Here is a 55,789-nt window from a genome sequence, read left to right as displayed (position 1 = left end):
ACTATATTATACTATATTTTACTGAATCTATCCTATTTTCAGCAAAATATAGTTAAGGCGATTCATCTCCCACTTACTCCGCTTCGCTTCGTTGAAGTGGGAGTCTTCTCGCCTAATTAAGATAAAACCCGCCATCACAAGCGGGAACCTTTAGCCATGAAAAACAGCGCCGCCCGCCGCACCCAAAACCCTGTTGCATGCACAAGCGGTCTCCCCTCACCCAAAGGGAGACCGCTTTTTGGCTATTGGAGCAATCGAAGGAACTCACGCATAAACGCCGGCAAATCCGGCCATGCATGGGCGGAGACAAGGTTGCCGTCAACGTGGACTGTATGGTCAGACACATACGTCGCTCCTAGCGCCTCAACCCCCGGCTTGCAGGCAATATACGCTGTCAAACTCCGTCCTTTCAGCAAATCCGGCATTGTTTCAAAAATGAGCGAGGCGTGGCAAATGGCGGCAATCGGCTTATTCGCCTCAAAGAAATGGCGAACGATGCGCTGCACGTTCTCATCAAGGCGAATGTACTCCGGAGCGCGCCCGCCCGGAATGACTAACGCATCGTATTGCGCCGGATCGACTTCGGCGAACGACGCATGGGCGTCGATCAAATAGCCTTGCTTTTCCACATACGTATCCCAGTCGGCAAAATCATGGATAACGGTGTGCAGTTTCTTTTTCTTCGGCGCGGCAATCGTTACGTCATGCCCTTCCTCCAACAAACGATAATACGGATAATACACCTCCAGCGCATCAACAGCGTCGCCGGTGATGATCAACACTTTTTTGCTCATGGATTTCCGCCTCCTTGTCCATTTTTTCTGGTTCATCACCAAATTTTGTGATTTAGTGACAAAAAAGAGAAAGTACTGACGAGATCCTGGCCATAATGTTAGCGGTGAAATCAACATTAAGGAGGTCTCGTAAGTGCTTTCGATACCACTAGGATTGCCAGAATTGAAAGTGATTAAACAAGAACTTCATTCCTATGGTTATGCGATTCATGTAGAGAAAACAGAGACCCAGGAGCGCTGCCCTCATTGTGGATTTGCCACTTCCTCTGTCCACGACAGACGGACAAGAAAAGTACGGGATTTGGCGATTTTCCATCAACCGGTGTACTTGTTCGTAAAGGTAAAGCGCTATCGGTGCTGGAATTGTTCCCAAGTGTTTTCCCCCTCTTTGGAATCGATTCCACCCAATCTATCATACTGGAAACGAGTGAAAAGGAAAAGTAAAATGATTGGTGGAAAGAGATGAAGCATCAGAAATGAGAGTCGCTATGGTTGCGACAGTAAGGAGGGAAACGGAATGACCATCACCTCATGGCTGGCCGCCTCGCGCCGAACCGTCGTGCTGACCGGCGCCGGCATGTCAACGGAAAGCGGGCTGCCCGATTTCCGTTCGCCGCGCACCGGGCTGTGGGCGCGTTTCAATCCGAGCGAACTCGCGACCATCGATGCATTGCATCATCGCCGTGAATCGTTCGTCGAGTTTTACCAATATCGCATTCGCACATTGCAACAGTGCCAACCGCATGACGGACACCGCTTGTTGGCCGATTGGGAGCGGCGCGGGATCGTGCAGACGATTGTGACGCAAAATGTCGATGGCTTTCACCAAGAAGCGGGAAGCCGACGCGTCATCGAACTTCACGGCTCGCTCCGCACCGTCCATTGTCAGCGGTGCGGGCAAACAAAGCCAAGCTTTGTCTATTTGCACGGTGTGTTGACGTGCGAATGCGGCGGAGTTTTGCGCCCGTCGGTCGTGCTGTTTGGCGAGCCGCTGCCGGAGAAAGCCATCGATCAAGCGTGGGAAGCGGCCCGCCAAGCGGACTTGTTCGTTGTGCTCGGCTCCTCTCTGCAGGTATCCCCAGCCAACCAGCTGCCGCTTGTTGCCAAGCGGAGTGGGGCTAAACTCGTGATCATCAATTGGGAGCCGACTGACTTGGACGATCTCGCCGACGCTGTCATTCACGGCCGGAAAATCGGCGAGGTGCTGAACGAGCTGGAGCGGCAGTTGACGGAGGCGGCGGAATGAACAAAGAAACGATGTTGCAAATGGCGCTCGAATCGATCGGCGATCACTCCCGCATCCGCCATTGGCGCCGCGTCTCAGGCGGCGACATCAATGACGCCTATCGCGTCCAAAGCGGCAAGCAAACGTACTTTATCAAAATGCAACGTTTCCCGCCGAGTGGATTTTTCGCTGCCGAACAGATGGGCCTCGAGCTGATCAGGCAAGCACGCGCCATCAACGTTCCGCATACCTTCGGCTTCGGGGAAGCGAACGGCTGGGGCTGGCTCGTCTTGGAATGGGTCGAAGGAACGGAAACGGCGCAGACGGCCGAACAGCTCGGACACGGCCTTGCCCGCCTCCATCAATGCCGCGGCCCGGCGTTTGGCCTTGACCGCGATACGTACATCGGGACGCTGCCGCAGCGCAACGGCTGGTACGGCCGCTGGCCCGACTATTACCGCGCCGCCCGCCTTAGACCACAAATGACGCGGGCGGCGGAGAGAGGCCTCCTGCCCGCCAAGCGGCACAAACGTCTCGAATGGCTGCTCGAGCGGCTTGACCAATGGCTTCCGGATGACTGTTTCCCGTCGCTGTTGCACGGCGATTTATGGAGCGGCAACTGGATTCCGGGGCCAGACGGAGTGCCGTATTTGATCGATCCGTCTGTTTTATATGGCCATCATGAGTTTGAGATCGCGTTTACCGAGCTGTTTGGCGGCTTTCCGCGCCGGTTTTATGAAAGCTATCGCGAGCTTATGCCGCTCTCGGCTGATTATCATGACCGAAAACCACTCTACCAGCTGTTTTACTTGCTCGTTCATCTCCATTTATTCGGCGAAACATACGGCAACGCGGTCGACCGCGTGTTAGAACGGTATGCGGGGGAGTAGTTTCTCCTGCTTTCCCCGCGCCATCTTTATTCAGCACGGATCGCTTCGAGCAGCGCATCCCCGCTTTCGCTCACGCGCACATAGGCAAACCGAACATTCTCTTGCCGTGTCATCCCCGTTTTTTCCGGAATGAAATACGATTCAATGCCATACACGACTTGCGGGCCGTGGAACGTGCCGGTGATGATCACATCCCCAGGCTGCGGCGTGTATCCCGGCCTTTTGTTTCCATTCACCATATATACGCCAGCCAAACGATGCACCCCATCCGCTCCTTTTCGCAGCCCAACTTGCACCCGTCCGCTTCCATCAAGCGACGGAATGGTGGAAATATCGTACCGAAGCTGAATATAATCCCCTTGCAGCATGGAACGCGGATCCACCGGCTCAAGCTCCAGCTTTACGACATCACCATATCGCAGCAATCGCTCTTTTTGCCAAACGGTATAACCTAAAAATGAAAATTGAGCGATCACGACTATGAGCGTCCACAATGAAACGCGCCGCCCCCAGCGCACTCCCTTGGCCCATGTGAAGCCATTCCGTTTCTCGAGCCACAATGTCCATGCAAGCAACGCCACGCCTGCCGCCAGCAAGCTGATCGATTTATGAAGCAAATTCCAGGCGAACTCGTAATATTTCAGCACGAGATAAAGCGCCGTGTACACCCAAGCGGTCTTCCGCTCCAGTTGCCGACCGCGGAAAAGAAAGAAGGCAAGCGCCAAGACCATGACGATATTCAACGCCACGTACAGTCCATCAGCCGCAAATACATCGGCGCTCGTCGCGATCCCAAGCGCTCCGAACGCCAAGACAAGCGGAGTGAGAAACGGCGTTCCGCGAAAGCGGCCATACGCATACAACCCGCCGTTGACCAAAGCCAAGGTGAGCAACACCGTCCGGCCGTCATCCATCGCCGAACTTAAGGCGATCCCGAAATAGACCGTCAGCGCCGCCGTCGTCAACCGGCGCACTCCGCTGTCTGATGACCGGATGATGCCAATCGCAAGCCCAATGGCATAGAGGAACAGAGCCAGCCGCGAGACCTCCCCCGCCATCGCCACCCCGAGCCCATAACCAACAGCCAGCAGAGTATAACGAACGACCGCATTCCAATGCCGGCCCAATGAGGCGGGAACGACAAATCCAAAGATGGAAATGAAAAAGAGCACATAAGGCGACCATGACTCTGTCCAAAGAAAATACAAGCCAAGCAGGCTTTGGATGGCCAACGCGGAAGCCGCAAGTGTGACAATCGCCTGAAACGCCGCCAAAAACCATTTCCCGGCTTTCGTCTTTGCTGAAAACAGCCCCGTGCGCCGCAATAGCACAACGCCCCCGTACAACACGGCAGCAGCCGCCACGAGCCCAATGAGAAGCAACCATGTTCCATAATGATCAGCGAGCAAGCGAATGTATTGAATGAACAAAAACAGTCCAGCAAACAAACTCGTCAACAACACATACAACCGCTGCTTGGCGATGACAAGAAAATAATAAAGCAACACAGCGAGCAACACGGCATACACGTATGGCCACCATGCGTCGCGCCCATAGGAAAACCCGGTTATGTCCATCACAAGCAGCCAACCTTGCATGGCTAGGTAAGCGAAACAACGGATGAGCGGTGTCCGAGCAAACACAACGAGCGCACCGTTTACGATCACAAATAACGACAGCACGCCAAACGAAGACCATTCCGTCCACTCAATCCGATAAGCGGACGGAAAATAATAAAACCAGCACGCAAGCTGCAACAACACAAGCGCGATCACCGACAGAGCCCGTTCTTTTGTCAGCAGCGCCAACAAAGCGGTTGGCGCAAGCCAGACAAGAAACAGCCAATAACTGTCCGCATGCGAGTTGTACATTTGACCGACCAACGCCAACGCAATGCCCAATGACAACACTCCGCTGATCAACATCCAACGCCCTAAGAAACGACGGCGGCCCCAAAGCGCCGCGCTTGCGATGTAAAACACCGCCATCATGCCGATGCTGATCCCGACTTTCACCTCTCGCCCCATCTCCGGCCAATTGGCGGCAAAAAAATACACCATCCCGGCAATCATGCACAAAAACGCCAACGCATACCCCGTTTTCACGACGCGGGCCGCCATATCGCTTCCTCCCTTGTGACTCGGATCTTTCTCTCTATAAAAATATGCTGAAAAAGCTGTCTAGAAGACCAGTGAAAACACGCCTCATTCCATCGTATTTTCCTAGTTGCCGCTCACCCTTTAGACTGTTTTCTTTATTGCAGTACAGGACACTATGGTTGGAGATCATTTTTTAAGTGGAAAATGTCCATATCATGCTCTGCCACTTTTTTGATCAAATAGTTGATCGATGACTGTTGCGAAGAGAACTGCCGCGAAGCCATGTCAAGAGCGGCCTGATGCTTATGGAGCATGTTCTCGATATAGCGAAAGTGGCTCCGCATTTCTAGTGTGAGGTTGTCAACTTTTTCTTCGACCCGTTCAACTTTCCCTTCAAGCCGTTGCTGTCCTTCTTTCAATGTTTGCACATCGCCTTTGACCGCATCCATGTCGGCTTTCAGGGTTTGCACATCGCCTTTGACCGCGTTCATATCCGCTTTTAATGTGCGCACATCCTCCTCAACCCGGTAAAGCCGCTGCTCCAAGCGGGCTTGTCCCTCCTGTAACAACTGCACTTCATCTTCCAAACGCGCCTGGCCTTCTTTGAGCACCTGCACTTCGCCTTCAAGGCGCGCCTGCCCTTCCTTGAGCGCTTGCACCTCGCCTTCGAGGCGCACCTGCCCTTCTTTGAGTGCCTGCACTTCGCCTTCGAGGCGCGCTTGCCCTTCCTTGAGTGCTTGCACCTCGCCTTCGAGGCGCGCTTGCCCTTCCTTGAGTGCTTGCACCTCGCCTTCGAGGCGCGCTTGCCCTTCCTTGAGTGCTTGCACCTCGCCTTCGAGGCGCGCTTGCCCTTCTTGAAGCGCTCGGACATTTCCTTCGATCCGATCGAGCCGCACGTGGATGGGATTGAGCTTTTGGTCAAGCAGTTCGGCCATCATTTGCACGAGTTCGGCTTGCCCCATCGTTTCACCTCCTTTTCCCCATTGTATCATTGTCTCGGTCAACGCGATAGTATAGAAAAAGAGATTTTCTCCCTAATTTCGACAACGGCAAAGCTCAACACAAAGCCGCAAAATTTGCTTTTCACCGCGCGAAATCAAAACAAAAATCGTTTTTTGTCCATGTTCTAAAATCCGCTTCAGCGAGTGAACCTACGGTAAAGAGCCAGGCAGGCTGATACATAGGCAACCCCGAGCAAAAACCCACCAAGCACATCAGATGGATAATGCACTTGCAGACTTAACCTGCTTAAGCCAGTCAACAGGGCAAGCGCTCCAAAAACGCCGTAAATCGCGGCCTGCTCGCCTCGCTTCGTGCGCGTTTGCGCCAAAAAGTACGCCAAAATCAACAAGTAAATCGTCCCGATCATCGCGTGGCCGCTTGGAAAACTAAATCCACCGATTTCAGCATGAGGAGGTCGAGGCCGTCCAATGATATGTTTTAGCCACTCATTGATGCCATATCCCCCGCCAACAGCGGCCACAACCAACACCATTCCATAGACATCGCGGCGGAAAAACCATAAACCAATGACAAGCATCACACTGATGATGCCTATTGTTTTCCCATTGCCGAGAAACGTAAACGGATCGAGCCATTGCCATGAATCAAACAGCTGCAGCCCACCTTCGTCAGCCGCCTTTGTCACCCCGGCTGCCACGCTTGCCCAAACAGCCAAAAAAAAGACCGCGCCGACAGCCGTTATCATCCATAATCGTCGGTTCACTCTGACTCACTCCTTGTTGATGCTTCCTCACAACCGCATCAGTCGGTTGCCCACCACTGGATATCAAAGTCGATTTGTACGGAGATCAAACCAAAAGGAAACATTGAAAGTTCCTCATTATAACTTATTGAAAGTTCCTCATTATAACTTAATATATTTTCATGAACAAAAGAAAAATCCTCCTTAAAAAGCAACACTTTTTAAGGAGGAAACAACCGTTACGACGGCAACTTCGTCTCTCCCATCAGGAACCGATCGACTTCACGAGCCGCCCCTCGGCCTTCATGGATGGCCCAGACAATTAAGCTTTGGCCGCGGCGGGCGTCGCCAGCCGCAAACACGCCCTCGATGTTTGTTGTATATTTGCCGTATGGGGCTTTCACTTTGTTGTTGGCCGTTTCAACGCCAAACTGCTTCAACAACGGCTGCTCTGGCCCTTCAAACCCGATGGCGATAAACACCAAATCGCACGGCCATACTTGTTCCGTCCCCGGAATTTCTTTAAAGATCGCTTTGCCGTTTTCATCGATGATTTTTTCCATTTGAATCGTATGCAGCTCTTTCACGCGGCCGTGCTCGTCGCCAACGATTTTCTTTGTTTGAATGCAATATTGACGCGGATCCGCGCCGAACTTTGCTTTCGCTTCTTCGTATGCATAATCAAGCGTAAAGACGAGCGGGTATTGCGGCCACGGATTGCTGTCTAGACGCTTGTCCGGAAGAGCCGGATGTTTGCCAAACTGGACAACGCTTTTACAGCCTTGCCGCAGCGCGGTCGCTACACAGTCGGCCCCCGTATCGCCGCCGCCGATCACAATGACATGTTTGTCTTTGGCATCAATAAACTGGCCGTCGGCAAAGTTGGAATCCAATAAACTTTTCGTCACGCCCGTCAAATAATCCATCGCAAAATGGACGCCCTCCAGCTCACGGCCTTCAATGGCCAAATCGCGCTGCTTTTGCGCCCCGATGCACAAGACGACGGCGTCGTACTGAGCACGCAGTTCGTCAGCCGTAATATCTTTGCCGACTTCGGTGTTCGTAATAAACGTGATGCCTTCCTCTTCGAGCAGACGCACCCGCCGCTCGACCACTTCTTTTTCCAGTTTCATATTCGGAATTCCGTACATCAACAAGCCGCCGATGCGATCGGTCCGCTCGTACACCGTCACCGAATGGCCAGCTTGGTTAAGTTGGTCGGCACAGGCGAGCCCAGCCGGGCCAGAGCCGACGATGGCCACTTTTTTCCCTGTTCTTGTTTTCGGAATGCGCGGTTTCACCCATCCTTCGGCAAACCCTTTATCAATAATGGCCCGTTCGATTCCTTTAATCGCAACCGCTGGGTCGGAAATGGCCACCGTGCACGATCCTTCGCACGGCGCCGGGCAGACGCGGCCGGTGAATTCCGGGAAGTTGTTCGTTTTCAACAAACGATCAAGCGCTTCTTTCCAGCGGCCTCGGTACACCAAATCGTTCCATTCCGGGATCAAGTTGTGCACCGGACACCCCGAGGTAAGGCCGTTTAGCTCCAATCCCATATGACAAAACGGCGTGCCACAGTCCATACAGCGGGCACCTTGGCGGGCCAGCACGTCTTCGGAAAACGGCTGCGTGTATTCTTTCCAATCATCAAGACGGGAAAGCGGATCGCGCTTTTTCTCTTCCTCGCGTGCATATTCCATAAATCCTGTTGCTTTTCCCACGATGGTTCCCCTCCTTCTTTCCGTACGTATCCTCTCTTCTCTCATGCGGCCTTCCCGCCTGTTGGCCGATCAAAAAGCGGGCCCCGCGAAGCCGCGGAGCCGAAGCGGCGTCGTCACTTCGCGGCCAATCGCAAGCCACAGCGTTACTTCGCCACCGCTTGCAGCTGATGGACGCCGCCGACAGCCGCTTTTTTCTGTTTTGCCACCGTTTCAAACGCCGCCATGACAGCTTCTTCGTGCGAAAGCCCGGACTGTTCGAGCGTTTCGATCGTCTCAATCATCAGTTTGTAATTGCGCGGAATAACTTTGACGAAGCGGCGGACGTAATCGTCCCACTCGTCGAGCACCAATGCAGCCCGCGGGCTTCCTGTATAGCGGTAATGGTTTTCGATCATCCGGCGCACGTCGCGAATTTCTTCCTCGTCTTCGAGCCGCTCAAATGAGACGAGCTCAAGGTTGGCGGTTTGCTGCCAGCTGTCTTCATCGGCAAGAACGTAAGCGATCCCACCGGACATGCCGGCGGCGAAGTTTTTGCCAACCGAACCGAGGATGACAACGCGGCCGCCGGTCATATATTCACAGCCGTGGTCGCCGACGCCTTCGACAACAGCATGGACGCCGCTGTTGCGGACGCAGAACCGCTCCCCAGCGCGGCCGCGAATGTACGCTTCGCCGCTTGTAGCCCCGTAAAACGCCACGTTGCCAATGATGACGTTGTCAGCCGCGGCAAACGGCGCCTCATGCGGCGGACGGACGATCACTTTGCCGCCGGAAAGCCCTTTGCCGACGTAATCATTCGCGTCACCGACGAGCTCAAGCGTCATCCCTTTCGGCACAAACGCCGCAAAGCTTTGCCCGGCCGATCCGGTGAAATGGAGGCGGATCGTATCATCCGGCAACCCTTCCTCACCGTAGCGTTTCGAAATCTCGCTGCCGGTCATCGCCCCGACCGTGCGGTGGACGTTGCGGATGGCGAGGTGAAGTTCGACCGGCTCCTGCCGTTCAAGCGCTGGCTGCACCGCCGGCAAAATTTCTGTATGATCAAGCGTCTCTTCCAAACGATGGTTTTGCCCTTTGATGCAAGTGCGCGGTCCATCGACTTGGTACAGAAGACGCGACAGATCGAGATGTTTCGCTTTCCAATGCGCTTTCACCCGCTCGCTTACCTTCAAGACATCGACGCGGCCGACCATTTCGTCGATCGTGCGGAAGCCGAGCTCCGCCATCATTTCCCGCACTTCTTGAGCGACAAAGTACATAAAGTTGACGACATGTTCTGGCTTCCCGGTGAATTTTTTGCGCAGTTCCGGATTTTGCGTCGCCACGCCGACCGGACACGTATCCAAATGGCAGACGCGCATCATGACACAGCCTAAAACGACGAGCGGTGCCGTCGCAAATCCGAATTCTTCGGCCCCAAACAGCGCCGCCATCACAACGTCACGGCCGGTCATCAATTTGCCGTCGGTTTCTAGAACGACGCGGTCGCGCAACCCATTGAGCATGAGCGTCTGATGCGTTTCCGCCAAACCAAGCTCCCACGGCAGGCCGGCATGCTTGATGCTCGTTTTCGGCGACGCACCCGTGCCGCCGTCATAGCCGCTGATGACGATGACATCGGCGTTCCCTTTCGCCACGCCCGCGGCGATCGTGCCGACGCCGGCCTTGGCGACAAGCTTGACGCTGATGCGCGCGTCTTTGTTGGCGTTTTTCAAATCGTAAATGAGCTGGGCCAAGTCTTCGATCGAGTAAATGTCATGGTGCGGCGGCGGGGAAATGAGCTCGACTCCCGGCGTTGAGCCGCGCACTTTGCCGACCCACGGATACACTTTATTGGCCGGAAGCTGGCCACCTTCACCTGGTTTTGCTCCTTGCGCCATTTTGATTTGCAATTCGTCAGCGTTAACCAAATAATGGCTTTTTACGCCAAAACGCCCGGACGCCACTTGTTTGATCGCGCTGCGGCGCCAGTCGCCGTTTTCATCTTTCACATAGCGGGCCGGGTCTTCGCCGCCCTCGCCGCTGTTGCTTTTTCCGCCGATCCGGTTCATGGCGATCGCCAGCGCCTCATGGGCTTCCTGGCTGATCGAACCGAACGACATGGCCCCTGTTTTAAAGCGGCGGACGATCGACTCGACCGGTTCGACTTCCTCAATCGGCACCGGAGGGCGCTTCGAATCGAAGTCGAACAAGTTGCGCAAAAACGTCAACTGTTCTTCATTGGCCAGTTTCGAATATTGTTTATAGAGGTTGTAATCGTTTTTCCGGCACGCCCATTGCAACAAATGGATCGTCTTCGGATTGAACGCGTGATGTTCGCCGTTGCGCCGCCATTGCAGCTCGCTGCCTGCATCGAGCACATCGTCTTCATGCCGCGCTCCGAAAGCGGCTTCGTGGCGCATTTTCGCTTCTTTCGCAATTTCCGCAAGCCCGATGCCGCCGATTTGCGACGCCGTGCCGGTGAAGTATTCCTCAATGACATCGTCGCCGATGCCGACCGCTTCAAAAATTTGTGCGCCGCGGTAGCTTTGCACCGTCGAAATGCCCATTTTCGACATCACTTTGACGACACCGTCAACAGCCGCCTTGATGTACGTTTTCGCTGCTTCCCGGTACGACAAGGCGATGACGCCGTTTTCTGACGCTTGGCGGATGGTCTCGAGCGCCAAGTACGGGTTGATGGCGTCCGCCCCGTAGCCGATGAGCGCCGCAAAATGGTGCACTTCACGCGCTTCGCCGCTTTCGACAAGCAGGCTGACGTTCGTGCGCGTCCCGTTGCGGACAAGGTGTTGATGAAGCCCGCTTACCGCCAGCAACACCGGAATCGCCACATGCGTGTCATCAACGCCGCGGTCGGACAGCACAAGAAGCGCCGCCCCATTTTCGATCGCTTCATCCGCTTTGGCAAACAGCTCATCAAGCGCCGTTTTCAAATCGTCGGTAAACAACGTCGGCAGCACCGCGCACGCAAATTCCGGGTGTGGATTCGCTTTTAACGCCGCCAGTTCTTCGTTCGTCAACAGCGGCGTCTCAAGGCGAATGCGCCGCGCCGCTTTGGCGTCCGGATGCAAAATATTCCCTTCTTTGCCGAGCAGCGTCATCGTTGACGTGACGACATATTCGCGGATGGCGTCAATCGGCGGATTTGTCACTTGGGCAAACAGCTGCTTGAAGTAGTTGAACAAGCTTTGCGGCCGCTCGGACAGCACGGCAAGCGGCGCATCCATGCCCATCGCCCCCGTCGGATCTTTCCCCTCCGTCGCCATCGGCAAAATCGTTTTTTCCACATCTTCAAACGTGTAGCCGAACGCTTTTTGCAGCTTGACAAGCTGCTTCGGCGCTTCGACGTCCTCCGGAATTTCCAGATCGCCAAGCGTGATCATTTGCTCGTTGATCCATTGGCGATATGGCTTTTCATGAGCCATTTCTTCCTTGATTTCCTGGTCAGAGATGATGCGCCCTTGCTCGAGGTCAACCAACAGCATTTTCCCCGGGCTCAGCCGCTCTTTATATAAAATGTTGTTCGGGTCAACATCGATGACGCCGACTTCGGATGAGAAAATAATGTAGTCGTCTTTGGTGACATAATAGCGGGCCGGACGCAAACCGTTCCGGTCCAAAATGGCGCCGATTTGCTTGCCGTCGGTGAACGAAATCGCCGTCGGTCCGTCCCACGGCTCCATGAGACAGCTGTGGTACTCGTAAAACGCCTTTTTCGCCCCGTCCATCTGCTCATCCCAAAACCACGGTTCCGGAATGAGCATCATCGCGACATGGGCCGGCTTCCGGCCAGCGAGAACGAAAAATTCAAACGCATTGTCCAAAATCGACGAGTCGCTGCCGTTCGTATCCAAAATCGGCACGACTTTTTCCAAATCCGCGCCGAACGCTTCGGACACAAATTGTTTCTCGCGCGCCGCCATCCAGTTGACGTTGCCGCGCAGCGTGTTGATCTCGCCGTTATGGATCAAGTAGCGGTTCGGATGGGCCCGCTCCCAGCTCGGAAACGTGTTCGTGCTGAAGCGCGAGTGCACGAGAGCAAACGCCGAACGGAACCGTTCATCTTGCAAATCCAAATAAAACGCATCGATTTGTTCCGGCGTCAAAAGCCCTTTATACACGATCGTCCGGCTCGAGAAGCTCGCTACATAGCACTCGTTGTGTTCCACACATTTTTCGAATTGTTTGCGGATCACATACAGCTTCCGTTCAAACGCCAACTCATCAGCCACGTCATCACTTGCCGCGACAAACACTTGACGGACGAACGGCTTGCTTTGCCGCGCCAGTTTGCCAAGCTTGTCGTTGTCAACGGGCACGGTCCGCCAACCGAGCAGGCGCTGCCCCTCTTTCGCAACGATTTCATTGAATTTCGCTTCGTAATACGCCCGCTTCTCTTCCTGTTCCGGCAAAAAGAACATTCCAACCCCGTAGCGCCCTTTTTCCGGCAAGTTCATCCCACCGCACACCGCTTGAAAGTACTCATGCGGAATTTGCGTCATAATGCCCGCGCCATCACCTGTTTCCGGATCGCTTCCTTGTCCGCCGCGGTGTTCAAGCTGGCGAAGCATATGAAGTGCCTTTTTGATAATGTCGTGCGACGGTTTTCCTTTCAAATGAGCATAAAACCCGATCCCGCATGCATCATGTTCAAATTCCGGGCGATACAGCCCTTGTGCTTCCGGTAATCCGTAGTGTTTCATGCTGCCTTCCCCTCCCGTTCCGAATTGTCTGTAATATTCATTGTAGTTTTCAAAATTAATATAAACAATATATAATTTAGATAAAATCCATCTCTTTTTGCGATCAATCAAAAGGAGGGAGAAAAATGGAGCTGCGGCAACTGCAATATTTCGTGGAAGTCGCCCGGCGCGAACACGTCTCCGAAGCCGCCGACGCCCTCCATGTCGCGCAGTCGGCGATCAGCCGGCAAATTGCCAACCTCGAAGCGGAGCTTGGCGTGCAGCTGTTTGAACGGGAAGGGCGAAACGTGAAGCTCACCCCGATCGGCCGCCATTTTTTGCCGCACGCCGAAGCGGTGTTAAAGGCGGTCGAGGATGCAAAGCAACAAATCGAAGAGTATTTGGACCCGGAACGCGGAACGATTAAAATCGGGTTTCCGACAAGCCTGGCAAGCCACATGATGCCGATGGTCATCTCCGCCTTTAAAGCGGAGCACCCAAACGTCTCGTTCCATCTCCGCCAAGGGTCGTACTATTATTTAATCGAAGCGGTGAAAAAACGGGAGATCGACCTTGCCTTTCTCGGACCGATTCCGGTTCGTGAAATCGGCATTAAAGGAGAAATTTTGTTTTCCGAACCGTTTGCCGCCCTCCTGCCGAACAGCCATCCGCTCGCCCGCCGCGACCGGATCGTATTGAACGAACTGCGCCATGATCCATTTGTAACGTTTCCAAAAGGATACATTTTGCATCAAATCGTTATTGACGCTTGCCACCAAGCCGGATTTTCGCCCAACATTTCATCGGAAGGCGAAGATCTCGATGCCATTAAAGGGCTTGTCTCCGCTGGCATCGGCGTGACCCTCCTGCCGGAAAGCGCCTTGTCGGAAAGCCTTCTTCGCTACGCCGCCAAAGTGCCAATCGAGATGCCGCAAGTAAAGCGCAACGTCGGCATTATCATTTCCGACCACCACGAACTCGCTCCGTCGGTGAAAGTGTTTTACCGGTTTGTGAAAGACTTTTTCGCGGAGCTCGAGCGGTATCAATTGCGGGGGTGAACGCTCCCCCGCCTACGCTCACGTCGAAAAATGGGTTCGAGATCACAAAAAAAAGACGCAGGTGCTTCCCCCTGCGTCTTTCCTTTCTTCTTCTGCACACTTCCCCTTTCCGTCGCCTTCACTCATCAAGGATCATTCAAAAAGAAGATGTGGAGAGCACCAAGTTCGGACGCTGCTTCCGTTCGATTGCGTCCGAACGTCATCCTAACCGCACGACCGTCCGGCCGCGCAGCTCGCCGCGCAAAATGCGCTCAAGCGCTTGCGGCAATTCAGCGAGCGAAATCTCTTGAGCAATCCGCTCCAAATCCGGCTTTAAGTCGCCAGCGAGCCGCTCCCAAATGCGCAAACGCAAATCCATTGGACAATAGACGGAATCAACGCCAAGCAAGCTGACACCGCGCAAAATAAACGGATGGACCGTCGTCGGCACTTCCGCCCCTCCGGTCAGTCCGCTCACCGCCACGGCTCCGCCGTAGCGGATGCGGCTTAACACCGTGGCCAGCGTCCGGCCGCCGACCGGATCGACTGCCGCGGCCCAGCGCTGCTTATCAAGCGGACGAATGCGTTCAGCCGTGACGTCTTCGCGCGTCAACACTTCCTTGGCGCCGAGGGCGCGCAAATAGTCGTGCTCCGCCGTTTTGCCTGTGCTCGCTTCCACCGTATAGCCGCGCTTGGCGAGCATCGACACAGCCAGACTCCCGACGCCGCCCGTCGCCCCCGTGACAAGCACCGGTCCGCGTTCCGGCGTCAACCCATGCTCCTCAAGCCTGTGAATGGACAATGCCGCCGTGAACCCAGCCGTGCCGATCGCCATCGCTTCTTTCAACGTCAACCCTTTCGGCAGCGGAACGAGCCAATCGCCGTGCAGCCGGGCGTACTCGCTGTAGCCCCCGAAATGCGTCACACCGATTTCATATCCGGTCGCGATCACCTCGTCCCCTTCGCGGAAGCGCGGATGTTGCGACGAGACAACCACCCCGGCCAAATCAATTCCCGGCACGAACGGATACGTTTTCACAATTTTGCCGTCCGGAATGGACGCCAATCCATCTTTGTAGTTGACGCTTGAATAATGGACGCGGACAACGACGTCTCCTTCCGGCAAATCATCCATGGATATCGTCTGCACGCCGGCGGTAAATTCTGTTTCGGTTTTGTTGACAACGAACGCTTGAAATACGGACATCATTCTCTCCCTTTCCCATACATTTTTCACTCATGTCATTCGACAACCAAACGCCAGATTCCTTTCTGAACCAAGAAAACCCTCGCTTCCGGTTGTCAGCGTAGGCGGGTGATGAATAAATGTCTCATGAAAGTCCTTCCTACACTTCCTTGACTTCTTTATGTTAAACTGTAAACAAACATATCTTTAAGATGAAAGAAGGTGAAACAGTGGGCAATACCCCTGACTTGAACAAAATTTACACGTACGCTGACTGGAAAACATGGGAAGGCCGCTGGGAACTGATAAATGGAAAAGCCTATAATATGACACCTGCTCCATCTTCGGAACATCAATTTGCCGTCGGAGAATTGTATTTTGCTTTGCGCCATTTTTTCCAAAACCAACATTGTTATGTTTTTATGGCGCCGTTTGATGTATTCCTTAGCAAAAATGAAACGTATGAAACCCCTGATGACATTGTCCAACCCGATATTGCCGTGATTTGCAATAAAAAACAGATTGTCCAAAAAGGATGTTACGGGGCGCCTACACTGGTTGTTGAAGTCTTGTCACCTTCAACCGCTTTAAAAGACTACAACGAAAAATTTTACACGTACCAACACTATGGCATTGCAGAATATTGGATCGTCGATACGGCTAACAAAATGATTCATGTATACCATTTGCACGAAGGAGCCTATCAACGGCATGCCACATACGGGCAACAAGACACGCTGCATTCCGCACAATTTGAGGACTTAGCTATTCCACTAACGTATGTATTTGGATGGAGTTAAAACGGTTCTGACCATTCAGTGTTCATGATCGATCTTTCGTCAAACGCACAGGAATCGATGATCGGGCAGCCGGCTCTAAGGCAGATGTCTAAGAATCTCCCATCTCGAAGAACAAGCACATAGGCGGGAGAACGTCCAACCCTAGCGACAGCGGCCTGCTTCTATGTTTTTCCGAATGTCTGCACGAAGGCAAACAAAACGCCAGCCTGTCGATCCGGCTGACGTTTGTCGTTCTTCTTATTGAATGACCGCTAGCGCCCCGCTCAAGACGCGGACCACAAACGAAAGTTCATCATCCGTGATGCAAAGCGGCGGCGACAGCGTGAGTACGTTGTTGTATCCGGCGACTGTCGTTCCGTTTTTGCCAATGATGAGGCCGTTTTCTTTGCATCGATGGATCACTTGATTGACAAGCGACACATCAAGAGGCTCTTTCGTCGCCTTGTCAGCGACAAGCTCAATGCCCACAAGCAGCCCTTTGCCGCGCACATCGCCGACATACGGGTGGCCGGCTAGGTTCGTTTTGAGCTCATCAAACAGCCGTTCCCCTGCCTCGCGCGAGCGGTCAAACAGCCGCTCTTCCTCCATAATCTCGATATTTTTCAGCGCCACCGCGCACGAAGCCGGGTGGCCGCCAAATGTATTGACATGGCGGAAGTAGTCGTATTCATCCGTTCCCTTGAACGCTTCATAAATCTCTTTTCGCACCGCCGTTGCCGCCAGCGGCAAATACGCGCTCGTAATGCCTTTTGCCATCGTGATAATGTCCGGCTTGACGCCGTAGTGTTGAAATCCGAACGCCGCTCCCGTCCGGCCGAAGCCGCAGATGACTTCATCGACAATAAGCAAGGCGCCGTGTTTCTCACATACTTCTTGGACCGCTTTCATATACCCGTCCGGAGGAATGAGCACACCGCCCCCGGTGATGATCGGCTCCATAATGACCGCCGCGACCGTTTCGCTCAATTCCCACGTCATGGCGTCGTCAATGGCTTTCACCGCCCGCAGCTGGCGCGGGTTTTCGGCTGAATCGGGGTCGCGGTACACATCCGGCGGCGGCACGTGGATGAACCCTGGCGCGAGCGGTTCGTATTTGTATTTCCGTTGCGCCTGCCCGGTCGCTGAGAGCGCCCCCATCGAGTTGCCGTGGTACGCCCGGTAGCGGGAAATGATTTTGTACCGGTGATGCTCCCCGCGTTGCTGATGGTATTGGCGGGCGATTTTAAACGCCGTTTCGTTTGCTTCCGACCCGCTGTTGGAAAAGAAAATCACATACTCATCGCCTAACAGTTCGTTAAGTTTTTCCCCGAGCCCGATGGCCGGCAGGTGGCTTTGCGTGAGCGGGAAATACGCCAGCGTCTTCAGCTGCTCATACGCCGCTTCGGCAAGCTCCTCGCGCCCATAGCCGACGTTGACGCACCAGAGCCCGGCCATCGCATCCAAATACTGGCGTCCAGCTGCATCCGTCACCCAGCAGCCTTTCGCTTCGGCCGCAATCAGCGTTGCTTGTGGGTTATATGGCTTCATCGAATGCCAGATATATCGGTCGTCTTTGTCGAGCCACAGTTGGTGGGGTTGTTCAGTTTGCATGATTCTCTGCCCCTTTCACCCAACACAGGTTAAAAATCAAACCGGGAAGTAATCATCTTTTTGCGCGTGTAAAAATTCACGCCATCTTTTCCATTCACATGAAGATCGCCGTAAAACGAATCTTTCCAGCCAGAGAACGGGAAAAACGCCATCGTCGCCGGCACGCCGACGTTAATGCCCAACATCCCCGCATCGGCCTCTTCACGGAATTTCCGGACGGCCTTCGCATCCTTTGTATAAATCGTCGCCCCGTTCCCATACCGAGACTTCCGAATATAGCTGAGCGCTTCATCTAAATCATTGGCCCTCAGCAAACTTAATACAGGTGCGAAGATCTCTTCTTTGGCGATCGTCATATCCGGGGTGACATAATCAAAAATCGTGGGACCTAAAAAATTGCCTTCGGGTCTATCATCCATTTCCTTTCGCCCATCGCGCAGCAATACCGCGCCCTCTTCAATCCCCTTCTGAATGTAGCCTAGCACCTTTTCACGGTGAGACTGCCGAATGACCGGGGTTAATAACACTTCCGGATCCATACCATTCCCAATAATCAACTCATCCGCTTTTTGTTTCAACCGACGGACGAACGTTTCGTTTTCCCCGACAATCACGACTGCACTGCAAGCCATGCAACGCTGGCCCGCGCTGCCAAACGCTGAGCTGATCACATGTTGTACGGCCGTCTCTACATCCGCATCTGGCATGACAATATGATGATTTTTCGCCCCCGACAACGCCTGCACTCGTTTGCCTTGCGCTGCTGTCCGTTCATACACATACTTGGCCACTGGCTGTGAACCGACAAATGAAATCGCACGAATATCCTCATGATCAATCAAGGCGTTGACCACCTCATGCGCTCCATGAACGACATTGAGCACTCCAGGAGGGGCACCTGCCTCCGTAAACAGTTCTGCTAACTTATTGGCCAAAATGGGCGTCCGTTCCGATGGCTTCAATACAAACGTATTGCCGCACACAATCGCCAACGGGAACATCCAAAGCGGCACCATCATGGGGAAGTTGAACGGAGTGATCCCTGCCACAACTCCCAACGGATAACGAAACATTTCCGAGTCAATCTCTTCCGCAATATTCGACAGCGATTCCCCCATCAACAAAGTCGGAGCGCCGGCCGCAAACTCCACGCATTCAATCCCCCGTTGAATTTCTCCGTACGCTTCTTTATACGCTTTGCCATTTTCCTGTACGACAAGCTCCGCTAATTCCTCATGATGCTGGTTTAACAAATGGTGAAATGAAAACATAATCCGCGCTCGTTTGGGAACAGGGACATCTTTCCACGTCACAAACGCTTTCTTGGCTGCTTGCACCGCTTGATCGACATCCTCTTTGGTTGAGATCGGAACACGCGCCAACACTTCCCCAGTCGCCGGGTTCGGGACTTCTAGCGTTTCTGTGCCACTCGATGCCACCCACTGTCCGCCGATATAGTTTTTGAGAACCGTTGTTTCCGGTTTGGTGATGGACATCAGATTCTCCTCCTTATTCCTATCTTTGTTCATGATCTAAATATTTTGTATTGTTACACAAAATTATCCTCCAGTTTTTGATTGCCTTCACTAGACAAAGCGTAAAAGCGATTAGCCTATTTATTCCACAATGTGACCAAATTTTGAAAATGTGCGCGCCTTGGACTGAGATTTTCATGTCGGTGGAGAGCAAAAAATTGCTCATGGATGTTTTTACGAAAGAAATCCCCCTAGAAGCCTACGGCATCTTCTGCTTTTCGCTTCTCAGGGGGGAGATTTCTTACTTACAATCTTCGCAACCGATCATGCTGCACATATTTGTTTTCCATACTTTGCGATTGTAAATATTCATATGCCTTGATCATAAACTCAATAGCGAGCCGTTTTTCCGGATTCATAAAATCCTCTCCTAAAATCGACTCTAGTTTTTGGATTCGATGATACAGCGTTTGCCTAACGACAAATAGTCTTTGTGCGGTTTCTTTTTTTGAACCGTTACACGCCAAATATACCTTTAACGTTTCCAACAAGTTTCCATTATATTTTTCATCGTATTGAAGAACAGGCTCTAAGTATTCCATGACAACTTCATACAAATCATTGTATTTATGAATAAGGGAAATAATTCGATAGATATGCAAATCCTCATAAAAACAGCTATTGGCTCTGCCGCCAAGATGATGTTGAATTTTGATCGTCTCTAAAGCCGTCCGATAACTTTTGTCCATATGAGAAACATTTTCGATAAATTTTCCGACCCCGACAACAAATTGAGGTAATTTCTTCTTTTGAATATAATCCGATTCAAGCAAAGAATTCAGTCCTATTTTCATTCGACTTTTCCATGTTTTCATTTCCCTGTTATTGATCATAATAAATACGATGCTGCTGTGAAAATCGACAGGAAATGTCGAAAAACCTTGTTGTTCAAAAATCGTCCGGCATAGCATTTTAAAATAAATCATGTCTAAATTCGAGCATTGCTTCATTGAAGATTTAAAACGGACAACAAGCACTGTCCCTCCTTTTGGATTTGGCTCTGCCCCATACTCAGCCAAATAACTAAACACATTTTCAATGGGATGCTCTCCCTCTAGCCAGCTTTTCAACCACTCATTTTCTTCTACTCTCTTTTTTTCATCGACATACAAATCACGAAGCAGATGCTGTGCCAGCGCAGTTGCCGTACGATCCAAAATCAGCAGATCAAATTCTCTGATTTCCTTTCCGGTTGACACAATGGATAGCTCGGCATATTCATTCCCAAGAAATTGGATCGGTTGGGTGGCCACTCTTTTCTTGGAAGCTGCGTTGTCGTCAACTATCAACTGTTCTTCCTTAAATGTTTTGCTGTATTTAGGAAATATCTCCACCTCTCTGCCGTTTATTTTAAAAACTACTTGATGTCCCGAATAGTGGTGCAATAGTTTTAAAATTTCACTATAATGATCCATTGAAAGTAATTTTTTGTTTAATTGCTGTGAATATGATTCTAGTCCGGAGATGATTTCATAGTGTTGGTTAATTAAATAAGTGTGGATGTCTTGGGTGATCTCAACGAAAGGCACTTCTTTAAGAAAGAGAATGATCGGAAAGTGATGCGCATTCGCTAAATCGATTACTTCTTGCGGAACAGAAGGAGTATGCATACCGATTTCAATACATAATCCCGAAGCGTCACAGTTGATAAGCTGTTCTACAAACGATCGAAACAGTTCCTTATTTTCCTTCCATCCTACCCCAGTAGATAAAATCAGCTCTTTTCCGTTTAACAGATGATGGATTTTCGCAACTTCGACAACATGCACCCATTTTACAGTGCGGTTGAGCCCATTATGCCCTGCAACCACTTCAACATGTTCAAAATGTTTCCGCTTTAGAATATCAGAAACCGTTAATGTAGGAGTCTTCATACACTTTGTTTCACTCCCCTTACACCAATCATGGCAATACCATTTTAATTTAGGTAGCGTAAACGGTCGCTCCTGCTTCTATCACAAATTTTTATGTAACGGCTTGGCTATATATGGCCTTCTACGTTTCATTATACAGAAAGCAACATCATCGATCGCGTTTTATGTTATGAAATGTGACATTCATTTAGGCGATTCGCGCTCTGTTTCATGAAAACCAAAGCGCCGGCCCTGCCTCTATAATGATTGAGGATATATAGAGGAACTCGTTCCGGCGCTTATCGCGATGTGCATCATTCTTCTCTCTATTCGTGGTGTTTTCTGAGCTGGCGGATTAATAATGACGAAAAATATTTGCGTGCATCAGCGTTTGTAATATGCAGTGTTTGGATATCTCTTGTTTCTGACAAAGAGTCTTCTTTCTCAAATTCAACAAACGATCCGCTTAAATTTTCTTTTACGCTTTTCATATAGTATCCTTGTTCAATTAAGTAATCGATCTTTTCTCGCTCACGTAGAAACTGATGGTAAGTCATCACACACCCCCCGCTTCTCGTCGTGACCCGCATCCTTACCGCCAGGCACAGCTTGTTGGTGTTCAATGATTTATTTACGTTAGGACATTTTCACCACATCTTGGTCGGCCATTAGCGCCCCATATTTCGCGCGTTTAACATATTGGCCGTACCCCGGTTTCCCGACAAATTGTTTATCACGTACCACAAATTCTCCTCTACATAAAACCGACACAGGTTCCCCTGTTACTTTCATCCCTTCAAACGGATTATAATCCACAGCCATATGGTGTGTTTCGGCTGAAATCACCCGTTCAACCGTTGGATCAAAAATGACTAAATCCGCATCCGCACCGACGGCAATGGTTCCTTTCTTCGGGAATAGACCAAACAATTTGGCGATTCTTGTTGATACAATATCAACAAACTGGTTGAGGGTAATTCTCCCTTTTTTCACTCCTTCACTGAAAAGAATACTCACCCGATCCTCAATAATAGGACCACCATTTGGGATTTTGGTAAAATCTCCCCTTCCTAATTCTTTTTGGCCTTTAAAATCAAATGAGCATTGGTCAGATCCGAGCGTTTGTAGCTGGCCGTTTTTCAAGGCATTCCATAGCACTTCTTGATGCCATTTCTCACGAAGCGGCGGTGACCATACATATTTAGCACCTTCAAAATTCGGCTTTTCTAAATAGGACTGATCGAGCACCAGATACTGGGGACAAGTTTCGCCCCATACATTCAACCCCTTATGGCGCGCTTCAGCAATTTTCTCTACCGCTTGAGCACACGATACATGAACGACGTACAATTGCGAACCAGCGAGTTCTGTCAATTGACAGGCGCGCCCCGTCGCTTCTCCTTCTAGCTCTGGAGGTCTCGTTAATGCATGATAAATCGGATCAGTATGCCCGTCCTCCAAGGCTTTTTTCGTTAAATAGTCAATCACGTCTCCATTCTCGGCATGCACCATGACAAGCGCTCCGAGTTCTTTTGCCGCGACTAGCGTCCGATACAAGGTTCCATCATCAGCTTGAAACACATTTTTATACGCCATAAATACTTTAAAGGAGGTAATTCCTTCTTCTTCGATCACTTTTGGAAGCTCTTCAAGCACATCGTCCGTTATTTCACTGATCATCAAATGGAACCCATAATCGATCACCGCTTTCCCCGTCGCTTTGTTATGCCAAGTTTCAATCGCTTTTTTCAGGGGCTCACCTTTATTCGTTAAGCAAAAATCAATAATGGTCGTCGTCCCGCCAAATGCGGCGGCAATCGTCCCCGACTCAAAGTCGTCTTTTGTCACAGTGCCGCCAAACGGCATATCTAAATGGGTGTGCGGATCAATGCCTCCTGGAAACACATAACAACCTGTGGCATCAATCACTTCCGCTCCGCTCTCATCTAAATTTCTCCCGATTACTGCAATTTTCCCATCTTGAATGAGGAGATCGGCTTCATATATATCTGTAGCGGTGACAATTGTTCCATTTTTTATCAATTTTGTCATCATGATACCCTCCTTCATTTATAATGATTTGATATCCACACTGCAACCGCTTAGCCGGCCAAGGGCCACTTGCCGTTCATTCCATGTCATCGGGGGATGTTCGCTTGGCACTTCGACCATCTCAATCGCTCCGTCAACCGGACAGACGATGGAACATAAATTGCATCCTACACAATCTTCTTCGCGCACTTTTAAATATTCTTTTCCGTTTTCGTCTACGAGACGCTCAATGCATTGATGGGAAGCATCTTCACAAGAAATGTAGCACTTATTGCACTGAATACAGTGCTCACGATGAATTCGCGCCACAACCTTATAATTGAGGTCCAAATCTCCCCAATCAGAATACTTTGACACTGATTTCCCTACAATATCCATTACGGAAGCAATTCCTTTTTCATCAAGATAGTGATTCAACCCTTCAATCATATCCTCGATAATCCGAAACCCATGGTGCATAACCGCCGTGCACACTTGAACTCCTGTCGCTCCCATTAACATAAACTCAACGGCATCTCTCCAATTGGAGATCCCGCCAATTCCCGAAATCGGAATGCGGATACGCGGGTGTCGCGCGCATTCGGCCACCATATTTAAAGCAATGGGTTTTACTGCTGGACCGCAGTATCCCCCGTGCGCCCCCTTTCCTGCTACATGTGGAATCGTATTCCACGTATCTAAGTCCACCCCCATGAGACTATTGATTGTGTTGATCAAACTGATGGCATCTGCCCCGCCTTGGGCAGCCGCTTCAGCGGTCGCCGTAATATCGGTAATATTAGGAGTTAATTTAACAATGACAGGGGTGCGTGCCACCTCTTTGACCCAATATGTTTGTCGTTCGACCAATTCTGGCACTTGACCTGATGCCGATCCCATCCCCCGTTCCGCCATTCCATGCGGACAGCCAAAATTGAGTTCCAACCCATCCACGCCCACATCTTCTACTCGCTTCACAATCTCATGCCATTTTTCGCGCTTGGGCTCGACCATCAAAGAAGCAACGACAGCCCGGTCAGGAAAACGTTTTTTCGTCTCATAAATTTCCTTTAAATTTTCCTCAAGAGGACGATCCGTGATTAATTCAATATTGTTAAAGCCCATGACTCGCTGTCCGTTAAAACTGATTGCCGCAAATCGGGACGATACATTCAAAATAGGTTCCCCTAATGTTTTCCATACCGCTCCTCCCCAACCCGCCTCAAATGCCCTTTGCACTTGATACCCCGAATTGGTGGGAGGGGCGGAAGCGAGCCAAAATGGATTGGGGGACTTGATTCCCGCTAAGTTAATGCTTAAATCAGCCATTGCCGTTCCCTCCTCTCATTTAGGCCGTTTCGCTTACTGCCTTTGTCAAATATCGATGAATCCCGTAAGCTGCTTCCTTCCCTTGCTGCGCTGCCACCACCACCATCGCTTCGCCTTTTCCTCTTTCAAAAATCACATCCCCACAAGCAAACACCTTCGGATTCGACGTTTGATAAGTTTCAGGATTCACCTTGACTACGCCATGATCATGCTCTAATCCAAAAGCTTCAATCAATTCGATATGGCGCTCTTGCCCAATGGCTTTAATGACAACATCAACCGGCATAATAAATTCCGATCCCTCAACCGGAAGAGGGCGGCGGCGGCCATCAGCGTCTGGTTCTCCCAATTCCATCCGAACGCATTCAACATGAGTAACCTTGCCCTTACTGTCGCCAATAATCCTTTTGGGTGCTGTTAGCCAGCGAAATTCGACACCATCCTGTTTGGCAAACTCATACTCAAATTCATAAGCTGTCATTTCTTCTTTCGTCCGGCGATATAAAATTTTTACATTTTCCGCTCCTAGACGCACCGAACAGGTAGCTGCATCAATCGCGGTATTTCCCGCACCTATCACAACTACCCTTTTCCCCACCAGCCGATCAGTCAACGGTTTTGTTTTCGTCTCTTTAATCAACTCAATGGCATCATATACTCCGTCCAAATCTTCTCCCGGGATTCCTAACTTTGGCACTTTCCCCATGCCAACAGCTAAAACAACAGCATCATAATTTTCTAGGAGCTCGTTTACTTCAATATCCTTACCAACCCTTGTATTCGTGCGGATTTGCACGCCTAAGCTTTTGATTTGATTGACTTCCCACAACGAGATATTTTGAGGGAGGCGGAAAGAAACAATGCCATACGTGTTTAGCCCGCCTGCTTGGTTCTCCGCTTCAAAAATGGTCACTTCATACCCAAGACGAGCTAGTTCTCTGGCCGATGATAATCCAGCAGGGCCGCCGCCGACAACCGCCACTGTTTTTCCATTTTTTCGTCCCGCTTGGAATAATACTTCTTTATTTCGGATCGCCCAATCGGTCGCATATCGCTGCAATTTTCCAATCATAATGGGTTTTGTAGAATGATTTAAAACACAAGCCCCTTCACATAATTCCTCTGTCGGACACACTCTTGCACAACTGGCGCCAACCGGGTTTGACAACATAATGGTTTTCGCTGACCCTTTTACATTCCCAGAAGCAATTTTTTTGATAAAAGCGGGGATATCAATCCCTGTCGGACAAGCTCGAATACAAGGAGCGTCATAACAGTACAAACATCGATTCGCTTCTTCCATTGCTTCTCGATCTGTCAAGCCAGGCTCTACTTCTTCAAAGTTCTTTTCCAAACGTGATTGCTCCATCTCCATCCCCCTCCACGCGTCATTTTTAAAGAAAGGGAATAGAGTCATTCCCTCCTCCCCTTTCTCGCTGCTTTCTATGGAAGTAAAGCCGTCATTTCACTATAGGTTTCCGGACGACGATCACGGTAAAATTGCCAAATATCGCGCACTTCCCGAATCATCTTCTTATTCATAACGCCAATCACCACTTCATCTTGATCACGGCTGCCCATGGCCACAAAGTTCCCTCTAGGATCAACCAAATAAGACTGCCCGTAAAACTCTCCCATGTTCCACGGTGCTTCATATCCAACCCGATTGATGGCAGCCACGTAATAGCCATTGGCAACGGCATGAGCCGGTTGTTCCAGTTTCCATAAATATTCGGAGAGACCTGCTACCGTAGCGGATGGATTGAACACAATTTCAGCGCCTTTTAGTCCTAAAATTCGCGCTCCCTCTGGGAAATGACGGTCATAACAAATATAAATGCCGATCTTGGCAAATGCGGTATCAAATACCGGATAGCCTAAATTTCCAGGCTTAAAATAAAATTTTTCCCAAAATCCACAGCCCTCGTTTCCTACCCCGACATGCGGAATATGCTGTTTGCGATACTTTCCTAAGTAGGTTCCATCGGCATCAATGACAGCTGCCGTATTATAGTAAGTAGCAATTCCTTCCCTTTCATAAATCGGTAGAACGATCACTACCCCCAGCTGTTTTGCTATTTCCTGAAACATTTTGGTCGTCGGACCATTTGGAATTTCTTCCGCCGCCTCATACCATTTTGTATTTTGCTCGGCGCAGAAATAAGGGCCATAGAAAATCTCTTGCAAACAGATGATTTGTGCTCCCCGATCTTTTGCCTCCTTGACAAGCTTGACGTGCTTTTCAATCGCCTTTTCCTTATGAACCTCGACCGGCTCGTCCCCATGCACATTATGAGAAGCTTGGATCAAACCAATGGTCACTTGATCAGCCATGCTCCAATCACTCCTTCTTCATTTTATCTGGTTTCACAATTAGGCTGAACTTTAAGAATATTCTACATAGTAAATCACCAGCTTTTCATTATACACTTTGTTAAATAATAGAAAACATTGATTGTTCACTATGTAAATTTCAGCGAAATAAATATACAGCTAGACGAAGTTGCTCCCTAGGTATTGAGAACATCAAAATGTGAGGAATAGTTACACATTTTACATAATGAATAGATTTCTCTTTTTCTTATTTGACAAATCGTATAATGAAAAATTTACATAGTATAGATAGAATTTTCTTAAATTTCTCTTTTATACACTGGATTTTTAAAAAAAAGGGGGATATGAATGAAAACACAAATTGAACACAATGGGATTGTGGTCTTGACGGAGGAAGCCGCACAAGAAGTCAGTGGAAGTCCTTTATGGAATGATGACTTGCGTCCGACAACAAGGCAAGAACATTCATGGAAAGGAATCAATTTTGCTACATTGTGGATTGGAATGTGTTTATGCATTCCTTCATACACCATGGCCAGCGGCATGATTGCTTTAGGAATGAACTGGTGGCAAGCTGTTGGTACCATTTTTCTGGGGAACGTGATCGTCCTTATTCCGATTTTATTAAACTCTCATGCAGGAACAAAATTCGGGATTCCTTATCCTGTGTTTGCCCGGCTTTGGTTTGGAGATAAAGGCGCCCATATTCCCACTTTAGCCCGGGCCCTTGTAGCAGCCGGATGGTTTGGAATCAATACGTGGATCGGAACAGAAGCCATTGACACATTACTCATGGCATCATTCTCTTCGTGGGGGAATTTACCGGGACATACAGCCATCGTATTTGCATTATTTTGGATCTTAAATATCAGCATTGCTTATAGAGGCCCAGAAGGCATCAAAAAGCTAAGCGCAGTGGCTGCACCTGTTGTCGGGATTTCTTCCATCATTTTGCTCATTTGGGCATTTACGAACGCCGGAGGATGGGGACCGATTTTAGAGACTCCTTCTAAGTTCGAAACAACCGGTGAATTTTTGAAAGTCTTTTTCCCTTCTTTAACTGGCGTCATCGGCTTTTGGGCCACATTGGCATTAAACATCCCTGATTTTTGCCGATACGCACAGAGTCAGAAATCACAAATGGTTGCCCAAAGTTTATCCTTGCCTATTACAATGACTGTTTTTTCATTTATCGGAATTGCCGTAACCTCAGCAACCATTGTGATTTTTGGTCAAGCCATTTGGGATCCCGTGCAGCTGTTAGCTAAATTTCCCCCATTTGTCATTCTATTAGGGACTATTATTATTGTCATCTCTTCTGTAACTATTAATGTGGGTGCCAACGTGGTTGCCCCTGCCCGAGCGATCGAAAATTTATATCCGAAGCGAATTACATTTGGAATTGGCGCGATTATCACAGGACTATTCGCTATTTTATTGCAGCCATGGTATATTATGTCCAACTTTGGGAATTATATATTCGGCTGGCTTGGCACATACGCCGCTTTGCTTGGACCCATTGACGGCATTGCTATTGCGGACTATTGGCTCGTTCGCCGAAGACAGTTGCACTTAAAAGAACTGTACAAACCGAATGGCCGTTACAATTATGCAAATGGGTTTAACAAAAACGGAGTGTACGCACTGATTGTGGGAGTCGTTATTCCTGTACTTGGTTTATTCATACCGCCACTTCGTTTTCTTTGGGACAACGCGTGGACATTTGGATTGTTCATTGCGATTGGTGTCTACACCTACTTAATGAAAAACGACCAAAGCGTATTAAAGGAAGGCGAGTATGAACAAATCACCCTTTTCGATTCAAAACATAACAGTCCGACAGAAATCGCAAAATAATGAATCATTTACACCTAAACAGCCTATCGATGACAGAAGGCAAGCAGTGTTACTGGTTAAACGCTGACATCGCCCTCCCACGAGGGCGATGCCTTTTTGCAGGAAGCTGCTATTTTCCCTTGTCAATCCTGCCCCCAACCTTATCTACGCTTGGCATGCAAACATGACAACTTTTCGAACTTTCCACGGCATCTATTATATCGACAGCGACTACGTTATATACTGACATTGAGAATGATTTCACAAGTTAGGAGGACTTAAATAATGATTGTCCACGAACTGACGGACATCGAACATCTATTCACTGAACAATTGCAGGAAGGCTACTACGTGATTCGCGAAACATACCAAAACGTACTCGTTGAGCCGGAAGACGGCGACACCGTCCGGCAAGTGGACGCCGGAACGGAAGAAGTCGTCACCATCGTATTTGATCCCGGCGACGAATACTCCCTCATTTGCCTTGACACCTACACTTTCGCCGACGGCATCCCGTCTTTAGCGGAGCTCAAAGAAACGATTGCCGCGGAGTACGACGTCTTTGTCGACCACCGCTGGGCCGCGCCGTCATTGTAAAAAGCGCCTGAAACAACGGACATCAGGGACTGGGAACATAGACGCAACGCCTGCTTTACCAAAGCGCTTTTCATCAGCCGAATCGAAAAGCAGCCCGTCCGCCTAGCGAGCGGGCTGCTTCGATTTCTTCTCGAGCCGAAATACACGAAAGCCGATATCAAGCTCTGTCTTCCCCGTTTCACGGACGATTTTCTCCCCCGCGCGGCGGATGCGCTCGCGGCCGATGTCGCAAATCGTTCGAAACCCCGCCCGATACGCCGCTGACGTTTCCGCAAGCGGCTCGGGAAGCTGCACCATGAGAAACGACCGCCGGCCGCCGTCTTCGGCGTTTTGCTGCATGACGGCATGGGCTGTTGTCGCCGAGCCGGAAAAAAAGTCGAGGATGATGTCATTGTCCTTCGTTGTCAGCGCCACCATGCGCTGAATGAGCTTCACCGGCTTCGGGTAATCCATCACCGCCAGCCCGCCGAACAGCTCCTTTAACTCTTTTTTCGCCTCCTGCGAATGGGACACCTCGTCATGCGTCCAAATCGTAAGCGGCGTCACCGTCGACTTCACTTCGCTTAAAAACCGCTTCAGGCGCGGCACCCCGTTTCCGTCTTTGCCAAACCAAATGCGGTTATCCGCCGCCAGCTCGGCGAAGCGCTCCTTCGTCACCCGCCAGCAATACCCATTCGGCGGGGAAACGACCCGACCGCTTGGCGTCACAATCTCATAAATCTTTTCCGGAATCGGCGGACCCACCGACAAATCGCCTGACGTCCATGGACCGCGTGGGTCATTGTCTGGGTTGGCATACCGCCCATCCGCTTCCGGATGGCGCGGCAAGCCGTACCAAGCCAGGCGATCGATGTTTTTCGCATAACATAAAATGAAATCATGGTTGCGCGAGGCGAACTTGTTCATATTCACGGGCGAAAACGCCCGCTGCCAAATGAACGTGGCGACAAAATTCCGCTCGCCAAAAATTTCATCGCACATTTTTCTCAAATTCGCCTGCTCCGTATCATCAATGGAGATAAAGATGGCCCCCGTCTCGGCTAACAGCTCCCTCGCCACCCAAAGGCGCGGGTACATCATGTTGAGCCAGCCGGCATGGGCACGCGCTTCTTCCTGGATTCCGCTAGGAACAACGGCTTTCCCCTTGCGCCAATTGTCTTTGTACGTGAGCACTTTTCCTGTATTGTACGGCGGATCGATGTAAATCATTTGAATGGTTCCCGCATGCGACGTTCTCAGCAGCTTTAACGCCTCTAAATTGTCTCCTTCAATATACCAATTGTTCGTCGTCTCCCACTGTTTGCTCGCTGCCTGATCCGGCCGCAATACTCCGGACGCAGGCAGCTCAGCGAGCCGCCTCGCCTCCGCCTTCCCCGGCCACGTGAACTCATATGCTTCTTGCCGTTCGTGACCGCCAAACACTTTCTTCAGCAACTCCCAATCGATGCCCCCATCTACAACCGCTTCCGGAAAGAGCTTTTTGATCGCCTCAAGCCTTGCATCCGCTGCCGGTTTCCTTCTCCCGCCGACGTTTGCCATGGCACTCCCCCTCTCTCCCCTCGCCCTTCCCAACGCGGTGCTTTTTTTGACGAATCTTATTTCCATTATTTCGCCACGGCGCACCGGTTTCCTTCCTTTGGCCATAAAAACACCCCCGCCTTCTGCAAAAAGCGGGGGAGCAAAACCTTTGAACGAGGTTTTCCTTTTTCATTTTCAAGATCCGTTCAGTAAATCTTGTTGAAACATATTTACTTGCGGTTTTTATCCTCTAAACGAGACCTTCCTTTTTCAAGAGTACCTTCATTTTACCATTGATTTTCTAAGGTTGCAACGGGTATTCTTGCACACCCCTTCTACTCTTCTCAAAAATAAAATGTGGTTATGTCAACTTTAACAAGTGACTAAAGTCGTCAACCGTTCAAACCATTGGTATATCAACACCATATTTCTGTTCCCGAAAGAAAAACCGCCATGCACATCTCCCCCTGTTTTTTGACCGTTTTCGGACCGTGCATGGCTGAATTCGGCACCGAAAACAAGACGAGCCAATGAGACGGAGAAGGCGGCATGGCGGATGGCGACCGCTCATACGGTTTTCAAAGAGAGGAATGGTCCACCTTTTCAAGCTTAGAACAGCCGACCCGATACATATACAGTTTGACGCCGTCGATCATGAATGCCCGGGCTTCCCCATGCCGTGAAGCGTAGTGCTCGAGCCCGAGCATAAAATTCACTCCTTCACGGTATTCCTCGTTGCCGATCACCTGAAGCGGCGGCGACATCAGTTGGCGCGAGAGGAAGAGGATCGTCTTTTTCCGCGCCCGTGTAAGCGAAACGTTGAGGCGGTTCAAACTGTAGATGAACTCCCCTTCCATCACAGCCAGTTCCGGATCGGCGACGCCGTAGCTGATGATCGCCGCATCCACTTCTTGCCCTTGCATTTTATCAACCGTATCGACGAAAAACGGCGGACGCAGTCCTTGGTGTTCAAGCTCACGGCGAATGGCGCGGATTTGCGCCCGATGCGGCGAGATGATAAACAGCCCGCGGCGCCAAAACGCTTGGTCGCCTTCTGATGAGTCATCGTACCGTTTTTCCTCGCTGTCGAGAAGCCGTTCCCGCAACACCTTCGCGATGCTCGCCACCCAGCGCGCTTCCGCCTCGTTTTCTTGGGCACCGTATACACCGTCATACGTGCAGACGACAAGCGGATAGTCAGGGTCGATCGCCGCTTCCACCCATTCATCGGCAGTTGGAGCGTCGACGAGCGCCAATGTTTGCTCGGCAATTTGGCGGTTGAACGCTGTATAGTCACGTCCATAAATCCGATCGGCCGGGTAGCGGCAAAGCGCCTCGTTCATGCGGAAATTGTCCGTCAGTTGGCGGGTATACCGCTTCTCCACATCGGCGTCAAACAGCAGGCGGAAAATCGAGTCGAACAGGTGCGGCTCCCCTTCCGCGGCCGCATACGCCCCTTGAATGATTGGCGGCAGCTGGAAATGGTCGCCGACGATAAGCAGCCTGCCTGCTTTTTTGACATGGCGTAACGCCAACAGTGAATCGGCCACGCGGATTTGCGACGCCTCATCCAGAATGACGACGTCAAACTCTTCTAGACAGCCTTTTTCATACGCCCTTTGAATGCCGTACAGCGTGGCGCCAAGCACCCGATGCCCGCCGTTGCCCAGCCATCGGGGAAGGTCACGGTCCGCCACCTCGGCGATTCCTTTGGCGTTTTCCGTCTGAATCTCACCAAGTTTCGCGATATGGACGCTGCGCCGCGGCGCAAGCTCCTGAATTTTGCGCAGAACGTTTTCGATCGCCGCATGGGTGAAACCCGAAACAAGAATGGCAAGCCTTCGCCCCCGTTTTTCATACATTTCCATCAGCAACCGAAGAGCAACGGCAATAAAATGCGTTTTCCCGGTGCCAGGCGGCCCCCAGACGAGCGTCAACGTATGGCGGAGAAAGTGGAGAAACGCCTGACGCTGGCTTTTTGTCAACCCGCTTCGGCGGAGAAGCGCCTTGACTTCCTCTGCATCCCAGTTGGGACGAAACGTTTTCCGATAGCGAATCGGATCGCGAATCAAGTCCAAGATGCGATGATTGTCCTCGTCCAACTGTTGCAACGCCTGCAAGACGCGCGGGGTGGTAAAATCCGCATGCCGAAGCGACAGCCAATACTCCCCTCCTTCCACAAGCGGGAACCGGTCGAGCCATTTGGGCAACTCGAGCTCGAGTTCAGCTGTCTTGCCATTATCTTCGATGGCGCGAATGCGGGTAAAGTACAAATTGACCCGTTGGGGCGTCTTCCATTCACTGGCGTACTTATGATCAGGAAACGTCTGTTGCGCCTTTTCTCCTTCCTCATTGCACTCCGTCAAAAGCCAGCTCGCCTTCTGGTCGATCGTTTCAAGCGCCTGGCGGTTGTTCAATCGGAACCGATCGCCGCCAAGGTACGTGACATGAAGCGTCACTCCGTTCTCAAGCCGCTCCGAAAGCGGAAGCAGGCGCTTTTGGCGAATATCCAAGTAGTTTAATAGCGCCTCATAGCGCGCCATAAACGCCAGCTTGGACACAAGCGGATCACGGTAATCAGCCGAATGAGGAAACGCAAATTTTTCCGTCCAGACCATAAGCGGCGAAGGATGGACGCTCTCGGCCCACGCACGGATGCCTTGAATGATGCTGTGAGCAGCCCAAAGGCGGCGGCTCAGCTCCTTCTCGACCGCTTGCCGTGTTTCCGTGTCCCCTGTTTGCCAGGCATCATGCAGCACATCCAGTTTCATGGCGTTTGTCAAGCGGAACGAAAAGCGCTCGCTCGCCGAGTACAGAAACGGCGAATCATGGTAGGCCGCAATATACCGCGACAAGTCTTCAAGACGGTACGCAACATGCGTCGGCAAGGCGAACAGCTGACTCACAGCCGTTGTCAGCACAACGACAGGAAGCGGAACGATTTCATCTGGATGATCGTTGGCACTTGCTAGTGAGCTGCTATGAAAATACGACAGCAGCCGAACAGCTTTTTCGTTATAGTCTGGATCGAACAAAAGCGCTTGAAGCAGCTGCTGCACATTGTCCCATTCATAGTTGTCGGTGACATACGCCTGCACCGATTTTTGCGACCGCCACTCTCGCTCCCGGTTGTAATCGTGCACCGTCTGAAGCAGGCGGTCCAGCGCATCGGCAAACGTTCGGCCAACCGCGTCGCATTCTTCCAGAGAACCAGCAATAACATGATGCATTTCCGATCCCGTTCCAAACACGTCTGTTCCACCAACACGGTACAGCGATGCCGCCGCGATCTTGCCCGTCAGTGGATCGCGTTGCGCGGTGAGAATCAGACGGATGTCTTCCCATATCGGCATATGTGTCACCGCACGGTCATACGGAACGACCTTTTCCTCCGCAATCGCCTCAAGCTGCGCTTCAAGCCGCCCAAGTTGACGCGCCAATCCAGCGTTTTGTTTTAGGACGTGTCTCGTTTCTTGACGTTCAAGAAATTGGCGAAACTCTCCGATCGTCTCCGGAAGCTGCCGCTCGCGGATAAAGCGGGACGTGTAGTTCGATAAGTACGGAACGAGGGAAATGTGCTTCTGTTGCCGTGCTTTGTCGAAACAATAGTCATAAAACGGACACCATTCACACCGGTAATCTAAGTGCCAAAACAGCTCATCGGGTTGCTTCCCAGCCAGCGCCGTCAGTTCGCCAGCCAAAAACTGTTCGAGATACGGGAGCAACTGGCTGATATCCGCTGCTTGCGGCTGCTCGGTTTTGTACGTCCATATCCCGGCTTCGCGCAAATCGACGCTGCCCTTAACGCCGTGCTCCTCTAACACCGAGGACAACATCAACGCGTACAGCGCCGTTTGCACGCGGTGGGAAATCTTTAACACATCTGATGATTTGATGTCGATGATGCGGAACACAAAGCCGTTTTGCCCCGGAATGCACTCAATCAAATCCGGACGACACGCCGCAAATCGGATCACTTTCAGATCCAACCCGTACCGTTCGTAAAAGCGCGGCGGCGCGATCAATGTCGGCTGGTATAAATAGCGCTTGCTCGGCTGCTTCAGCTCGCGGATCGTCTCCTCTCCATCCAAATAGCAGTGGGAAATCGGTGCGCCAGGCTCTCGCTTCCCCATCTGCACTTGGCCGGCCAAATAGGTCGTAATCACTTCCTCTTCCCACTCAACCCCTCGGCGCAGCACGCTCTGATGCACCGCGGGCCGCTCAAACAGCTCTTCCGGCACATCGAGCTCGCTGCGTCGTTCTTTCGCCAACGACTGAAAATAAAAATTCCGCTCGCACTCGTGATAAAAATAGCTTGCGATTTTGGCAGGAGAAACGTAAAGCATACATCGATCCCTTTCTAAAAACATACTAGCCGACATCCGCACTGGGACTTGTCAGTTTGTTTATCCATTGTATCATATGTTTGTACGCTTTCCTATATACACCATTCGTGCTTGTCCGACAAGAACATATGTGCTATAATGAAAGAAATTAAGATGAAAGAGGGGCCAACCATGAGCGAAGAGATCCTCTTGCAGTTGTTCAACCGCCTTGGTCATATCGAGAACACGCTGCACCTCCTCGTCGAAAGCCACAAACGGCTGGAAGCAGAACAACAAGAAATCCGAAAAGAGCAACAGGAAATCCGAAGAGAACAACAAGAAATGCGAAAAGAACAGCAGGAGATCCGTAGAGAACAACAAGAAATGCGAAAAGAACAGCAGGAGATCCGTAGAGAACAACAAGAAATACGGAAAGAGCAACAGGAAATCCGAAGAGAACAACAGGAAATGCGAAAAGAACAGCAGGAGATCCGTAGAGAACAACAAGAAATACGGAAAGAGCAACAGGAGATCCGAAGAGAACAACAGGAAATGCGGAAAGAGCAAGAAGAATTCCGACGCATCCAGCAAGCTCTCCTTGAAGGCCAAAAACGGTTGGAAGAAGAACAAGCCCATATCAAAGCCGGCCAAAAAGAGCTGTATGACTTGATGTCTGCCCTGCTTCACCGCCAGGATGAAACCGACGCCGCACTCGACGCCCTCGCGATGGACGTGCACAAACTTCACGGTGAAGTTTCTTCCATCCACCAAAGACTCGACTCCTTAGAGAAAAAAGTCGATTACCATGCCCAATCATTCAATGAACAGCTGAACAACATCAAACTTGACATCACCTTCCTCTCGAACAAAGTCATCGAACACGAACGGGAAATCTACAAAATTAAGAATGTCATTTTATGACGATAAAGCAGGCGGGCCGCCTAAGCCCGCCTGTCCTTTTATTTCAATCCTTCTTCCACCTGTTTGATCATTTCCGACACCGACGTCAATCCGCCGCCTGAGAGATACCAATAATTTGGATCCAAGTAGACAATGTGGCCGTTTTGATATGCTTTCGTCTTTTTCACAAGCGCATTTTCAATCGTTTGCTTCGCTGTCGGCTTTCCTTCTACAACGGCGTCGCGGTCAATGACAAACAAGTAATCCGGATTTTGCTCGGCAATGTATTCAAACGACACGTTTTGCCCGTGCGGTGTATCCGCTTTTAAATTCGGGTCAACGGCCTGGACGCCAAGCACATCATGGATAATCCCAAAGCGTGACCCTTTTCCATATGCACTCACTTTCCCACCGGTCGTCAAAATGATCAGCGCTTTTTTGTCTGCAGCCTTTGTCTTCACTTCTTCGATTTGTTTTTCAATATTGGCCAGTTCCTCATCTACTTCTTTTTCTTTGCCAAACATTTGCCCGATCAGCTTCATATTGTTTGTAAATGAATCCCAATAATGTTGAGTGTCAATCCCTATATACACGGTTGGGCCAATCTCTTTCAACTTGTCATACAAATTTGCTTGACGACCGGAAATAAAAATGACATCCGGCTTGATTTCGCTCAATTTTTCAAAATCCGGCTCCTTCAAGCTGCCGACGTTTTGGTAGTCGCTGCTTTTATATTTCTCCAAGTATTTCGGCACGTTCATCTGGGGCAAAGCTGTCACCTTCACCCCTAGTTTATCAAGGGTGTCTAGCACTCCGAAATCAAAGACAACCACTTTCTCTGGATTTTTCTTGACTTTCGCCTCTCCAAGCTGGTGCTTGATCGTCATTTCCTCGGCTTGTTCCGTTTTCTTCTCGTCATTCTTCCCACTCGCTCCGTTGCTTGCAGTCTCCTTATTGCCGCAAGCAGCCAGTACGACAAGAAGCAAAGCAACCACTACCATCAGCCAACGCTGTTTCATTGGCTATACCCCCCTTTGGAAATTCAAATTATATGTTGACGGCTTTCGTATTCACTCGACAAGGGGCGCCCTTTCTTGCCGATGTCAACATGAAAGCCGACTCAACCATTTTTTGCTTAATTGGAATCTTCTTCATATACTTGACTTTGATCGCGTCTCCCCGTCCCATGTTTGAATCCGAGACGGAGCTCTTCACCAAGCATGCCCATAGGCTTCCACAGCCCGCTTTTTCACTAGTCAAGATGGACGCTTTCTCATGGGAATTTGCTAAAAATACACACAGATGCGCCGATTTTCAATCGTCTGCACGCGCACATCCAAATCATAAATGCCGCGAAGCACTTCATCGCTCATGATCGATGAAACATCCCCTTCACAGACGACCGCTCCATCTTTTAACGCGACCATATAATCGGAGTAACAGGAGGCAAAGTTAATATCGTGCATCACCATCACGATCGTTTTGCCAAGCTCATCGACCAGCTTGCGCAACACTTTCATCATTTGCACGGCGTGTTTCATATCCAAATTGTTCAACGGCTCGTCCAAGAAAATATAATCCGTATCTTGCGCCAACACCATCGCGATATAAGCTCTCTGCCGCTGTCCGCCGCTCAACTCGTCCATATAGCGGTCTTGCAATGGCTCCAGCTCCATATAGCGGATCGCCTCACGCACATAGTCGCGATCTTGGCGCGTCAAGCGGCCGCGCGAATACGGAAAGCGACCGAACGACACCAATTCGTGTACCGTCAAGCGAGCCGCAATGTGGTTGGATTGCTTCAAAATGGAAATTTTTTTCGCCAACTCTTCTGTCCGATAACGAGCAATTTCCTTTCCTTCAATCCAGATTTCCCCGCCATCTTTTGGAATTAAGCGGCTCATCATGGACAAAAGCGTGCTTTTCCCCGCCCCGTTCGGGCCAATGAGCGATGTGAGCTTGCGGCGCGGAACAGATAAAGATACACGGTCAATCACGGTCTTCCCGCCGTATCGCTTCAATACTTGTTTCACCTCTACCATGCTTTTCGCTCCTTTAACAAAAGGTATAGAAAATAGACGCCTCCGACCATGTTGACAATGACAGACAACGTCGTCGAAAAGGTGAACACTCGCTCGACTACCAGCTGGCCGCCAACGAGGGCGATGATGCCGAACAGCGCCGCTCCTGCAAGCAAATAACGATGTTCATACGTTTGAAAAAACGCATACGCCACATTGGCGACTATCAATCCGAAAAACATGATGGGACCAACAAGCGCGGTCGAAACCGACACCAACACCGCCACAATCATCAGCAGCCGTTTGACGACCGTTTCATACGCCACGCCTAAATTGATCGCATGATCTTTGCCGAGCGACAGCACGTCCAACTCGTGAAGATGACGGTATGTATACAATGTCGCAGCCGCAATGAGCAGGCCTGCCGGCCAAAGCAAGTCTGTTTTTATATTGTTGATGCTCGCAAACATTCGATCTTGAATGATGGAAAATTCATTTGGGTCAATCAAATATTGCATGAAAGACGTCAAACTTTGGAAAAACGTACCGAGAATCATCCCAACAAGCAAGATGAAATATAAATTTTGCCCTTCACGGTGAAACAAAAACGAATACAATAAAACTGAAAAACCGATCATCGACCCAGCAGACAAGAGAAAGTGCAAGGTGTTGCCCATCATGGTCAACGTCGTCGAACCGAACAAAAACACCACAGCAGTTTGTACAAGCATATAAACGGAATCAAGCCCAATAATGCTTGGAGTTAAAATACGATTATTGGTCATTGTCTGAAATAAGACGGTCGAAACCGCCCCCGCCCAACCGACAAGCACCATCGCGACAATCTTTTCGCTCCGCGAGCGCAACACATAGTCAAAATCCCCTCGCAAGTGTGCAAACAAAAACAGCACGATCAATCCGAGCGCCAATACCACGAGCACAACCACTTTCATCCGATTAGACATACTGCTTCGTTCTCCTTACGAGCAAATATAAAAAGACACCGCTTCCGATTACTCCAACCGTCAAGCCGATCGGAATTTCGTATGGATAAATGGCGACTCGGCCAAATACATCGCAAATCAGCACAAACAAAGCGCCAAATATGGCTGTCAACGGCAATACTTTGCGCAAATGATCCCCATAATACATCGTGACAATGTTCGGAACGATCAGCCCTAAAAACGGCAGCGTCCCAACCGTCAACACCTCAACAGCAGAAACAACAGCGACAATGAGGAGACCAGTGTAGACAATCGAACGGTAGCGAACCCCTAAGTTCGTCGCCATCTCCTCCCCCATGCCGGCGATCGTAAACCGATTGGCGTATACATAAGCGATTGCCATGAGCGGAACGCTCACATACAGCATTTCATAACGTCCTTGCATCATAACGGAAAAATCGCCGTGCATCCATGCGGACATCGATTGAATCAAATCATATTTATAAGCCAAAAACGTCGTGACAGAACCGACAATATTGCCAAACATCAAGCCGATGAGCGGAATAAAGATCGAATCTTTGTACTTCACACGATCCAAAACCGTTATAAACAGCAGCGTCCCCGCAAACGCAAACACAACGGCAATAGCCGCCTTCACAAGCGGCCCTGCGGCAGCGAATGCAATCATGGACACCAACAGGCCAAGCCGCGCCCAATCCATCGTTCCCGCCGTCGTCGGCGACACAAATCGGTTTTGGCTCAACTGCTGCATGATCAAGCCGCAAATGCTCACGCTTGACCCGGCGATCAGAATGCTGATGAGCCTCGGCAAGCGACTGATCAAAAACACTTCCCACGCCTCACGGTCGCCGGCAAACAGCTCGCGAGGCGATAAATCATGCACACCGACAAACAATGATGCCGCAGCCAAAACAACAAGAAGCACCATCCATTTTTTCATGTTTTCTCATCCTGTCTCCCGTTCTATCCCATCATACAAGTCGAATGACGATGCCATGTCCAGACTCAATTGCTTTACAGGTGCAATTATGATATTGATTATCTTTCGCGATTAAAAAGATAAATTCTGCTTGTGTTGAGAAGCAACCAGCACCACCAAGATGGCTGGCATCTCCTCAATCGCTGTTCTTTTCAAGTCAAGCCATTCTGTCCGCATGCGGCCACCACATCTCACTCCATTCTTTTGAAAACCATGTTCCCGCCCAAACCTCTAAAAAGAGAAGGATTATCATTTTCACATACCATATTTTAATTGATAAAAATTATCATTGTCAATATTTTTCATCATTTTTTTGTAAGCAAACCGTTTGCTCGCCGACAATCGCCTTCACCAATGGCTTGACGCTAAAAAAAGCGCCCTGCCTAAACAGCAGCGCACTTTCATGATCTGAAAAATACAAGTTCATAACACTACTATAATATAGTTGAAATATTTTGTGAATTATATAAGTTGCAATTTTTTACATAGCATTGTTCGCTCTTTTTGTCACCGTGCCAGCTTTTCAAGTGATAAAGATAGGACATGGAGATCGGAAATCCTTTATTACAACCTCATATTGATTGAATGCGGCTACAATGAACAAAACACCAAAGCCATTGCATGAAAGCAACAAAAAACCAACCTCCCCTAAACAAGGAGAGGCTGGTTTCCATTTCACCCTGACCACTTTAATCATGGAAATTCGTCCCATCCGTCACTTCTTTGACGATGCCGGCGCGGATGACGAAGTCGCCGAAGTGTTCACCGTCAAGCCGCTCTTTCGCATAGCGGGATAGGAGCATGCGCAGTTCGCGCAAAATTTCCTCCTCGCCGATGTTTTCGCGGTACAGTTTGCCTAAGCGCGTGCCGTTGAACGCGGCTCCAAGGTACATGTTATATTTGCCGACCGCTTTGCCGACGAAGGCGATTTCCGCGAGCACGTGGCGGGCGCAGCCGTTCGGACAGCCCGTCATGCGGATCGTGATTTCTTCGTCGCGCAAACCGTTTTCATCGATAATTTCCTCGATTTTATCGAGCAGTTTCGGCAAGTACCGCTCCGCTTCCGCCATCGCCAAGCCGCACGTCGGCAAGGCGACACAGGCGAGCGCGTTGCGGCGCAAGGCGGTGTACCGGCGGCCGTCGGTCAAGCCGTATTCGGCGATGAGCGCCTCGATTTCCGGCTTTTTCTCGCTCGTGACATTGGCGATGATCAAGTTTTGGTTTGGCGTCAGCCGGAAATCGCCCGTATGGACTTTCGCGATTTCGCGCAGGCCGGTCATCAGCTTGTAATCGTCGTAGTCTTTGACGCGTCCGCCTTCGACAAAGAGCGTGAAGTGCCATGTCCCATTGACGCCTTCGACCCAGCCGTAGCGGTCGCCGCTATGCTCGAAATGGTACGGGCGCGCTTCGCCGAGCCTCCAGCCGAGGCGGCGCTCAATTTCTTCTTTCACCGTTTCAAGGCCAAGGCGGTCGATCGTGTATTTGAAGCGGGCGTGTTTGCGCGATGAGCGGTTGCCGTAGTCACGCTGAACGGTCATAATTTTCTCCGCCACCTCGACCACTTGATCCGGCCGGCAGAAGCCGATCACCTTGGCAAGCTGCGGATACGTCGTTTTGTCCCCATGGGTCATCCCCATGCCGCCACCGATGGCGACATTAAACCCGGCAAGCTTGCCGTCTTCGACAATGGCGATGAACCCGATGTCTTGCGAGAACACATCGACGTCGTTCGACGGCGGAACGGCGATGCCGATTTTAAACTTCCGCGGCAAATACGTCGGTCCGTAAATCGGCTCTTCTTCGCCGTCAACCGCCGGCGTGCCCGCCACTTTCTCGTCGTCCAGCCAAATTTCGTAGTACGCCCGCGTCCGCGGCAACAAATGGTCGCTGATCAGCTTTGCCCACTCATATACTTCCGCATGCACTTCCGACTGGTACGGATTCGGGTTGCACATGACGTTTCGGTTGACGTCGCCACACGCCGCAAGCGTCGTCATCAGCGCGTTGTTAATGGCTTGCATCGTTTTTTTCATGTTCCATTTTAAGACGCCGTGCAATTGGAACGCTTGGCGCGTCGTCAGCTTCAACGTGCCGTTCGCATACTTGCGGGCGAGCTCATCCATGACAAGCCACTGTTCCGGCGTCGCCACCCCGCCCGGCGTGCGGACGCGAACCATGAACTGGTATGCAGGCTCCAGTTTTTGTTTTTGCCGCTCGGTGCGCACGTCGCGGTCGTCTTGCAAGTAGCTGCCGTGGAATTTCATCAACCGGTTGTCATCCTCTGGAATTCCTGCGCTGAGCGGGTCTTCCATCGTTTCCGCGAGCGTGCCGCGCAAGTAACGGCTTTCCTGCTTGATGCGCTCCACATCGCTTGGCGGTCCGTCCGGCGCTTTTAACACGACTTTCGCCATTTTCGATCCCACTCCTTCTTTTGAGATTAATAGACGTCGCGTTGGTATCGTTTTTGCTTTTGCATCTCCGTGACATACGCTTCCGCCTGTTCGCGGCTCATTCCGCCTTCTTTTTCGATAATCTCGATCAACGTCTGATGGACGTCGCGCGCCATGTGTTGTTTGTCGCCGCATACGTAGACGACGGCGCCATCCTCGAGCCAGCCGAACAGTTCTTTGCTTCGCTCGAGCATCCGGTGTTGGACGTATATTTTTCGCTCCGTATCGCGCGAGAAGGCGACGTCCATTTTGGTCAGCACACCGCTTTTCAGCCAAGCGAGCCATTCCGTTTGATACAGGAAGTCGGTCATAAAATGTTGGTCCCCGAAAAAGAGCCACGATTTTCCGTTGGCTCCTGTCGCCTCGCGCTCTTGCATAAAGGCGCGGAACGGCGCGACCCCAGTGCCTGGACCGATCATAATGATTGGCGTCGATGGGTCTTTTGGCAGCTTAAAATTCGGGTTCGGCTGCACAAAGACCGGCAACGTATCGCCGATTTGGACGCGTTCGGCGCAGAACGTCGAGCACACCCCTTTGCGCAGGCGGCCGTGCGACTCATAACGGACCGCGCCGATCGTCAAGTGCACTTCATCTGGATAGGCCGCTAAGCTGCTCGCGATCGAGTACAGGCGCGGCGGCATTTTGCGCAAAATCGAGATGACTTGTTGCGGCGCCGCATCCCATGGGCCGAAGTCGCGGAACGCATCCAATAAGTCGCGGCCTTTGGCGTATTCTTTCAGCTTCGCCTCATTGCCTGGGGCAACGAGCGCTTGAAGCTCGCTGTTTTTCGACAGCGGCGCAAGCTTTTGCAACAGCGCTTTGGTCAACACAGTGATTTCAAAATGGGACGTGAGCGCTTCTTTGAGCGACCGCACTTCCCCGTCTTTGTCGATCGTCACCGTTTCTTCCGGGTTCCATTTCATTTCTTGAATGATGAGATCGACAAGCTCCGGATCGTTTTTCGGGAAGATGCCAAGCGCATCGCCCGGCTCATACTTCAACCCCGATCCTTCAAGAGACAATTCGAGATGGCGCGTTTCTTTGTTCGATCCGCGGCCGTTTAAGTTGATGTTTTCCAGCACCTCAGCCGGGAACGGATTTTTCCGCGAATAGACGACCGCCGGTTCGGCTTTCGGCACGGCCGCAGCGGCCGACAACACTGGCGCGGCCTCGGCATTGATCCCCTTGCTCAGCTCGGCAAGCACGCCGTCAAGCCATTTCGCTGCCGCTTCCTCGTAGTCGACGTCACAGTCGACGCGCGGATAAAACCGCTCTCCCCCGAGCTCCTCGAGCCGCTTGTCAAAATCTTTCCCCGTCTGGCAAAAATGTTCATACGACGTATCGCCAAGCGCCAAGACGGAAAAGCGTAAATGATTCAGCTTCGGCGCCCGTTTGCTGTGGAGAAACTCGTAAAACGACACCGCGTTGTCTGGCGGATCGCCTTCCCCATGCGTGCTCACGACGATGAGCAGCGTCTCGACTTTCTTCAATTCATTCGGCTTAAAGTCAAGCATGGACGACACTTTCGCCTCGAATCCGCGCTCCTTAAGCGCCTTGCCTGCTTTTTCGGCCAGTTTTTGCGCATTGCCGGTCTGCGAACCGTACAGAACGGTCACTTCTTTCGAAACCGGTTTCCCGCCCCCGACAAGCAGTGCGGGCGCTTCGGCGTCAAGCACAGCAGCGGCCGACTCGGCGGCGGCCAAATACCCGCTCAGCCAAAATTTTTGCGCTGGCGTCAACGTCGGCAACAAACGGTTCAAGAGCTCAATCTGCTCCTGGCTAAACGGACTGTTGGTTACTTGCAGCTGCAACGGTGTCCACCTCACAATATAAAAATAAGATGGAATCGATTGGCGTTGCTTAACCCGCCATCATGGGCGGACGCCAAATTCCATTAATCTCTATAAACAAAGTATACTTTATCCAAAATATCATATTTACACTTTACCGCAAAACAAAACATTAGTAAAATAAATATAAATTATTAAAACTATTAACATCACTAATAATGATCCACAACAAAACAGTCAGGCTGCATGCGAGGGGTTGGCCAATGTATTACGACGAGTTGAAGACGTTCATTACGTTAGCAGAAGTGAAAAATTTCACAAAGACGGCGGAAATTCTCCATTTATCCCAGCCAAGTGTCAGCTTGCACATTAAAAATTTAGAGAAGGAGTTCCAGACGAAACTGTTCATCCGCTCCCCGAAGCGGCTGCGCATGACGCCGACAGGTGAACTTTTGTACGATCGCGCCAAACAAATGATGGCGCTCTATGAACAAACGAAGCAAGACATTTTGGAACACCATCACTCAGTGAAAGGCAAATTGACCATCGGCGCCAGCTTTACGATTGGAGAGTATATTTTGCCCCCGCTTTTGCCCGATTTCCAAAAGCGCTATCCAGAATTGGAGCTTGAGGTGATGATCGGCAACACGAAAGAAATTGTCGAACTCGTCAAATCGTATCAAGTCGACATCGGCTTGATCGAAGGGCAAACGAACGAAAAAGAATTGTCCGTCCACCCGTTTATGCAAGACGAGCTCGTCATCGTCGCCTCCAAGCGGCACGAGCTAGCGCAAAAAGGCGAAGTCACGATCAGCGAGCTGCAAAACGAGGCGTGGGTGGCGCGCGAAGTCGGGTCGGGAACAAGGGAATATTTCAACCATTTCATCCGCTCGAACGGGCTGAAAATCCAATCGCTCATGATCATCAGCAGCAACCAAGGCATTAAAGAAACGCTGATCAACGGCAACGCCCTGTCCTTGCTGTCGCGCAGCGTCGTCGCCCGCGACATCGAGCACGGCCATCTGTCCATCGTTCACTTGAACCATCCACCGTTTTACCGAATGTTTTCCTATATTTGTGCACCGATTATGGAAAACAAGCAAAATGTACGTATCTTCCTTGAAACGTTGCAACACAATTGGAGATCCTAAAAAACACGGGGAGAAGCTTGGCAGCCCTCCCCTATACTTCCATCTCCCCATGGCGAATATGCGGCATTTCGATTTGAATCGTCGCATGGCGAATGTGAAAGCGCGTCTCGATCAAATCAATCGCCCGCTGCAAAACCGCCTGCCCATCGCAACCTTCCTCAATGAGCAAATGGCAGCTTAACGAATCAAGCCCCGAGGTGATCGTCCAAATATGCAAATCGTGGACATCGATCACGCCATCAATGCCGGAGAGCGCCGCTTTTACTTCCCCATGGTCAATCGCCGCCGGCGTTCCTTCCATTAAAATATGCACCGTCTGTTTCACCACGGCCAACGCCCCTTTTAAAATCAGCACCGACACCGCAATGGAAATGAGCGGATCAGCCGCGTACCAATCGAACAGCCAGATGACAAGCCCCGCCGCGATCGCCCCGACCGAGCCTAACGCATCGCCAAGCACATGAAGATAGGCGCTGCGGACATTGACGTTCTCTTTGACATCCCCTTTGCGCATTAACACCCAAGCGCTTGCCAAATTAGCCAGCAACCCTATGACAGCAATGGCCATCATCGGCCCGCTCGCGACAGCAGGTGGATTCACAAACCTCGCGACCGCTTCCCAAATAATCCAAGCGGCAATCCCCACCAACGCAACCCCGTTTACGAGCGCCGCTAAAATCTCGAACCGGTAAAATCCATATGTCCTCTTCGGCGACGCAGGCCTCGCCGCAAACCACACCGCCAACAGACTTAACAAAAGCGAAGCAGCATCACTCAGCATATGCCCCGAATCCGAAAGAAGAGCAAGGCTGTTCGTCACAAGCCCGCCGACAAACTCCAGAACCATAATCCCGACGGTAATGACAAGAGCGGCCGCCAGCCCTTTTTGGCTCCCCTCTCTGCCCAAGCCATGATGATGCCCGTGATGGTGGCCGCAATGGCCGTGTTCATGATGATGCATCGTTCTTCTCTCCCTTTTATGGATGTTGTGCGTGATCAATCGCCTGCCTCAGCAGCGAAATGACATGATCGTCATCGCACGAATACACCAGTGATTTCCCTTCACGGCGATATTTGACAAGCCGCAGCGCCCGAAGCAGCGCCAGTTGATGAGAAACGGCCGACTGCGACATGCCGAGCACTTCCGCAATATGGCCGACATGGCATTCTTCCTGCGACAACAAATACAACATCTTCATCCGCGTCGGATCCGCCAACGCTTTAAAGATTTTCGACACTTCCTCCACGACGCTTTCATCTAAAAACAAATGATCTTCTGCCTTCATCATTGTTCCCTCTCACTTTAACATATGAGCATTTGTTCATATATGTGAATCATAACCCTCTTTTTTTCCTCTGTCAATCCAATTTCAAGCCGCAAAACCCCATCAGCATCAACAGCCGATGCACTGACACCCCACAACGGCAGCCAGCAAAGCAAAAAAAGCAGGGGCCGATAGACCCTCTGCTTTTCCATTACGATCTCACCCGCACCGCCGTCCCTGTCGCAATGCACATCATCATGCCATCGCGCAGCGTTTCAAAATCAAGATCCACCCCGATGACGGCGTTAGCGCCAAGATGCTTCGCCTTATTGACCATCTCCTTGATCGCCATCTCCCGCCCTTCGGCCAGCTTGCTTTCATACGTTCCGCTCCGCCCGCCGATGATGTCGGTGATGCTGGCGAGAAAATCACGGACGACATTGGCGCCCAAAATGACCTCTCCCGCTACGATGCCCAAATAATCTTCAATTTGTTTTCCTTCAATGGTATTGGTGGTCGTGACAATCACAGCTATGTCCCCCTCGTGGCTCATCATAATAGGTGGAAGCACCCCATTCCATTATACTACATTGCCTCTATGACGTCGCCGGTCCACTTCCCCCTCTTAGCTAACGCTTGAAGGTTGCAACGCCATCGCACCTGGGCGCACCTGGGAGTCAGTACGAACAAACATTCAGCGCCACGATTACGGCGTCAACTCCATTCGAAATAGCCATGGCAGACGCCGCCCTCAAACCTCGCGCAGGGGACCAGAGGAAATCGCCAACATCGCCCTGTTTTTAGCTTCCGATGACGCCAGTTTTCTAAACGGCGCTGTGATCGTCGCCGATGCCGGATGGACGGTGTATTGACGCGCCGCCCCTTCCGCTTTTCCGGTTAGGGGAGAGAGGCACCTTTTGAAGACGAAATCGAAAAGAAAAAGCCGCCCCAACACGTTTCGTTCCCCGTGCGACTTGTACTGCCAAGAGAAAACGAAAGTCATCTTGCGCGAGGAAAACATCCCGGCGATCATCGCCTCCTTGCAACGCACGTTGACATACGATTTCGGCGACGTCTTCTGCGCCCATGCCGGCTATCTCCCAAACGGGCGCGAGGCCTTGCAGCGAAAACTCGATTACTTGCTTGAACTTCAAGGCAACATCATCGATTTATACGAAAAAGGCATGCCGCCGAAACAAATTCAAGAAACGCTTTTCCCGAAAAAATATCCGATCGTCTTTTTTTCGGCGAAGGAGTGGGACTCCCTTCACATTGTCCGGTCGGTCATTCAAGAATATCAAGCGAAACGGGCAAGCTGAAGCGGACGCTTCCCGGAAATGGCCATAGACCATTAGGGCAAGCCCATATTCCGTTTTCTTCCATTTCGAATGAAAAATTACTATCTTCGCCAGCAACGGGAGAAATTAAGAAAAAACGAAAGGATGGGTCCCGTCGATGAACGAAACACCGCGCGTCAAGCTGCACGGGTTCAACAACTTGACGAAATCGCTCAGCTTCAATATGTACGATATTTGCTATACGAAAACGGCGAAGGAGCGGGAGGCGTATATCGAATACATTGACGACGTGTACAATGCCGAACGGCTGACGAATCTTTTAAAACGTGTCGCCGACATGATCGGCGCCCATGTGTTAAACATCGCCAAACAAGATTACGTTCCGCAGGGCGCGAGCGTGACGATGCTCGTTTCCGAGGGGCCGGTCGTCGAGGTGCCCGAAGATGACGGCCCTTTGCCGGAGGCGGTGGTGCTTTCCCTTGACAAAAGCCATATCACCGTCCATACATACCCAGAATACCACCCGAATGACGGAATCAGCACGTTCCGCGCCGATATTGATGTCGTCACATGCGGGGCAATTTCGCCGCTCAAAGCGCTCGACTATTTGATTCATTCATTTGACGCCGACATTATGATCATCGACTACCGCGTGCGCGGATTTACGCGCGACATTCACGGATACAAGCTGTTTATCGACCATGACATTACGTCGATTCAAGATTATATCCCGGAGCACATTCGCGAAAAGTACGATATGATCGACGTAAACATTTACCAAGAGAATATTTTTCACACAAAATGCAAGTTGAAACAGTTTGACTTGGACAACTACTTGTTTGGCTATGCAAAAGAGGATTTGAGCGAACAAGAAGCGAATGAAACAACCGCCAAGCTGAGAAGGGAAATGGATGAGATCTTTTACGGAAAAAATATGCCGAACACCGTTTGACGCGGGCGCCTTTTTGACGCCTGCCGGCTTTCGGGCCGGCCCACACCGGTTCCCGATTGGCGCCGTCTATGGTATGCTAGTAGAAAAAAGGAAAAGGTGTTCATGAATGAAGTACATCATCGTCGGAGCCGGCATTTTAGGGGCCTCGACCGCTTACCATTTGGCCAAGGAAGGCGCAAACGTGATCATCATCGACCGCGGCGACAAAGGGCAGGCGACCGGTGCGGCGGCGGGGATTGTCTGCCCTTGGCTGTCGCAGCGCCGCAACCAAAAATGGTACCGATTGGCCAAAAACGGAGCGAAGTTTTACCCCTCCCTCATCGAAGAACTGCAAGCGCTCGGGGAAACGGACACCGGTTATGCGCGCGTCGGCGCCCTATGGCTGCACACGGACGAACAGAAACTGAAACAAATGGAGGAGCGCGCTCGCAAACGGCGCGAAGACGCGCCGGAAATGGGAGAGACCGTGCGGCTTCATCCCCATGAGGCGAAGGAGCTGTTTCCGCCGCTTGGCGATGAGCATCATGCCCTATATGTGAGCGGCGCCGCCCGAGTGAACGGCCGGGCGGTGCGGGACGCCCTCACAAACGCGGCCCAAAAGCTTGGCGCCGCCTACATCCGCGGAAACGCCCGACTCCTGTTTGAAGGCTCCCGCGTCATCGGCGCGAAAGTCAATGGAGCGAAATACACGGCCGAAGCGGTCATCGTCACAGCCGGCGCATGGGCTGGCGAACTGCTTGAGCCGCTGGGCGTTCGGTTTGCCGTCAGCCCGCAAAAAGGACAAATCGTTCATCTCGAATGGTTGGCAGGCGAGACCGACCGATGGCCGGTCGTCATGCCCCCGAACAATCAGTATATGCTCGCCTTCCCTAGAGGGCGAATCATCATCGGAACGACCCATGAAGATGAAGCGGGGATGGATGTCCGCCCCACCGCCGGCGGCATCCACGAAATACTGGACAAAGCGCTCGCCGTCGCGCCAGAGCTGTCGGCGTGCACCTACGTGGAAACACGGGTCGGGTTTCGCCCGCGCACGCCTGGATTTCTCCCTGTCTTCGGGGCTCTTCCCGGTTTTACCGGCCTTTACGCAGCCAACGGCCTTGGCTCTTCCGGGCTCACCGTCGGGCCATATTTAGGCGCAGAGCTTGCCAAGCTTGTACTCGGCCGCCCGACCGAACTTGATTCGTTCGACTACAACGTCGCCGAGGCCATCATCCCGCTTTCCTGACGCTGCCGCACGGTGCAACACTAGCACTCCCACCCGATGCCCAACTGCCGCGTTCAGCGGCCAGCGCCGGCTGCGGGCTTGCCCCATGCAGGCCCGCAGCCTGTTTAGCTGTTTTGTCCTTCGTATTTTTTCAACTGTTCCGTCAGCTGTTGAAACAACGCCATATCTTTTCGGTCAAGCGCCTGGTCAATTTGCATTTTCAACACCGACAGTTCATGACGTTTCAGCGCCTCATCCAACACTTGCTCGGCCGCCTTCGCCATTTTCTCATGCCGCTCGTGCCGTCTGACATTTTCAAACGCTTGGTGATCAATAAGCCGAAGGTACGAAAAATTCCTTGCCTTTCCTGGAAAATGGAGCGTCAAATAGAGCGTCTCGTTCGGATGCAGCGCCAAATCGCCCATAATGGCGGCCAAACTCGTGCTTTTTTGACCGCGCCGATAAAAGACGAGCCCTTCCTCTTCCGCCATCGCAGTCGAAATGATCAGCCACCGCGCCTGCTTTTGCTCGGTTTCCGTAAAATGGACGTTCTCAAGCAAATGGGGGTGCTGAAGCAAGTATTGCAGCACAAATCGGGCATCGGGATGCTTCAAACGATGCTGCTGCAAAAACGTTGTTAAGAACTGCCGCTTTTCTGAATAGGACACCCATCTCGTCATAGCCTCACCCCCTTCAACTGCTTCTCCATGGAAGATAACAGCGGCCGCAGCGCAAGATCGTCTCAACAAGCCTCGATGATCCATTGCTATTCCATTCACGTCTTTGTTTTCCAGTATACTTGATTGCGCCCCGCCGTGCATCTGAAAACCGCAGGGCAAGGCCCCTTTCATTCCGACATCAAGCGGCAAACGAAATAGAAAAACAGCCGCCCTTCATTTCCAGGCAGCTGCTCCTTCTAAGCAACGGGCTCTCGGCTTTCCTTTCCATTGCTCAAACCTATAAGCCTACGCCAACTGTATCGCAAAGTGGCCGTTCAATCCGAGCGCTTCCGCTGTAGACGCTTGCACTTGCCGCAACAGCGCTTCGTTTTTCATCAACGATTCACCGTAGGACGGAATCATTTCTTTCACTTTCGGTCGCCATTGTTTCATCTGCTCTGGGAAACATTTCTCGATGACTTCCAACATCACATGAACCGCCGTCGATGCCCCTGGCGAAGCGCCGAGCAACGCCGCGATCGAGCCATCGGCCGCATGGACGACTTCCGTGCCGAATTGCAGCGTTCCTTTGCCGCCAGATTCCGTGTCTTTGATCACTTGCACGCGCTGACCAGCGACGACGATGTCCCATTCGTCGCTTTTCGCCGTCGGCACGAATTCACGCAGCTCTTGCATGCGCTGTTCTTTCGACAACAGCACTTGCTGGATCAAATAGTTGGTCAAGGCCATATTTTTCACGCCCGCCGCCAAGATCGTCAAGACGTTATGCGGCTTGATCGAGGTGAACAAGTCGAGCATCGATCCGTTTTTCAAAAACTTCGGCGAAAACCCGGCAAATGGCCCAAACAGCAGCATCTTTTGATTGTCGATAAACCGCGTGTCCAAATGCGGCACCGACATTGGCGGCGCGCCGACTTTCGCTTTGCCGTACACTTTCGCGTGGTGCTTTTCCACAACCTCCGGATTGTTGCACACCATAAACAACCCACTCACCGGGAAGCCGCCGATTCCCTTCCCTTCCGGAATGCCGGATTTTTGCAACAAATGGAGGCTGCCTCCCCCGGCCCCGATGAAGACGAACTTGGCCGCATGGCGCTCCACCGCGCCCGTGTCCAAATTCCGCACCTTCAACTCCCATAAGCCATCGCTTGTCCGTTGGATATCCTCGACATGATGGCGGTAGTAAATGTTGACATTTTTCCGTTTCAAATGTTCAAACAGTTGACGCGTCAACGCCCCGAAGTTCACGTCCGTTCCCGATTCGATGCGGGTCGCCGCGATCGGCTCGTCCACCACCCGCCCTTCCATCATGAGCGGCACCCATTCGGCCAACTTTTTCGGATCATCTGTGAACTCCATCCCTTTAAACAGCGGATTGGCCGCCATCGTTTCGTGGCGCTTTTTCAAAAACGCCACATTGTCTTCCCCTTGCACAAAGCTCATATGCGGCAGCGGACGGACGAAATCTTTCGGGTCACGAAGAATACCGCTGTTGACTAAATAAGCCCAAAACTGCAAAGAGACGTAAAACTGCTCATTGATTTTAATCGCTTTGCCGATGTCGATCGACCCATCGGCCTTCTCAACCGTATAATTCAACTCACACAGCGCCGCATGCCCCGTCCCGGCGTTGTTCCACTCGTTGGAGCTTTCCGCTCCCGCTTCCTCCAGCCGCTCAAACACGACAATGTCCCACTCGGGCGCCAATTCCTTCAAGAGCGTCCCCAACGTCGCGCTCATAATGCCCGCGCCGATTAAAATGACGTCCGTTTTTCCTTGTTTGTTGCCCATGTTTACCATCCCTATCCATGAATAGTTGTAAAAGACCATCGAGCGAGCGCTCGAAATGATTCCACCGATACCCCTTTTGTTTTTGAGGGCGATTTCAACATTTATTATAACACAATTGATTAATAGTATGTCACTATTATCAATCCGAACAAAATATATTACTATAATTCAATGCAACATCGTATATCCATAACATCAACACAGCCATCCCAACATCGCCCTTCATAATAATTTTACAAAATCGTTGAATATTTCGCCACCATCTCGAGAAAAAACGCAGAGATTTTTCAAGAAGGCTGATGAAAAACACATTTTATAGCAGCAAAAAAGACGGCTCCATGCCGCCAAAGCGTCATATAAACCATCTACACCCGAAACATTTCAAGGTGACATCCATCGTATTAGGGAATCGTTTTTTCAATTTCTCTAACAAATGGCTCGTGCGAAGTATTCTCTAAAAAATCTTCGAATATTTCATCAAGTTGCAAGTTGAGATCTTCATTGACCTCATTCCCGTCCTCGTCATAAATCTCAAAGTGGCTGTACTTCCATTGATCAAATGTTTCCCTAAGCAAGTCACAGTATGTCACCCAATGCTTTCCATAGTTAGACATATACGTCGGCACCCATTGATCAATGTAAACGTTGTTTAACAACTCATCTAACGGAGAACAATAAAATCGCGAGCCCTTACTTCTCCCCAACGATCGGACAAGCTCGGCAAACTCTTCCTTCTTCATTTTCCTCACTTCACCGGAATAGTCATAGCTGATCTTGCCGTTGTATGGGTTGATGAATGGTTCAACGTTGTATATCCATTGGTGCGGTATATGCGTTTGAATCACTTCCATGAGCATTCGGGCAATGAGTTGCGGGATATCACGGAAATCCAATTTCCTCTCCCTCCCTCTAGAAATGTTGATCTATCAAGACTTTTCGGCCCCTCAGGGGTGTCCAAAAAATATTTTCCGACAAAATCCCTTACATCATTTTTCAGTTTTGTTGATATCTTACAGACCCAAGGTGCGCTCCTTTCTAGCTAAGATACTTCGATGAGCACTCTCGTTTCCCATTGTTCAATCACTTTTTCTCGGCTCGGCTGATGTTTCCAAACTGCTTTTTCGGTCAAGTCAAACATATGGGGATGCAAATCGTTCACTTCCAGTATACTCCATTCAGCAACCGGATTGTCATACTGAATGTCATTCCGTTAGTGTTGCTTGCACAGCTCCACAGGGAAAAGCGAAACTGCAACACTTCGCCAAAGGGAAACACCATTGAAAACACGGAAAGTTCATTGCTGAGGGCCTCACAGCTGAAGAGAGAAATTGGTGCAATGTTGCGGTGGCATTTCTCAAACAGGCGGCTGAAATCGAAAAAAAGCGCCCTTAGGAAATAACAATTGTAAACAATCACCTTCTCATTCCCGTCGAATGCTGTGGAGAAATTCCGCATCGATTACTTTCCTGTCATCGACAAGATCTAACAGTTCATCGTGCGGGCGAATCTCATCATTGCCGTCGGAATAATAAAGGGTGATATGCACTCCTTCTGATTGGGCGATTTGCAACGCGGGCAAAAAATCACTGTCCCACGAATAAGGCAATTCGCGAATACAAAGCATTCCCTCCCGTCCATGGCAATGAATACAAAAGGAGCGGCGATGCCGCCCCTTCTCTTGACCTGCCATCCATCCGAACGGCAACGGTTATTCTAAATATCATTATAATTGGAAAAACGATGCATGTAAATCCCTCAGTTGAGATGAACAGGCCATTCGCATCGAGCCAGTTGGCCCCGAGAAGCTTATGTCCCGTGCGTCAATCCATGCAAAAAGGCGGAGCGATCCGCCTTCTTTTTTATGCACAACAATAGCCTACTCAAAGCGAGTAGGCTTAATTACTTCAACTTCAATTCAACTTCGTATTCTTTCATTTCTCCGTCAAGCTCATCTTCTCCGCCAACATGTGCAGACCATTTTAGTCTAATCCATTCAATTTTTTCTGCATTTCCACGTTGCAAGTACCAAATGACATCTCCTTCTTTAATAACACCTTTGTCAATTTCACCACCAATATGATCAGATACAATCATATCAGGCATGTCAATTTGCTCACCTGTACTTGTCACCAACACCGCTTGATCTGGATATGTAGTAAATTTTCCTTCTGTCGTATTTTCAATTTGGAATTTAACTCCTACAGCTGATGTGGGGATTTCATTCCCTTCCTCGTCATAACCTGGCGCTTTGTCACTTACAACTACTTTTTGTATAGTTGTTTTTAACCCCTTAAAATTATCAGACCATGTTGCATTTTCGTAATATGTCCAGATGTCTTCTTTTTTCTTTTGATTTTGCTGCTTATCCTCATTTGTACTTTTTGCGTTTTCTCCTGCCTTTGCTTTAGCCTTTTCGTCCTCACTTTGTTGAATCGTATCGACATCATTACAAGCTCCTAACAAAAAGAGCATGAACAAAGGAATCAGTATTAGTTTTTGCATGATTTATCCCCCTCTTTTGTACTATTACGTTTACACCATATCACAACTAATAAGAAAATATTGTCTAATTATGTAGAAAATGAAAAAAAGCCCTGCTAAACGCTAGGGACTATACGATAATAGTCACATACTCTTTTTCCTTTAACTCACCCATTTTCTCTGCCCTTTTCTTTTTTTTGGCCAAACGCGCGGATAAAATGTTGCTTAATTGAAATCAGTTCGTGTGGACCATTTTTCAAAGATGGTTTATTTTGAGGATTTACATACAAGAAAAAGATTGAGGATACTTTTTGGGGATATTGTGGATTTAGAAATAGATCGGAATGGAATTTTACCAATACAAGAATAAACAACCTGTACGTGAGAAAGTATTTTTATAAAAACAACTTAAATCAAAATATTAAAAAATTACCAAAATTTTATTGTAAAAATAGGTAATTTAAAATCCTGAATCCGTGACAGAAGTGTATCAAAAATGCTGGGAAACCCAATCGTGTCGAGACTTCGACTCCATTTCGAATGTTCACCTATTAGGTGAAGAACCCCGAGTGCAATATTTTGTTGATTGATCCAGTTTTCTTGGCAGCTTTGAACGCGTCTTTATCACGGATTCAGGAAAATCCTGAATCCGTGACAAAACATCTTTACAATGGTCGCAAACCGTTGATACGATAAGGGAAAACGACGTTGACGATTCTTCATCAAGTAGGTGATATGATGAAAGATTTCCCGATTCGGTTTGTATTGA

At 50.5% G+C, this 55,789-nt stretch carries 42 protein-coding genes and 2 pseudogenes; 13 read left to right on the top strand and 31 right to left on the bottom strand.

Going from position 1 to position 55,789, the window contains the following annotated elements; all coding sequences use genetic code 11:
* Positions 1-242 precede the first annotated feature (242 nt).
* The gene (locus ETC02_RS09480; RefSeq protein ID WP_063211798.1) at positions 243-794 is read right to left on the bottom strand and encodes a DJ-1/PfpI family protein; all 552 of its coding nucleotides are present in this window, start codon (positions 792-794) and stop codon (positions 243-245) included.
* A 133-nt stretch (positions 795-927) separates the two neighbouring features.
* Here ETC02_RS09480 and ETC02_RS09475 point away from each other — a divergent pair.
* The 3 genes and pseudogenes from ETC02_RS09475 to ETC02_RS09465 all read left to right on the top strand — a co-directional run.
* Positions 928-1,221 (top strand): annotated as a pseudogene (locus ETC02_RS09475) (transposase family protein); the annotation flags it as partial.
* 90 nt (positions 1,222-1,311) lie between these two features.
* Entirely contained in the window at positions 1,312-2,040 is a 729-nt protein-coding gene (locus tag ETC02_RS09470) for an NAD-dependent deacylase (protein ID WP_049625599.1), read from the top strand.
* A complete protein-coding gene (locus ETC02_RS09465) occupies positions 2,037-2,909 on the top strand; it encodes a fructosamine kinase family protein (protein ID WP_063211802.1) in 873 nt (290 codons plus the stop codon). Before ETC02_RS09470 ends, ETC02_RS09465 begins: the two co-directional genes overlap by 4 nt.
* A gap of 26 nt (positions 2,910-2,935) precedes the next feature.
* Here ETC02_RS09465 and ETC02_RS09460 read toward each other — a convergent pair whose 3' ends face one another.
* From ETC02_RS09460 to gltB, 5 genes are all read right to left on the bottom strand, one after another.
* Positions 2,936-5,029, bottom strand: coding sequence for a GDYXXLXY domain-containing protein (locus tag ETC02_RS09460; protein WP_063211804.1), 2,094 nt, complete (start codon positions 5,027-5,029; stop codon positions 2,936-2,938).
* 152 nt (positions 5,030-5,181) lie between these two features.
* Positions 5,182-5,970 carry a hypothetical protein gene (locus ETC02_RS09455; protein ID WP_063211806.1) on the bottom strand — a complete coding sequence of 263 codons (789 nt, stop codon included), beginning with the start codon at positions 5,968-5,970 and terminating at the stop codon, positions 5,182-5,184.
* A 176-nt stretch (positions 5,971-6,146) separates the two neighbouring features.
* Complete coding sequence (locus ETC02_RS09450) at positions 6,147-6,716, bottom strand: phosphatase PAP2 family protein (RefSeq protein WP_063211808.1); 570 nt, start codon at positions 6,714-6,716, stop codon at positions 6,147-6,149.
* Between the two features lie 236 nt (positions 6,717-6,952).
* Entirely contained in the window at positions 6,953-8,437 is a 1,485-nt protein-coding gene (locus ETC02_RS09445) for a glutamate synthase subunit beta (RefSeq protein WP_171698238.1), read from the bottom strand.
* Between the two features lie 143 nt (positions 8,438-8,580).
* Positions 8,581-13,140 carry a glutamate synthase large subunit gene (gene gltB, locus ETC02_RS09440; RefSeq protein ID WP_171698237.1) on the bottom strand — a complete coding sequence of 1,520 codons (4,560 nt, stop codon included), beginning with the start codon at positions 13,138-13,140 and terminating at the stop codon, positions 8,581-8,583.
* Positions 13,141-13,265: 125 nt separating this feature from the next.
* Between gltB and gltC the strand changes: the two genes are divergently transcribed.
* Positions 13,266-14,177, top strand: coding sequence for a glutamate biosynthesis transcriptional regulator GltC (gene gltC, locus ETC02_RS09435; protein WP_015374618.1), 912 nt, complete (start codon positions 13,266-13,268; stop codon positions 14,175-14,177).
* Positions 14,178-14,376: 199 nt separating this feature from the next.
* Here gltC and ETC02_RS09430 read toward each other — a convergent pair whose 3' ends face one another.
* Entirely contained in the window at positions 14,377-15,363 is a 987-nt protein-coding gene (locus ETC02_RS09430) for an NADPH:quinone oxidoreductase family protein (RefSeq protein ID WP_171698236.1), read from the bottom strand.
* Between the two features lie 191 nt (positions 15,364-15,554).
* Here ETC02_RS09430 and ETC02_RS09425 point away from each other — a divergent pair, with 191 nt between their 5' ends.
* On the top strand, positions 15,555-16,142 hold the full coding sequence (locus ETC02_RS09425) for a Uma2 family endonuclease (protein ID WP_171698235.1): 588 nt from the start codon (positions 15,555-15,557) through the stop codon (positions 16,140-16,142).
* 237 nt (positions 16,143-16,379) lie between these two features.
* On the opposite strand, the gene ETC02_RS09420 is transcribed toward ETC02_RS09425, so the two are convergent.
* The 8 genes from ETC02_RS09420 to ETC02_RS09385 form a co-directional block, all read right to left on the bottom strand.
* Positions 16,380-17,732: an aspartate aminotransferase family protein gene (locus ETC02_RS09420; RefSeq protein WP_171698234.1), complete on the bottom strand. Its 1,353-nt coding sequence runs from the start codon at positions 17,730-17,732 to the stop codon at positions 16,380-16,382.
* Positions 17,733-17,761: 29 nt separating this feature from the next.
* On the bottom strand, positions 17,762-19,228 hold the full coding sequence (locus tag ETC02_RS09415; protein WP_171698233.1) for a CoA-acylating methylmalonate-semialdehyde dehydrogenase: 1,467 nt from the start codon (positions 19,226-19,228) through the stop codon (positions 17,762-17,764).
* A gap of 284 nt (positions 19,229-19,512) precedes the next feature.
* Complete coding sequence (locus ETC02_RS09410; protein ID WP_171698232.1) at positions 19,513-21,141, bottom strand: PucR family transcriptional regulator; 1,629 nt, start codon at positions 21,139-21,141, stop codon at positions 19,513-19,515.
* A 305-nt stretch (positions 21,142-21,446) separates the two neighbouring features.
* Positions 21,447-21,677, bottom strand: a complete 231-nt coding sequence (locus ETC02_RS09405) for a hypothetical protein (RefSeq protein WP_011230920.1) — start codon at positions 21,675-21,677, stop codon at positions 21,447-21,449.
* A gap of 79 nt (positions 21,678-21,756) precedes the next feature.
* A complete protein-coding gene (gene hydA / locus ETC02_RS09400) occupies positions 21,757-23,172 on the bottom strand; it encodes a dihydropyrimidinase (RefSeq protein WP_033011084.1) in 1,416 nt (471 codons plus the stop codon).
* A gap of 18 nt (positions 23,173-23,190) precedes the next feature.
* Entirely contained in the window at positions 23,191-24,480 is a 1,290-nt protein-coding gene (gene preA, locus ETC02_RS09395; protein ID WP_171698231.1) for an NAD-dependent dihydropyrimidine dehydrogenase subunit PreA, read from the bottom strand.
* Between the two features lie 19 nt (positions 24,481-24,499).
* Complete coding sequence (locus ETC02_RS09390) at positions 24,500-25,849, bottom strand: NAD(P)-dependent oxidoreductase (RefSeq protein WP_011230917.1); 1,350 nt, start codon at positions 25,847-25,849, stop codon at positions 24,500-24,502.
* 74 nt (positions 25,850-25,923) lie between these two features.
* On the bottom strand, positions 25,924-26,814 hold the full coding sequence (locus ETC02_RS09385) for a nitrilase-related carbon-nitrogen hydrolase (protein WP_171698230.1): 891 nt from the start codon (positions 26,812-26,814) through the stop codon (positions 25,924-25,926).
* A gap of 348 nt (positions 26,815-27,162) precedes the next feature.
* On the opposite strand from ETC02_RS09385, the gene ETC02_RS09380 reads away from it, so the two are divergent.
* Both ETC02_RS09380 and ETC02_RS09375 read left to right on the top strand, forming a co-directional pair.
* Positions 27,163-28,671 carry an NCS1 family nucleobase:cation symporter-1 gene (locus ETC02_RS09380; RefSeq protein ID WP_100659836.1) on the top strand — a complete coding sequence of 503 codons (1,509 nt, stop codon included), beginning with the start codon at positions 27,163-27,165 and terminating at the stop codon, positions 28,669-28,671.
* 264 nt (positions 28,672-28,935) lie between these two features.
* Positions 28,936-29,247 carry a hypothetical protein gene (locus ETC02_RS09375; RefSeq protein ID WP_074044626.1) on the top strand — a complete coding sequence of 104 codons (312 nt, stop codon included), beginning with the start codon at positions 28,936-28,938 and terminating at the stop codon, positions 29,245-29,247.
* Between the two features lie 102 nt (positions 29,248-29,349).
* Here the strand turns inward: ETC02_RS09375 and ETC02_RS09370 are convergent, their stop codons facing one another.
* Both ETC02_RS09370 and ETC02_RS09365 read right to left on the bottom strand, forming a co-directional pair.
* On the bottom strand, positions 29,350-30,786 hold the full coding sequence (locus tag ETC02_RS09370; RefSeq protein ID WP_171698229.1) for a site-specific DNA-methyltransferase: 1,437 nt from the start codon (positions 30,784-30,786) through the stop codon (positions 29,350-29,352).
* 557 nt (positions 30,787-31,343) lie between these two features.
* Complete coding sequence (locus ETC02_RS09365) at positions 31,344-35,111, bottom strand: bifunctional RecB family nuclease/DEAD/DEAH box helicase (RefSeq protein WP_171698228.1); 3,768 nt, start codon at positions 35,109-35,111, stop codon at positions 31,344-31,346.
* A gap of 171 nt (positions 35,112-35,282) precedes the next feature.
* Between ETC02_RS09365 and ETC02_RS09360 the strand changes: the two genes are divergently transcribed.
* Positions 35,283-36,011: a hypothetical protein gene (locus ETC02_RS09360; RefSeq protein ID WP_171698227.1), complete on the top strand. Its 729-nt coding sequence runs from the start codon at positions 35,283-35,285 to the stop codon at positions 36,009-36,011.
* A 38-nt stretch (positions 36,012-36,049) separates the two neighbouring features.
* Here the strand turns inward: ETC02_RS09360 and ETC02_RS09355 are convergent, their stop codons facing one another.
* From ETC02_RS09355 to ETC02_RS09330, 6 genes are all read right to left on the bottom strand, one after another.
* Complete coding sequence (locus ETC02_RS09355; RefSeq protein ID WP_171698226.1) at positions 36,050-37,009, bottom strand: siderophore ABC transporter substrate-binding protein; 960 nt, start codon at positions 37,007-37,009, stop codon at positions 36,050-36,052.
* Between the two features lie 267 nt (positions 37,010-37,276).
* Positions 37,277-38,032 (bottom strand): iron ABC transporter ATP-binding protein, encoded by a 756-nt coding sequence (locus tag ETC02_RS09350; RefSeq protein ID WP_015374606.1) that lies wholly within the window; start codon positions 38,030-38,032, stop codon positions 37,277-37,279.
* A complete protein-coding gene (locus ETC02_RS09345; RefSeq protein WP_013145614.1) occupies positions 38,026-38,976 on the bottom strand; it encodes an iron chelate uptake ABC transporter family permease subunit in 951 nt (316 codons plus the stop codon). Before ETC02_RS09345 ends, ETC02_RS09350 begins: the two co-directional genes overlap by 7 nt.
* On the bottom strand, positions 38,969-39,916 hold the full coding sequence (locus ETC02_RS09340) for an ABC transporter permease (RefSeq protein ID WP_063329523.1): 948 nt from the start codon (positions 39,914-39,916) through the stop codon (positions 38,969-38,971). Before ETC02_RS09340 ends, ETC02_RS09345 begins: the two co-directional genes overlap by 8 nt.
* Positions 39,917-40,644: 728 nt before the next feature.
* Positions 40,645-42,366 (bottom strand): assimilatory sulfite reductase (NADPH) hemoprotein subunit, encoded by a 1,722-nt coding sequence (gene cysI / locus ETC02_RS09335; RefSeq protein WP_171698225.1) that lies wholly within the window; start codon positions 42,364-42,366, stop codon positions 40,645-40,647.
* A gap of 26 nt (positions 42,367-42,392) precedes the next feature.
* Positions 42,393-44,216, bottom strand: a complete 1,824-nt coding sequence (locus ETC02_RS09330) for an assimilatory sulfite reductase (NADPH) flavoprotein subunit (RefSeq protein WP_015374589.1) — start codon at positions 44,214-44,216, stop codon at positions 42,393-42,395.
* 242 nt (positions 44,217-44,458) lie between these two features.
* On the opposite strand from ETC02_RS09330, the gene ETC02_RS09325 reads away from it, so the two are divergent.
* Positions 44,459-45,346, top strand: a complete 888-nt coding sequence (locus ETC02_RS09325; protein ID WP_033005623.1) for a LysR family transcriptional regulator — start codon at positions 44,459-44,461, stop codon at positions 45,344-45,346.
* A 31-nt stretch (positions 45,347-45,377) separates the two neighbouring features.
* Here ETC02_RS09325 and ETC02_RS09320 read toward each other — a convergent pair whose 3' ends face one another.
* The 3 genes from ETC02_RS09320 to ETC02_RS09310 all read right to left on the bottom strand — a co-directional run bounded on the left by ETC02_RS09320 (position 45,378) and on the right by ETC02_RS09310 (position 47,140).
* Positions 45,378-46,307 carry a cation diffusion facilitator family transporter gene (locus tag ETC02_RS09320; protein WP_015374587.1) on the bottom strand — a complete coding sequence of 310 codons (930 nt, stop codon included), beginning with the start codon at positions 46,305-46,307 and terminating at the stop codon, positions 45,378-45,380.
* A 16-nt stretch (positions 46,308-46,323) separates the two neighbouring features.
* Positions 46,324-46,632 (bottom strand): ArsR/SmtB family transcription factor, encoded by a 309-nt coding sequence (locus tag ETC02_RS09315; RefSeq protein WP_025951296.1) that lies wholly within the window; start codon positions 46,630-46,632, stop codon positions 46,324-46,326.
* Between the two features lie 190 nt (positions 46,633-46,822).
* The gene (locus tag ETC02_RS09310; protein ID WP_171698224.1) at positions 46,823-47,140 is read right to left on the bottom strand and encodes a YbjQ family protein; all 318 of its coding nucleotides are present in this window, start codon (positions 47,138-47,140) and stop codon (positions 46,823-46,825) included.
* A 124-nt stretch (positions 47,141-47,264) separates the two neighbouring features.
* Between ETC02_RS09310 and ETC02_RS09305 the strand changes: the two genes are divergently transcribed.
* The 4 genes and pseudogenes from ETC02_RS09305 to ETC02_RS09290 all read left to right on the top strand — a co-directional run bounded on the left by ETC02_RS09305 (position 47,265) and on the right by ETC02_RS09290 (position 50,089).
* Positions 47,265-47,483 carry an SDR family oxidoreductase gene (locus ETC02_RS09305; protein ID WP_371810193.1) on the top strand — a complete coding sequence of 73 codons (219 nt, stop codon included), beginning with the start codon at positions 47,265-47,267 and terminating at the stop codon, positions 47,481-47,483.
* 99 nt (positions 47,484-47,582) lie between these two features.
* Positions 47,583-47,930 (top strand): annotated as a pseudogene (locus ETC02_RS09300) (MBL fold metallo-hydrolase); the annotation flags it as partial.
* Between the two features lie 136 nt (positions 47,931-48,066).
* Positions 48,067-48,861, top strand: a complete 795-nt coding sequence (speD, locus tag ETC02_RS09295) for an adenosylmethionine decarboxylase (protein WP_049625234.1) — start codon at positions 48,067-48,069, stop codon at positions 48,859-48,861.
* A 106-nt stretch (positions 48,862-48,967) separates the two neighbouring features.
* Positions 48,968-50,089 (top strand): NAD(P)/FAD-dependent oxidoreductase, encoded by a 1,122-nt coding sequence (locus ETC02_RS09290; protein ID WP_050368583.1) that lies wholly within the window; start codon positions 48,968-48,970, stop codon positions 50,087-50,089.
* Between the two features lie 104 nt (positions 50,090-50,193).
* Here ETC02_RS09290 and ETC02_RS09285 read toward each other — a convergent pair whose 3' ends face one another.
* The 5 genes from ETC02_RS09285 to ETC02_RS09265 all read right to left on the bottom strand — a co-directional run bounded on the left by ETC02_RS09285 (position 50,194) and on the right by ETC02_RS09265 (position 55,041).
* Complete coding sequence (locus ETC02_RS09285; protein ID WP_050368582.1) at positions 50,194-50,748, bottom strand: YpiB family protein; 555 nt, start codon at positions 50,746-50,748, stop codon at positions 50,194-50,196.
* A 285-nt stretch (positions 50,749-51,033) separates the two neighbouring features.
* On the bottom strand, positions 51,034-52,539 hold the full coding sequence (locus ETC02_RS09280) for a malate:quinone oxidoreductase (protein ID WP_050368581.1): 1,506 nt from the start codon (positions 52,537-52,539) through the stop codon (positions 51,034-51,036).
* Positions 52,540-52,940: 401 nt separating this feature from the next.
* Positions 52,941-53,432, bottom strand: coding sequence for a hypothetical protein (locus ETC02_RS09275; protein WP_050368580.1), 492 nt, complete (start codon positions 53,430-53,432; stop codon positions 52,941-52,943).
* Positions 53,433-53,959: 527 nt separating this feature from the next.
* Positions 53,960-54,163 carry a PIN domain-containing protein gene (locus tag ETC02_RS09270; protein WP_196242972.1) on the bottom strand — a complete coding sequence of 68 codons (204 nt, stop codon included), beginning with the start codon at positions 54,161-54,163 and terminating at the stop codon, positions 53,960-53,962.
* A 275-nt stretch (positions 54,164-54,438) separates the two neighbouring features.
* Positions 54,439-55,041, bottom strand: a complete 603-nt coding sequence (locus ETC02_RS09265) for a hypothetical protein (RefSeq protein ID WP_033017379.1) — start codon at positions 55,039-55,041, stop codon at positions 54,439-54,441.
* Positions 55,042-55,789 lie beyond the last annotated feature (748 nt).

Source organism: Geobacillus sp. DSP4a (assembly GCF_013096875.1).
In the GTDB taxonomy this organism is placed as follows: Bacteria; Bacillota; Bacilli; order Bacillales; family Anoxybacillaceae; genus Geobacillus; species Geobacillus thermophilus.
This window is presented reverse-complemented; position numbering and strand designations above follow the sequence as displayed.

Excerpts from the sequence above, each read along its gene's own strand:
- ETC02_RS09480 (WP_063211798.1), bottom strand. The coding sequence starts at position 794 with ATGAGCAAAAAAGTGTTGATCATCACCGGCGACGCTGTTGATGCGCTG.
- ETC02_RS09470 (WP_049625599.1), top strand. The coding sequence starts at position 1,312 with ATGACCATCACCTCATGGCTGGCCGCCTCGCGCCGAACCGTCGTGCTG.
- ETC02_RS09465 (WP_063211802.1), top strand. The coding sequence starts at position 2,037 with ATGAACAAAGAAACGATGTTGCAAATGGCGCTCGAATCGATCGGCGAT.
- ETC02_RS09460 (WP_063211804.1), bottom strand. The coding sequence starts at position 5,029 with ATGGCGGCCCGCGTCGTGAAAACGGGGTATGCGTTGGCGTTTTTGTGC.
- ETC02_RS09455 (WP_063211806.1), bottom strand. The coding sequence starts at position 5,970 with ATGGGGCAAGCCGAACTCGTGCAAATGATGGCCGAACTGCTTGACCAA.
- ETC02_RS09450 (WP_063211808.1), bottom strand. The coding sequence starts at position 6,716 with ATGATAACGGCTGTCGGCGCGGTCTTTTTTTTGGCTGTTTGGGCAAGC.
- gltB (WP_171698237.1), bottom strand. The coding sequence starts at position 13,140 with ATGAAACACTACGGATTACCGGAAGCACAAGGGCTGTATCGCCCGGAA.
- gltC (WP_015374618.1), top strand. The coding sequence starts at position 13,266 with ATGGAGCTGCGGCAACTGCAATATTTCGTGGAAGTCGCCCGGCGCGAA.
- ETC02_RS09430 (WP_171698236.1), bottom strand. The coding sequence starts at position 15,363 with ATGTCCGTATTTCAAGCGTTCGTTGTCAACAAAACCGAAACAGAATTT.
- ETC02_RS09425 (WP_171698235.1), top strand. The coding sequence starts at position 15,555 with ATGAAAGAAGGTGAAACAGTGGGCAATACCCCTGACTTGAACAAAATT.
- ETC02_RS09420 (WP_171698234.1), bottom strand. The coding sequence starts at position 17,732 with ATGCAAACTGAACAACCCCACCAACTGTGGCTCGACAAAGACGACCGA.
- ETC02_RS09415 (WP_171698233.1), bottom strand. The coding sequence starts at position 19,228 with ATGTCCATCACCAAACCGGAAACAACGGTTCTCAAAAACTATATCGGC.
- ETC02_RS09410 (WP_171698232.1), bottom strand. The coding sequence starts at position 21,141 with ATGAAGACTCCTACATTAACGGTTTCTGATATTCTAAAGCGGAAACAT.
- ETC02_RS09405 (WP_011230920.1), bottom strand. The coding sequence starts at position 21,677 with ATGACTTACCATCAGTTTCTACGTGAGCGAGAAAAGATCGATTACTTA.
- hydA (WP_033011084.1), bottom strand. The coding sequence starts at position 23,172 with ATGACAAAATTGATAAAAAATGGAACAATTGTCACCGCTACAGATATA.
- preA (WP_171698231.1), bottom strand. The coding sequence starts at position 24,480 with ATGGCTGATTTAAGCATTAACTTAGCGGGAATCAAGTCCCCCAATCCA.
- ETC02_RS09390 (WP_011230917.1), bottom strand. The coding sequence starts at position 25,849 with ATGGAGCAATCACGTTTGGAAAAGAACTTTGAAGAAGTAGAGCCTGGC.
- ETC02_RS09385 (WP_171698230.1), bottom strand. The coding sequence starts at position 26,814 with ATGGCTGATCAAGTGACCATTGGTTTGATCCAAGCTTCTCATAATGTG.
- ETC02_RS09380 (WP_100659836.1), top strand. The coding sequence starts at position 27,163 with ATGAAAACACAAATTGAACACAATGGGATTGTGGTCTTGACGGAGGAA.
- ETC02_RS09375 (WP_074044626.1), top strand. The coding sequence starts at position 28,936 with ATGATTGTCCACGAACTGACGGACATCGAACATCTATTCACTGAACAA.
- ETC02_RS09370 (WP_171698229.1), bottom strand. The coding sequence starts at position 30,786 with ATGGCAAACGTCGGCGGGAGAAGGAAACCGGCAGCGGATGCAAGGCTT.
- ETC02_RS09365 (WP_171698228.1), bottom strand. The coding sequence starts at position 35,111 with ATGCTTTACGTTTCTCCTGCCAAAATCGCAAGCTATTTTTATCACGAG.
- ETC02_RS09360 (WP_171698227.1), top strand. The coding sequence starts at position 35,283 with ATGAGCGAAGAGATCCTCTTGCAGTTGTTCAACCGCCTTGGTCATATC.
- ETC02_RS09355 (WP_171698226.1), bottom strand. The coding sequence starts at position 37,009 with ATGAAACAGCGTTGGCTGATGGTAGTGGTTGCTTTGCTTCTTGTCGTA.
- ETC02_RS09350 (WP_015374606.1), bottom strand. The coding sequence starts at position 38,032 with ATGGTAGAGGTGAAACAAGTATTGAAGCGATACGGCGGGAAGACCGTG.
- ETC02_RS09345 (WP_013145614.1), bottom strand. The coding sequence starts at position 38,976 with ATGTCTAATCGGATGAAAGTGGTTGTGCTCGTGGTATTGGCGCTCGGA.
- ETC02_RS09340 (WP_063329523.1), bottom strand. The coding sequence starts at position 39,916 with ATGAAAAAATGGATGGTGCTTCTTGTTGTTTTGGCTGCGGCATCATTG.
- cysI (WP_171698225.1), bottom strand. The coding sequence starts at position 42,366 with ATGGCGAAAGTCGTGTTAAAAGCGCCGGACGGACCGCCAAGCGATGTG.
- ETC02_RS09325 (WP_033005623.1), top strand. The coding sequence starts at position 44,459 with ATGTATTACGACGAGTTGAAGACGTTCATTACGTTAGCAGAAGTGAAA.
- ETC02_RS09320 (WP_015374587.1), bottom strand. The coding sequence starts at position 46,307 with ATGCATCATCATGAACACGGCCATTGCGGCCACCATCACGGGCATCAT.
- ETC02_RS09315 (WP_025951296.1), bottom strand. The coding sequence starts at position 46,632 with ATGAAGGCAGAAGATCATTTGTTTTTAGATGAAAGCGTCGTGGAGGAA.
- speD (WP_049625234.1), top strand. The coding sequence starts at position 48,067 with ATGAACGAAACACCGCGCGTCAAGCTGCACGGGTTCAACAACTTGACG.
- ETC02_RS09290 (WP_050368583.1), top strand. The coding sequence starts at position 48,968 with ATGAAGTACATCATCGTCGGAGCCGGCATTTTAGGGGCCTCGACCGCT.
- ETC02_RS09285 (WP_050368582.1), bottom strand. The coding sequence starts at position 50,748 with ATGACGAGATGGGTGTCCTATTCAGAAAAGCGGCAGTTCTTAACAACG.
- ETC02_RS09280 (WP_050368581.1), bottom strand. The coding sequence starts at position 52,539 with ATGGGCAACAAACAAGGAAAAACGGACGTCATTTTAATCGGCGCGGGC.
- ETC02_RS09270 (WP_196242972.1), bottom strand. The coding sequence starts at position 54,163 with ATGCTTTGTATTCGCGAATTGCCTTATTCGTGGGACAGTGATTTTTTG.
- ETC02_RS09265 (WP_033017379.1), bottom strand. The coding sequence starts at position 55,041 with ATGCAAAAACTAATACTGATTCCTTTGTTCATGCTCTTTTTGTTAGGA.